This window comes from Herbinix hemicellulosilytica, from assembly GCF_002904165.1.
GTDB classification, from domain to species: Bacteria; Bacillota; Clostridia; order Lachnospirales; family Lachnospiraceae; genus Mobilitalea; species Mobilitalea hemicellulosilytica.
Map to the genome: position 1 here is coordinate 1 of NZ_CVTD020000008.1, position 57671 is coordinate 57671.

At 37.8% G+C, this 57671-nt stretch carries 38 protein-coding genes and 1 other annotated feature (1 of these 39 running past the window's edge); of the genes, 28 read left to right on the plus strand and 10 right to left on the minus strand.

The window, feature by feature from the left end:
* Positions 1–374 precede the first annotated feature (374 nt).
* A complete protein-coding gene (locus tag HHT355_RS01105) occupies positions 375–2345 on the plus strand; it encodes an NAD(+) synthase (protein WP_103201619.1) in 1971 nt (656 codons plus the stop codon).
* Positions 2346–2425: 80 nt separating this feature from the next.
* Entirely contained in the window at positions 2426–3307 is an 882-nt protein-coding gene (locus tag HHT355_RS01110; protein WP_103201620.1) for a DegV family protein, read from the plus strand.
* A gap of 94 nt (positions 3308–3401) precedes the next feature.
* On the opposite strand, the gene HHT355_RS01115 is transcribed toward HHT355_RS01110, so the two are convergent.
* Positions 3402–3836, minus strand: coding sequence for a hypothetical protein (locus tag HHT355_RS01115; protein ID WP_103201621.1), 435 nt, complete (start codon positions 3834–3836; stop codon positions 3402–3404).
* 233 nt (positions 3837–4069) lie between these two features.
* Here HHT355_RS01115 and addB point away from each other — a divergent pair, with 233 nt between their 5' ends.
* The 6 genes from addB to HHT355_RS01145 all read left to right on the plus strand — a co-directional run bounded on the left by addB (position 4070) and on the right by HHT355_RS01145 (position 13822).
* Positions 4070–7495 carry a helicase-exonuclease AddAB subunit AddB gene (gene addB, locus HHT355_RS01120; protein ID WP_103201622.1) on the plus strand — a complete coding sequence of 1142 codons (3426 nt, stop codon included), beginning with the start codon at positions 4070–4072 and terminating at the stop codon, positions 7493–7495.
* A complete protein-coding gene (locus HHT355_RS01125) occupies positions 7461–11246 on the plus strand; it encodes a UvrD-helicase domain-containing protein (protein WP_158245850.1) in 3786 nt (1261 codons plus the stop codon). Before addB ends, HHT355_RS01125 begins: the two co-directional genes overlap by 35 nt.
* 96 nt (positions 11247–11342) lie before the next feature.
* Entirely contained in the window at positions 11343–11555 is a 213-nt protein-coding gene (locus HHT355_RS01130; RefSeq protein WP_103201624.1) for a small, acid-soluble spore protein, alpha/beta type, read from the plus strand.
* A 331-nt stretch (positions 11556–11886) separates the two neighbouring features.
* Positions 11887–12459 carry an RNA polymerase sigma factor gene (locus tag HHT355_RS01135; protein ID WP_158245851.1) on the plus strand — a complete coding sequence of 191 codons (573 nt, stop codon included), beginning with the start codon at positions 11887–11889 and terminating at the stop codon, positions 12457–12459.
* Between the two features lie 51 nt (positions 12460–12510).
* Positions 12511–13215: a DUF4367 domain-containing protein gene (locus HHT355_RS01140; RefSeq protein ID WP_242967508.1), complete on the plus strand. Its 705-nt coding sequence runs from the start codon at positions 12511–12513 to the stop codon at positions 13213–13215.
* A gap of 166 nt (positions 13216–13381) precedes the next feature.
* Positions 13382–13822, plus strand: a complete 441-nt coding sequence (locus tag HHT355_RS01145) for a hypothetical protein (protein WP_103201627.1) — start codon at positions 13382–13384, stop codon at positions 13820–13822.
* A 256-nt stretch (positions 13823–14078) separates the two neighbouring features.
* Here the strand turns inward: HHT355_RS01145 and HHT355_RS01150 are convergent, their stop codons facing one another.
* From HHT355_RS01150 to HHT355_RS01155, 3 genes are all read right to left on the minus strand, one after another.
* On the minus strand, positions 14079–15191 hold the full coding sequence (locus HHT355_RS01150) for an IS30 family transposase (protein ID WP_103201628.1): 1113 nt from the start codon (positions 15189–15191) through the stop codon (positions 14079–14081).
* A gap of 81 nt (positions 15192–15272) precedes the next feature.
* Positions 15273–15449, minus strand: coding sequence for a hypothetical protein (locus tag HHT355_RS13545; protein WP_158245852.1), 177 nt, complete (start codon positions 15447–15449; stop codon positions 15273–15275).
* 200 nt (positions 15450–15649) lie between these two features.
* Positions 15650–16816: an ROK family transcriptional regulator gene (locus tag HHT355_RS01155; RefSeq protein ID WP_103201629.1), complete on the minus strand. Its 1167-nt coding sequence runs from the start codon at positions 16814–16816 to the stop codon at positions 15650–15652.
* 249 nt (positions 16817–17065) lie between these two features.
* Here HHT355_RS01155 and xylB point away from each other — a divergent pair, with 249 nt between their 5' ends.
* The 8 genes from xylB (at position 17066) to purF (ending at position 29836) form a co-directional block, all read left to right on the plus strand.
* Positions 17066–18538, plus strand: a complete 1473-nt coding sequence (gene xylB / locus HHT355_RS01160; RefSeq protein ID WP_103201630.1) for a xylulokinase — start codon at positions 17066–17068, stop codon at positions 18536–18538.
* Between the two features lie 248 nt (positions 18539–18786).
* Entirely contained in the window at positions 18787–20052 is a 1266-nt protein-coding gene (locus HHT355_RS01165; RefSeq protein WP_103201631.1) for a hypothetical protein, read from the plus strand.
* Positions 20053–20286: 234 nt separating this feature from the next.
* Complete coding sequence (locus HHT355_RS01170; protein WP_103201632.1) at positions 20287–21057, plus strand: class I SAM-dependent DNA methyltransferase; 771 nt, start codon at positions 20287–20289, stop codon at positions 21055–21057.
* 215 nt (positions 21058–21272) lie between these two features.
* The gene (hslO, locus tag HHT355_RS01175) at positions 21273–22154 is read left to right on the plus strand and encodes an Hsp33 family molecular chaperone HslO (RefSeq protein WP_103201633.1); all 882 of its coding nucleotides are present in this window, start codon (positions 21273–21275) and stop codon (positions 22152–22154) included.
* A gap of 148 nt (positions 22155–22302) precedes the next feature.
* Positions 22303–24708 (plus strand): GH36-type glycosyl hydrolase domain-containing protein, encoded by a 2406-nt coding sequence (locus tag HHT355_RS01180; protein WP_103201634.1) that lies wholly within the window; start codon positions 22303–22305, stop codon positions 24706–24708.
* Positions 24709–25016: 308 nt separating this feature from the next.
* Positions 25017–26012: an acyltransferase family protein gene (locus tag HHT355_RS01185; RefSeq protein ID WP_103201635.1), complete on the plus strand. Its 996-nt coding sequence runs from the start codon at positions 25017–25019 to the stop codon at positions 26010–26012.
* Positions 26013–26042: 30 nt separating this feature from the next.
* On the plus strand, positions 26043–28367 hold the full coding sequence (locus tag HHT355_RS01190; RefSeq protein WP_103201636.1) for a bifunctional glycosyltransferase/CDP-glycerol:glycerophosphate glycerophosphotransferase: 2325 nt from the start codon (positions 26043–26045) through the stop codon (positions 28365–28367).
* 47 nt (positions 28368–28414) lie between these two features.
* Positions 28415–29836, plus strand: coding sequence for an amidophosphoribosyltransferase (purF, locus tag HHT355_RS01195; protein ID WP_199179137.1), 1422 nt, complete (start codon positions 28415–28417; stop codon positions 29834–29836).
* 336 nt (positions 29837–30172) lie between these two features.
* Here the strand turns inward: purF and HHT355_RS01200 are convergent, their stop codons facing one another.
* Both HHT355_RS01200 and HHT355_RS01205 read right to left on the minus strand, forming a co-directional pair.
* Positions 30173–30973: an ABC transporter permease subunit gene (locus tag HHT355_RS01200; protein WP_103201638.1), complete on the minus strand. Its 801-nt coding sequence runs from the start codon at positions 30971–30973 to the stop codon at positions 30173–30175.
* A gap of 21 nt (positions 30974–30994) precedes the next feature.
* Positions 30995–31894 (minus strand): ABC transporter ATP-binding protein, encoded by a 900-nt coding sequence (locus HHT355_RS01205; protein ID WP_330403343.1) that lies wholly within the window; start codon positions 31892–31894, stop codon positions 30995–30997.
* Positions 31895–32123: 229 nt separating this feature from the next.
* Between HHT355_RS01205 and HHT355_RS01210 the strand changes: the two genes are divergently transcribed.
* The 4 genes from HHT355_RS01210 (at position 32124) to HHT355_RS01220 (ending at position 35382) form a co-directional block, all read left to right on the plus strand.
* Positions 32124–33014, plus strand: coding sequence for a LysR family transcriptional regulator (locus HHT355_RS01210; RefSeq protein WP_103201639.1), 891 nt, complete (start codon positions 32124–32126; stop codon positions 33012–33014).
* Positions 33015–33025: 11 nt separating this feature from the next.
* Positions 33026–33541 carry a dCTP deaminase/dUTPase family protein gene (locus HHT355_RS01215; RefSeq protein WP_103201640.1) on the plus strand — a complete coding sequence of 172 codons (516 nt, stop codon included), beginning with the start codon at positions 33026–33028 and terminating at the stop codon, positions 33539–33541.
* Positions 33542–33823: 282 nt separating this feature from the next.
* Entirely contained in the window at positions 33824–34204 is a 381-nt protein-coding gene (locus tag HHT355_RS13895; RefSeq protein WP_330403344.1) for a sodium:solute symporter family transporter, read from the plus strand.
* A 26-nt stretch (positions 34205–34230) separates the two neighbouring features.
* Complete coding sequence (locus HHT355_RS01220) at positions 34231–35382, plus strand: sodium/proline symporter (protein ID WP_330403345.1); 1152 nt, start codon at positions 34231–34233, stop codon at positions 35380–35382.
* Between the two features lie 87 nt (positions 35383–35469).
* Here the strand turns inward: HHT355_RS01220 and HHT355_RS01225 are convergent, their stop codons facing one another.
* The 3 genes from HHT355_RS01225 to HHT355_RS01235 form a co-directional block, all read right to left on the minus strand.
* Positions 35470–37350: an ABC transporter ATP-binding protein gene (locus HHT355_RS01225; RefSeq protein WP_170124946.1), complete on the minus strand. Its 1881-nt coding sequence runs from the start codon at positions 37348–37350 to the stop codon at positions 35470–35472.
* The gene (locus tag HHT355_RS01230) at positions 37343–39586 is read right to left on the minus strand and encodes an ABC transporter ATP-binding protein (RefSeq protein WP_103201641.1); all 2244 of its coding nucleotides are present in this window, start codon (positions 39584–39586) and stop codon (positions 37343–37345) included. Before HHT355_RS01230 ends, HHT355_RS01225 begins: the two co-directional genes overlap by 8 nt.
* Before the next feature lie 185 nt (positions 39587–39771).
* Entirely contained in the window at positions 39772–40869 is a 1098-nt protein-coding gene (locus tag HHT355_RS01235; protein WP_103201642.1) for a pyridoxal phosphate-dependent aminotransferase, read from the minus strand.
* Between the two features lie 157 nt (positions 40870–41026).
* Here HHT355_RS01235 and HHT355_RS01240 point away from each other — a divergent pair, with 157 nt between their 5' ends.
* The 7 genes from HHT355_RS01240 to HHT355_RS01270 all read left to right on the plus strand — a co-directional run bounded on the left by HHT355_RS01240 (position 41027) and on the right by HHT355_RS01270 (position 53426).
* Positions 41027–44575 (plus strand): DUF5717 family protein, encoded by a 3549-nt coding sequence (locus HHT355_RS01240; protein WP_103201643.1) that lies wholly within the window; start codon positions 41027–41029, stop codon positions 44573–44575.
* A 39-nt stretch (positions 44576–44614) separates the two neighbouring features.
* Positions 44615–45877, plus strand: coding sequence for a DUF5716 family protein (locus tag HHT355_RS01245; RefSeq protein ID WP_103201644.1), 1263 nt, complete (start codon positions 44615–44617; stop codon positions 45875–45877).
* Positions 45878–45917: 40 nt separating this feature from the next.
* Complete coding sequence (locus tag HHT355_RS01250) at positions 45918–46748, plus strand: hypothetical protein (RefSeq protein WP_103201645.1); 831 nt, start codon at positions 45918–45920, stop codon at positions 46746–46748.
* 50 nt (positions 46749–46798) lie between these two features.
* Positions 46799–48001 (plus strand): AAA family ATPase, encoded by a 1203-nt coding sequence (locus HHT355_RS01255; protein WP_103201646.1) that lies wholly within the window; start codon positions 46799–46801, stop codon positions 47999–48001.
* Between the two features lie 299 nt (positions 48002–48300).
* Positions 48301–48563: a binding site (T-box leader), on the plus strand.
* A 266-nt stretch (positions 48564–48829) separates the two neighbouring features.
* Complete coding sequence (locus tag HHT355_RS01260; RefSeq protein ID WP_103201647.1) at positions 48830–51490, plus strand: valine--tRNA ligase; 2661 nt, start codon at positions 48830–48832, stop codon at positions 51488–51490.
* A gap of 437 nt (positions 51491–51927) precedes the next feature.
* A complete protein-coding gene (locus HHT355_RS01265; protein ID WP_103201648.1) occupies positions 51928–52686 on the plus strand; it encodes an SDR family oxidoreductase in 759 nt (252 codons plus the stop codon).
* A 257-nt stretch (positions 52687–52943) separates the two neighbouring features.
* Positions 52944–53426, plus strand: coding sequence for a methylglyoxal synthase (locus HHT355_RS01270; RefSeq protein WP_103201649.1), 483 nt, complete (start codon positions 52944–52946; stop codon positions 53424–53426).
* Between the two features lie 161 nt (positions 53427–53587).
* Here HHT355_RS01270 and HHT355_RS01275 read toward each other — a convergent pair whose 3' ends face one another.
* Positions 53588–54475 (minus strand): LysR family transcriptional regulator, encoded by an 888-nt coding sequence (locus HHT355_RS01275; protein ID WP_103201650.1) that lies wholly within the window; start codon positions 54473–54475, stop codon positions 53588–53590.
* A gap of 236 nt (positions 54476–54711) precedes the next feature.
* On the opposite strand from HHT355_RS01275, the gene HHT355_RS01280 reads away from it, so the two are divergent.
* Positions 54712–57671 carry the 5' portion of a phosphoribosylformylglycinamidine synthase gene (locus HHT355_RS01280; protein ID WP_103201651.1) on the plus strand. 829 nt of this gene lie beyond the right edge of the window, so only the first 2960 of its 3789 coding nucleotides appear in the window; it begins with the start codon at positions 54712–54714; its stop codon lies off the right edge, out of view.

The window sequence follows — 57671 nt, forward strand, 5'->3', positions numbered from 1 at the left end:
TTTATTTGATAATAAACAGAATAAATAGTTTTTATTTATGTAAATCAGAATTATATTTGGTACATACATCTAACGAAATTAATCATGTATTTAGAGGTGTTTTAGGACCTGCCATCAGATATAGATACCACTTGTATTTTAAAAGAGATAAACTTATAATAATATAAATAATATAATAAATTTTTGCTTTGTAATTTTCACAGCTAAATATATAGTTTTCCGGAGATAAATTATTACCGAAGAAAATACATTTCGGGAATTATTTTATCGGTAAAAACATGATATTATTAAATTAACTGTAAATTATAAACTTCCCTATAACACGGGTATTAGGAATATAAGTAAGACACGGTTAAAAAGAAACGGAGTATATTATGAAGCATGGATTTATAAGAGTTGCAGCAGCCACGCCCCATATAAGGCTGGCTGATTGTGGTTATAATGCTGAGCAAATTATAAAATTTATAGAAGAAGCGGAAGAAAAAGAAGTAAAACTCCTGGTATTTCCAGAACTTTGTGTAACCGGATATACCTGTGGAGATTTATTTTTTCAGGAGGCTTTGCTTGCCTGTGCAAAAAAACAGGTAAAAAAAATAGCAGATTCAACTAAGGATAAAGAGCTTGTGGCTATAGTCGGATTCCCTTTTGAATATAACGGAAAGATATATAATACGGCAGCCGTTATTCAAAGGGGTAAGATACTGGGGTTGGTTCCCAAAATGAATATACCCAATTCCGGAGAATTTTATGAAGCCAGACAATTTGTCCCGGGAAGAAAGGAAGTTATAAAGGTAAACTTTTTGGGAGACGAGGTTTTATTTGGCTCCAATATTTTATTTGAATGTCTTGATATGCCCGACTTTGTGCTGGGTGTAGAAATATGCGAAGATTTATGGGTACCTTTAAGTCCCGGAATCTTCCATTGCCTAGCGGGGGCCACTGTACTTGCAAACCTTTCTGCCAGCAATGAGCTTGTAGGCAAGGCCGGGTATCGCAGAGAGCTGGTAAAAAGCCAATCCGCTAAACTTATCTGCGGATATGTATATGCTGATGCCGGAGAGGGTGAATCTACTTCGGATCTGGTATTCTCAGGCCATAATTTAATAGCAGAAAACGGTACCCTGCTTTCGGAAACGGAACTGTTTTGCGGTGATATAACGATAAGCGAGATAGACTTAGGCTTAATAAAGAGTGAACGAAGGCTTAAAAACACATTTGTCGGCCATGCCGACGGTTATATAAAAGTTCCGTTTAAATTTGCGGAGGGCAATTACGAACTTAAAACCTACAGTCTTATAAGAAAAATTAAACGTCATCCTTTTGTTCCCGATAATGATAAGGAACTGAGCAGGCGCTGCGAGGATATTTTCAAAATCCAGGCCATGGGATTAAAGTCAAGGCTGGCCCATATCGGCTCAAAATGTGCGGTTATTGGCGTATCCGGCGGATTAGATTCCACCTTGGCTTTGCTTGTTACAAGCAGGGCTTTTGATTGGCTTGGCCTTGATAAAAAGGGAATATTGGCGGTTACTATGCCCTGTTTCGGAACATCGGACCGCACCTTTGAAAATGCTAAGGCTCTGATAAAAAATATAGGTGCAACTTTGCTTAACATACCTATAAGAGATGCTGTACTGCAGCATTTTAAGGATATAGGGCATGATGCGGACAGTTTAGATGTTACCTATGAAAACAGTCAGGCAAGGGAAAGAACCCAGGTGCTTATGGATCTTGCCAATAAGCACAACGGAATAGTGATTGGTACAGGTGATATGTCTGAACTGGTTCTCGGATGGGCCACATATAACGGGGACCATATGTCCATGTACGGAGTCAATGCATCCATACCTAAGACTCTGGTCCGTTCCCTGGTAAAATGGGTTGCCGACACCACAGACAATAAGGATATGGCTAAGGTGCTTATAGATATATTGGATACGCCGGTCAGTCCGGAACTTCTTCCGCCGACCAAAGACAGCGAGTATCAGAAAACAGAAGAATTGGTAGGCCCTTATGAACTGCATGATTTCTTTATGTTTTATGTTTTAAGATACGGATTTTCGCCAGGAAAGGTTTACAGGCTGGCGCTTGAAGCATTTACTAAAAATCATGACGCAAAAAATGTAATTATCGGAGAGTCAAAAACCGTATACAGCAAAGAAGAAATTTTAAAATGGCTTCAGGTTTTTTACAGAAGATTTTTTGCCCAGCAATATAAAAGGTCATGTCTTCCGGACGGACCGAAAGTCGGAACCATATCGGTATCTCCGAGAGGCGACCTAAGGATGCCGAGCGATGCAAAAGCAGCATTGTGGCTGGAGGAGTTAAATCGGCTGTCTGAGTAAGATTAAGACAGCCGATATTATCATATTAATTTATATTTACAGAAAGAATCTTCATAAGATACTAAGAAAGGGAGAATACTATGGCACTAAAGATTATAACAGATTCAGCATCCGATATACCCAAATGGGTCATAGAGGAGTACGGGCTTCACATTATACCTACACCGGTAGTAATTGACGATAAGGATTATTTTGACGGCAAGACCATTTTTCCCGAGGAATTTTATGATATACTAAGAAGCGGAAAAGACATTAAGACGTACCATATAAATTCCCAGATGTTTTATGATAACTTCCTGTCTTATGCTAAGAACGGCGATGAGCTAATATATATCTGTTTTTCCACCGGAATTGCTGGAACATATAATGCGGCAAATATAGCCAAAGCTGAGCTTTTGGAAGAATATCCTGATTTTGATCTTACTATTATAGATTCCAAATGTGCTTCTATGGGTTTTGGACTGGCAACTTATTATGCCCTTAAGATGCAAAAGGCCGGTGCAAGCAAAGAAGAAATTATTGAGGCTATTAACTGGTACTGCGACCATATGGAGCATATTTTTACGGTTAAGACCCTGGAATACCTTCTTAAAGGCGGAAGGATAAGCAAAACATCTGCAGTTGCGGGAAGCCTTTTAGATATAAAACCTATTATTCAGGTGAATGATTTAGGGGCTTTGGAGCCTATAGAAAAAGTAAGAGGAAGGCAAAAATCCTTAAAGCGGTTGGTTGAAATAGTCGGTGAAAGAGGCAAGGATTTAACTAATCAGGTTATAGGCATTGTGCACGGGGATGATGCCGAAACCATGGAGGCTGTTAAAGAAATGCTGAAAGATACATACGGGTGCCGGCACTTTATAGATAATTATGTGGGCTGTGCCATAGGAGCCCATACTGGTCCGGGGATTATAGGAATAGTATTTTTGGATGAAGAATCACCCTATAAACACTATACAAATTAAAAAAAGTTAGCTTAATATATTAAAACAACGTTCTATAAGTAATCGCAGGATTGCTTACAGAACGTTGTTCTAAGAAGGTGCTATGTAGATAAGGTTAGGGTGTGGCCTTGGCTTTTTCGAGTACAACCTTAATTGCTTCAATCAGGAGGGTTTGAGTATATTTGCTGTCATCCTTAAGCTGCAGCTGATCAATTGGGACTCCGTTGTTTAACTGTGCGGAAATCTCTTCTAAAGCAGGCTCTACCAACGGATACATAGTAGTTATTGTTTCATCAATATTTACAATGCGTACCGATTTGATATGATCTTCATCCAAAATTACTTCAAGATTGATTACCGTGTCGCTAAGCGGAATAGAAGTGGTCCATACTCCGGCTTTATATAGTTTAGTGTCAGTAGCGACATCTTCTTTATCCTTTCCGCTGAACATAAAGATCAGAAGAAGTATCAAAAGGATTCCTAATGCAGCAAATATTACCGTATATATTATTTCTTTTAATTGAATAACAACTATTTTAGTCTTTGCCATTTTCATCCTCCGGAGCATAAAGCTCTTTGTCTTAATCTTATTATATATTATTATTTAGGTTATTAATTTATGCCGATAATGTTGCGCAATGAGCAACAAATTAAAGTTATGAAAAATGATTACAGTCAGGTGATTTTAAATCATACCGGTTTAAAATATTAACCTGAAATATTTGTCCGATAACATGAAATGAAGTTTAAAAAGCTCCATTATCTCTGAAACGGAGGATTAATATGTCCTTGCAGCTATATCTTGGAAGTTCCGGTTCCGGAAAATCATATCAGATGTATCACAGAATTATTGAAGAATCCATACAAAATCCCGATACCAATTACCTTATTATAGTGCCTGAGCAGTTTACATTGCAGACTCAAAAAGATATAGTAACCATGCATCCCAATCACGGGGTTATGAATGTGGATATTTTATCGTTTATGCGTTTTGCCTACAGGATTTTTGACGAGGTAGGGGGAAATGATTATCCCGTACTTGAAGATACGGGAAAAAGCATGGTTATCCGTAAAGTAGTGGAAGAAAAGAAGAAAGACCTTATTTTGTTCGGTGCGGGAGTAAGAAAATCCGGTTTTGTAAATGAGCTGAAATCTTTGCTGTCAGAATTTTATCAGTATAACATAAGGCCCGACGATTTTGATAAGATGATGGGTATTGCCGAAAAAAAGCCTGTACTTAGAGCAAAACTTAAAGATATACGTACTATTTACGAAGGTTTTGCCGAATTTATGCGTCAACGCTACATAACCGCAGAAGAAATCCTTGTTGTGCTGGGTAAAGTTATAGATAAGTCTAAGTGGCTGAAAAACAGTGTGGTATGCTTTGATGGCTTTACCGGATTTACCCCCTGTCAGAATGAAATTCTTGCAAAAATTATGAGGTTGGCAAAAAAGGTTATTGTTACCGTTACTATAGATCCTAGAGAGCCTATCGGAGACGAAAATGCGGAATATCGTCTTTTTGGCTTAAGTCAGAAAACTATAAGAAAACTCTATAAAATAGCAGAGGAGACTGATACCTTAATTGAAGAACCGGTTTACGTTCAGGGGAAAGGCTATAAAGTACCATACCGCTTTCGTAATTCACCGGCTTTAGCTTTCCTGGAACATAACCTTTTCAGGTATCCTTACGGAGTTTTTAAAGAAAAGCAGGATGAGATAAGTATCCATTCGGCTAAAAATCCGGAAGGCGAGATTGCTTTTGTAGTCAGGGAAATCAAACGCCTTGTAAGGGAAGAAGGGTATAGATACTCGGATATTGCGGTTGTTACCGGAGACATCGAAAGGTATGGGCGCCTTGCAAAATATTATTTTTCCAGAGAGGATATAGCTTGCTTTATAGATTATAAGAAAGAAATACTGGGAAATCCTTTTGTCGTATTTCTTCGATGCGCAACCCTCATAGCCGAGGAAGACTACAGTTATGAAAGCGTATTCGGGTATTTAAGAAGCGGACTAAGCGATATTACTCAGGAGGAAACGGATTTACTTGAAGATTATGTCCTTGCTATGGGGATACGGGGAGCAAATCGCTACCTTAAACCTTTTACAAGGACTTTCGGAAGGAAAAAGGCTGTTGATTTGGATGAGATTAATGCCATACGGCAGAAATTGATAGATGAAGTTCACCCTTTATATGAGGTATTAAAAGATAAGGATAAGACCGTAAGGGACTATACTAAAGCATTGTATGAACTGGGTGTGCGCCTTAATATCAGCGAAAAGTTAAGTAAACTTTGTGACGATTTTAAAAACCTTAATCTTCCTCTTTTGGCAAAGGAATATGAACAGGTTTACCGTATCGTTATGGACCTGTATGACCAGATTGTTCTGCTTTTGGGAAATGAACATTTAAGCCTGAAGGAATTCAATGATATTTTGGATGCCGGTTTTGCGGAAGCAAAAGTTGGCCTAATTCCTCCGGGAATGGATGAGGTCGTAATAGGTGATACGGAAAGGACCAGGTTAAAGGATATCAGGGCCTTGTTTTTTGTCGGAGTTAATGAAGGTATTGTTCCAAAGGTTATCGGAAGTGGAGGAATCTTATCCGACTTAGAGAGGGAACTTCTTACTGAAAACGGAATAGAACTGGCACCGACCAAAAGGCAGCAGGCTTTTACGGGACAATTTTATATTTACTTAAATGTTACAAAACCCAAGGATAAACTTTATATAACCTTCCACAGGGTTAATGAAGAAGGAAAGTCCGTAGCGCCGTCATATTTAATCGGCAAGTTTAAGTCGTATTTTAGTGAGATGTCCATAAAAAACGAAGATATGCAGGATAAAGATCTGGATCATATCCTGGGGGACGGGGGAATCGCTTATATTGCGGAAGGATTAAGAGAAAGCAGGATATCAGACCTGTTTGCGGAAATTTTCCTGTATTATAAAAACGATACCGAAAGAAGTCGTATATTGGAAAAAATGATATCCGGTGCCTTTTATTCAAACAGGGAGAAAGGAATATCAAGGCAGGCTGCATATCTCCTTTACGGAGAAAACTTAAGCGGAAGCGTAACCAGGCTTGAGCGCTATGCCGGCTGTGCCTTCGCTCATTTTATGGCTTACGGCTTGTCTTTGGAGGAACGTAAAGAGTATAAACTGGCGGTACCGGACATAGGAAATATTTTTCACAATGCCATCGATGAATTTTCAAAAATGCTCAGTAGCAGCGAATACAACTGGCATACCATACCGGACGAAATCCGGGATGACTGGGCCGTTTTAGCTGTAAAAAAAGCGGTGGAAGACTTTGAGGATGGTTTCCTAAAAAGCAGTAAAAGAAACGAATACCTGATTAAGAGAATAGAAAGGATTACAATCAGAACCCTGTGGGCTTTATGCAATCAGATACGCCAGGGAATGTTTGAACCCTTAGGCTATGAGATGCATTTTAATTATCTGCCTGATAAGGATTTGCTGCTGAAAGGAAGAATTGACAGGCTTGATATATATGAGGCTGAAGATAAGGTATATGTCCGGGTTATAGATTATAAGTCCGGTGCAACGGTATTTGATTTCCACAGCATATATTACGGGCTTCAGCAGCAGCTTGCCATATATCTTTCCGCTGCCCTGGACTTTTTAAGCAGGAAATATAATAACAAGGAAATTATACCCGCGGGGATTTTCTACTATCATATAGACGATCCCATAGTGGCAAAAACTGAACAAGCCGCTGAGGAAATATATAAAAGCCTTAAGATGAACGGACTTGTAAATGAAGACAAAGAAATAATCGGCCTTATGGACACAAAGCTTTTAGGTCCGGACGGAAACTTAAGATCATCGGTTAAATCCGACATTATTCCTGTAGAAACCAATAAAGAAGGCGAACTTACCAAACGGTCATCGGCGGCAAATAATAAGCAGCTAAAAGCCCTTCTTAGGTTTGTAAACAGCAAGCTGATAGAAGATAAAAACCGGATTTTAGAGGGAGATACAAGGCTTAACCCGTACAGGATGGGAGAGATAACCGCCTGTGACTTCTGCGAATATAAAAATGCCTGCGGTTTTGACCCGAGGTTGCCGGGATTTTTCTTTCGCAATCTGGCTAAGAAGCCTACAGACGAGTTAAAGCAGGAAATATGGGGAGATGAGGAGGGTACTTATGGGCTGGACCAAAGCACAACAGAAGGTAATTGATACAAGACATAAAAACTTGCTGGTTTCGGCTGCGGCAGGTTCGGGAAAAACCGCAGTACTGGTTGAACGGATAATTAAAATGATATCCGAGGGTGAAAACCCTATAGATATAGACCGGCTTTTGGTGGTTACCTTTACCAATGCAGCGGCAACACAGATGAAAGAAAGAATAGGCAAAGCCCTGGACCAGAAGCTAATTATGGAGCCGGGCAATGCCCATTTGCAAAAACAGGTATCCCTACTGCAGAGCGCCCATATAACTACAATTCACAGCTTTTGCCTGAATGTTATACGAAACTATTTTCATCATATAGACTTGGACCCATCGTTTAAAATAGCCGACGAATCCGAAATTACTCTTATGAAGTCCGATATTGTGGCAGAGGTACTGGAAAAATGGTATGAAGAAGGAAGCGAGGACTTCTTAAGACTTATAGAAAGTTATTCCCGTTCAAAATCGGACGACCCAATAGAAGACCTAATACTTTCTTTATATGATTTTGCCATGAGCAACCCATGGCCCAAAACCTGGCTTAAAGGAGTTCAGGAATCCTTTAAATTTGAAACCATAGAGGATATGGCTAATACCAGATGGATGAAGGAATTGCTAAACTACATATTATCGGTATTAAAAGATCTGTTAAATAAGATTGAAAAAGCCATAGAAATATGCAATGAACCTGACGGGCCCCAGGCCTACCTTCCGGCCCTTCTAAGCGACAGGTCCATGCTTTTGGAATTTTTAAAGAAGGATACATATGAGGGGTATTATAATGCATTTTCGGAAATTTCCTTTGCCCGCTTATCGTCAAAAAAGCAGGAAAACGTACCTGAAGATAAGAAAAATAAAGTAAAAGATTTAAGAGAAGAAGTAAAAAAGGGAATAAAGGATATTACAAACCAATTTTTCTTTCAGCCTGCAGAAGAGATGTTTAATGACCTTAAAGCAGTGGGCAGCATAATGGATGTTTTGTCAAGGCTGACCCTGGACTTTATGGAGGCTTTTGCTGCCAAAAAGGAAGATAAAAATCTGGTGGATTTTAATGACCTTGAACACTTTGCCCTTAAAATACTGGTAGAGGAAAAAGACGGCGAGATTATTCCAAGCAAAGCTGCTTTGGAGCTTAGTGAGCAGTTCGAAGAAATCCTTATAGATGAGTACCAGGACAGCAATCTGGTGCAGGAAACAATTTTAAAAAGCATATCAAGGGAAAACAAGGGGCTTTATAACCGTTTTATGGTGGGAGACGTAAAGCAAAGCATTTATAAGTTCCGCCTGGCCATGCCGGAACTTTTCCTCGAAAAATATAAAACTTATGGCACCTGGGATACTGATGAGGACGGAAACGTAAACCTTACCCAAAGAATTGACCTGGATAAGAACTTCAGAAGCAGAAAAGTGGTTCTTGATTTTGTAAATGATATCTTTGAGCAAATCATGATCGAATCGGTAGGCGGGATAGTTTATGACAATTCGGCTTCATTAAAGTATGGAGAATTGTTTGAAGAGCAGGTACCGGAAAATGAGGCCGGAAAGTTATCAAATGAAGTAAAAGAAAGAATAGCAAAAGATGTAGAGCTTATCCTTGTAACCGAAGAAGAGCTTGACACTGCAGGCGAAAATACCGGGAACGGTTCTTTTAATGGAAGTTCTTCGGACAAAGAAAATGCAAATTTAATTGACCTGCCTGATGAAGACAAAGAAGAAATCCAATATACAAAAAAAGAGCTGGAAGCAAGGGCGGTGGCAAAAAAAATTAAGGAAATCATAAATCCTGAATACGGTCTGCTTCTTATAGATAAAGACAAGGAAGGCAAGGTAATACACCGTCCTGCAAGGCTTGGGGATATAGTTATCCTGCTTCGGACCATGGCCGGATGGTCGGAAGTGTTTGTAAATACCCTGATTCAGGAAGGCATACCTGCCTATGCGGATACGGGCACCGGATATTTTCAGACTACGGAAATCATGACCCTCCTTAATATGCTGAGGATAATTGATAATCCCAGGCAGGATATACCGTTTGCGGGAGTTTTATATTCCCCGATAGTCGGGCTTACTTCCGATGAGCTGGCCCAGGTAAGACTGATGGACAGAAAGACGACTATGTACGGGGCTTCCCTGGCTTATGCACAGGATGGAAGCAGTGAGGAATTAAAGAATAAGTTAAAAAGTTTTCTCGATATGCTCCATAAACTTAGGGACAAGGCAAAATATACCCCCATTCATGAGCTTATCCAGGAGATACTGGATATGACAGGTTATGCATATTACGTCATGGCCATGCCCGGCGGGGACCGAAGGAAAGCCAATATAGACATGCTTATTTCCCATGCTGTCAGATTTGAAAAGAGCTCTTACAGCGGCTTGTTCCATTTTGTCCGCTATATAGAAAAGCTTCATAAATACGAAGTGGATTTCGGAGAAGCCTCGGTATCCGGAGAAAACGATGATGCCGTAAGAATTATGAGTATACACAAAAGCAAAGGATTGGAGTTTCCTGTTGTCTTTGTAAGCGGTTTAAGCAAACAGTTTAATATGCAGGATCAGAGAAAGAGCATTCTTATGCATGTAGATTATGGGATAGGGCCGGACTATATTGACCTGGAAAACAGGACAAAGGTTCCCACATTGCTTAAGAAATTTATCCAGAAGAAAAACCAGACAGACAGCTTAGGTGAAGAACTTAGGGTACTTTATGTTGCTTTAACCAGGGCAAAAGAAAAGCTTATAATGACCGGATATTTAAATAATACAGAGGATTTATATGCAAAAAAAGATTTCTCATTTTATGAAATAATGTCATCCAAAAATTATCTGGACCTGGTACTTCCAGCAATGAACAATAAAAAGACCGATTATATGAAAATAAAAGTTATCTCAAGGAAAGACATTCTCGGTGAGGAAGTCGCAAGGCAGATATTCATGCAAAAGGATAAAGAAGAACTGGAAAATCTAACTCTTAATCACAAAACAGACAAAGAGCTGCAAAATCAGATTAATAAAAGGCTGAACTTTAAATATCCGTACGCCGCCGAAACAAAGCTTAGGGTAAAACTTACGGTATCGGAACTAAAAAAACTGGGGCAATTTATAGATGAGGAAGACGGCGAAATATTATACGGAAACACTGGCGATAATAATGAATTAAGTGATGGAAGAAATGAAGTTAATACTTTGTCAGCAGACCAATATATACCTGATTTTATAAAAGGGACTCTGACAGAAACAACAGCTACGGACCGAGGAAGCCTGTACCATAAAGTGCTTGAACTTTTGGACCTTTCCAAAGTAAAAAATTATAAAGACCTGGTAAGAGAACTGGAAGGGTTGGCAAAAGAGGGAAAGATACTAAAAGAAGATATAAAAAGGCTTAATCTAAAAAATATTCTTAAGTTTGCCCAAAGCAGTACTGCAAAACGCATAATTAAGGCTCAGGCAGAAGGAAAGCTGTATAAAGAAAAGCAATTTGTCATCGGGGTAAAAGCCTGTGAAATTTACCCGGACCAGGACAGCGAAGAACTAATTCTTATCCAGGGTATAATCGATGCCTTTTTTGAAGAAGATGGTGAACTTGTTATTATTGATTATAAATCGGATGTAGTAAATGATGAAAAGCAGCTTGAAGACAGGTATAAGATGCAGTTGATTTATTATAAAAAAGCTCTGGAACAAATATTAAGGAAGAAAGTTAAGGAAATGATAATTTACTCCTTATACCTGGGCAAGGAGATTTATATTAACCGGTAAAATATATGGATGTTATTGTAAAATGAAAAATTAGCCCGAATATTCTTACGCAAGTTGGTTACACTCTAAAAAAGCAAAAAAGAAAGGGTGTAACGTATGGCAGCAAAAAGGGAAAAGAAGATTGATCTTAACAATCTGAAACCTGAGGAGGAAATGAAATATGAGATAGCAAAAGAACTGGGATATCTTGATAAAGTGCTTTCTTCAGGATGGAAGTCCCTTACTGCAAAAGAATCGGGAAGGATAGGAGGCTTAATAACCAAAAGAAAGAGAGAATTAAAAAAACAGGCAGAAGCAGAAGCCAAATAAGAGCCATATAAAAATGCTTATGAACATAACATTATAAAATAATAATTGTATGAGGGATATTTTTTGTTAACGCCTGTTTAAGATTTAAGATAGGTTAATGTAAAAAAATAAAAAATATGGGCTTAGGTTGAATTAGACTTAAGCCCATATTTTTTTGGATATTTTCGGTAGTTTTGACTGGCAAACAAAGCAAAAATCAAAGGCTTATTGAGCTAATAAAACACATAATTCGAAAAATGTCGTCTATTGACAAGTGAATCGCATTTACATAGAATGGAAGAAACTGATAAAAAAGAAACCAAAGATAAAAATAAAGATGGAGATGATATTATTGCTGTTTTTATATTTATCAATGCTTGAAAATGAAGATGATAAAAAGAGGATGGCAGATATATATGAAGAGCATAAGCATGCCCTTCTTTTATATGCATTAAAGATTACCGGATATAATCAGGCCATGGCAGAAGATGCTGTACATAACGCTTTTTTATCAATAATAAAAGAAAAAGAAAAATATTTACATTTAGATAGTAAGAATTTCCGGTATGTATCCGTTTCTATAGTAAGAAATAAATGTATAGATTTGTTAAGAAAAGAAAAACGTTATGCGGATACGCCTATAGAAGAACTGGAGATATATCTTAGTGCGGAAGAAAAAAGCCCGGAAGAGCAGGCTGAAATAGCATCTGAATATGATCTAATTAAAAAGCACTTATCAAACATCGATGAAATCAGCAGGCAGGTCCTTATCATGAAATATGCCCTGGGAATGTCTTATAAAGAAATATCTGAAAAATTAAATATACCTTACGAAAATATCGGTGTTCGTATAAGCAGGGCAAAAGATAAGGTGCGAAGACTGGTAGAAAAAGATATTTCAAATAATAAACCCCATAATGAATAAAATTTCAAGATAAACAATAAAATTATGAAGGTGTGAGTAAAATTGGATATAATGAAAATGGATGACAATTTATTTGAAGCCTTATTCCGGCAGGCAGTAATTGATGAGTACAAAAAGGAAGTGGATAGCATACCGAAAAAAGAAGAGCTTATAAAAATGGTAACTATTTCTCCGGAGTTTGAACTGCGAATGAGAAAATTATTGGCCCGTGACAGACGAAGGGATATAGTTCTTAAGGCTATTCATGCCGGAAAACGCGTAGCAGCTATAATTTTACTGGCTGTGGGCTTTTTGTCATTATTAATGTTGTCCAATGCGAAGGTTAGGGCCTCGGTAAAAGAAGCTATTGTTGAATGGTATAATAAATACATTTCAATTATTTTCAATGGACAAGAAGCGTCCGATACAAGCGATATAAAAGAGTTCAGACCCAAATACCTGCCGAAAGGATTTAAGGAGAGCCAAGTTGAAAATCATGGAAATAAAACTTATATAATGTTACAAAATGATCTGGGAGATGTCATTTATGTAACATGCTGGCAGGATTATTATAACTCGAATATATTAATAGATATTGAAAGCCATGTCATAGAAACTAAGATTATTAATGGTTATGAGATTTATATTGCTTACGCAACTAACGAAGATCCGAAAAATGTTATTGTATGGACTATGGACAATTATCAGTTTAGGATATGGAGTACATTATCTATGGATGAACTTATAATGATGGCGGAGTCAATGTGTAATAACTAAATTAGAATCAGTGAAAATTTATAATCATATTTTTTGATTAGCAATTTTATATAATAAAATTATTATAATTTTGTTGAAAATCACATGATAGATACATATACTTTCTAACGTTTATTTAATGAAGGTGAAAATGCCTTACTAAAGATGTAGAAAGGATGGAAGACCAGTGAAACTTAAAAAAATACTTGTAATCTTATTTGTAGCAGTACTTCTTTTACCGCAAAGCTTTAAGGCATATGCACAAACTCAGGACCAATCGGCAGTAAAAATAGGTGAAGACTTTATAGTTACCCCGATGTGGACTAACGTAAATGATATTACATTACTGCTTGGTTTTAAAGACGGAAAGGCTCATTGTCATGGAGATATAAATGGATTTAAAGGAACAACTAGCATAAGTGCAACCTTTAAGCTTGAAAGAAAAATACCGGCAGGATGGTCACATGTGAAAACATGGACGGCAAGTACAAATTCCGACTTTTTATCGTTTTATGATTCACATTCTGCAATTCAAGGTTACAGATACCGCTTTAGCGTTACAGCTACAGTAGTAAGAAACGGTATAAGTGAAACAGTTAGTGCTTCGGTAGAAGGAGATTATAATTAATTTTTAGTATGATTATAATTGATTAATCTTATATTTGATTAAAATATACAGTAAAAAATGAATATTACATTGCCATCCTTTTATTGGGTATAAAATTGCCTGTTTTAAAATAAATGGCTTGTGTCCAAACTGACACAAGCCATTTATTTACGTGACTCCTATTAATCCATTAGCATATTATGTTTACTATTACTATAATCAAAAAACGACAGTTTCGTTTATTAAATTAAAACAAAATATTTAATTTTTCTTATTCCTAAATTGCAATTTCAAATTGAACACCACTGGTAATTAAGTTACCTTGTACTTTGCCAATCGAATACACCTGATCCAGAAACTCTTCAAAAAGTTCCGCCGGTGTTCGGTACCCAAGATGCTTCCGGGGAAGTTCGTTCATCTCATCAGCAAACCACAGGATTTGTTCTGCAGAATATTTCTCAATGGAAACCCCTTTTGGAACATATCTGCGAAAAATCCTGTTATGTCGTTCATTCTGGGCTCTTTCCCAGGATGAATACGGATGTGTAAAGTAGATCCCTACTCCCCATGTTTCAAGTTCAGATAGCCTCTCAAACTCAGTACCGTTATCGGCAGTAATGGTCTTGAATACTTCACTGAATTTAGCCTCGCCGTATTCTTCTCTAAGGGTTTCCATGGCTGCCATTACGGATTCTGCATCTTTGCCGGGTATTTTTATGGCTATATAATAATCGCTTTTCTTCTCAACCAACGTTAGTACCACTGATTCATGACCGGCCTTGTGTCCGACAACTGTGTCGATTTCCCAGTGACCGTATTCCTCTTTAGTGGATACTGTTTCCGGACGTTCATCAATACTTTTTCCAAGAAAACGTTTGCTTTTACGAGGCTGGTTCTTTCTTGGCTTTCTTGACAAGGCTTCCGGAAAATCATGTGGTACCAGCGGCAGATTTCCGGCCCAAAGTTCATTATAAAGCGTCTTGGTACAAACAATATCCTCAGCAGGAAACAGCTCATGAAGTCTGGCATAACCTACGCAGGCATCAAAAGACCAATGATGTTCCTTGACCTGCTTAATAACCCATTTTAGAAACTTTGAGTTCTCATCAAGAGCATGTGGCTTGTGGCATCTTGACCTGTTTATTTCGTAGTTCTGTTGGCCACGTTTTGCAGAATACTCAGGATTACGTCCTCTGTCTCCATTACGCTTGCTGGTTCCACGCCGAAGTTCATACATTACGGTAGAAGCAGAACAATTGATTGCTTCTGCAATCTTACGAAGGGAGTAACCAAGTTTTTTATAAATTTTGATACTGCAACGATCTTCAAATTTTAAGTGCTGACCCCTTTCGCGATCGGGGGTAAATGTGGTAGAATAAGTTTGATCCATGGTTGCGATCTCCTTTGTAGGTTTTTGTGTGGTAACTTAATTCTACCAAAGAATCCTCCATGGATCTATTTTTTTAGGTGTTCAATTTGATTTTACAATTAACCAATTTTTCTTATTACGGAAAGATTTATAAATATATATTATTAAATCGATTATTTTAGGAATAACTAAAGCTAAAAATATTAGAAAAAGAATTTTATTTGTTATTTTTAGCTGATATGCCAAATAATCGATGCGATAAGGAATTAAATCGGCCATAATAGAATCTCCTTTTTAATTTTTAAATTTTATATCTATATTTACAATTATATCCATTAAAGTTAATTATGCAATAGTTTGGCATAAAAATGTCTAAAATAAGCAAAAACTGGTACGGCGAGTAAAATAAATGGACTTGCTTCTTATTAGACGCAAGTCCATAATTGTTTACATAGATAACCGGATATACATATTCTTAATCAGAAAGGTGATTGATATTTTGAATTATTAAGCTTAAGATTGTTAATTCCAAGAAAGTTCTTTATAGCCACGCAGGCACCGCCAAGCAGAATTGAAGTATCCTGTAGCACTGACGGTACAATTTTTATATAACTGTTCATCTTGCTTTTTAAAGCATTTTCGATTTTTTCCAAAACTTGCGGAAAATGAATCGTAAAAGTACTGTTTATGATAACTATTTCAGGATTATAAGCATTAAGGACATTGTTTATGCATACGGACATATATTTTATAAATTGATCCATTATATGCAGGGCATCCGGGTCTTTATTTTCATACATTTTGCGGTACAGATTAAAGTCAGCATCTTCTAAGCCTTTGAGTTTGGCAAATTCATTTAAAAGCACCCGTTCGGATACATATTGTTCCAAACAGCCGTGGTTGCCGCAGGGACACTCTCTGCCGTCTATTTCAACAATAGTGTGACCAAATTCTCCTGCCCGACCGCTGTAACCGGTATATAACCGATCGTTTATGATAATGCCCAGCCCGATGCCGGAATGAACACTTATATTGGCGATATTGGGATAATCGTATTGGAAGGTTTTTTCGCCGATAACCGATAAATTTGCTTCATTTTCAAGGTATACAGGAACACCGAAATGCTGACCTAAGCTTCCTGCTATATCTAAATCGGATAAACTATAATAAGGGGCAAAGGATACTTCATTGTTGACGGTTACACCATGTATGCCCAGTGTTATTCCTACCAGCCCATAAGGGGTATCGGCGGGTAGTTTCATCGATTCTATTAGTTTTACAATCTCATCAACAATATTATAAGTGTTTTTCGGAGTTTTGATCTGCTTAAGAATACAATCTTCCCCCGCCAAATCGGTAACTAAAGCAGTGATAGTTTCTACTCCCAAATCTATGGAAATAACAAAACCGGCTTTCTTATTCAAACTAAGAAGAATTGGTTTTCTGCCAAGGCTTGTATCGTCGCTGCCGATTTCAATAACCAATTTACGGTTGATCAGATCCTGAACAATGGCCGAAACGGTGGCTTTGGTTAACCCCAGGTGCTTTGCTGTGGCGGCTCTGGAAATAGCAGCATGATTTATGATGGTTTCCAGTACCAGTTGTGTATTTATATCTCTTATTAGCTCTTTACTCCCTGTTACCATAATTTTCACCTTTTCGTTTTGTTTCTATATCATCCTATCATAGAATATCATATTTGGAAAGAGATATTTATATAAGGCGCTGATTGAATCTTGACATTAAATAGCCTGGTTGGTATAGTTTAAGTAGATATAGTTTAATCAATTAACAAGAAAATATTTACAAATAAACCCCAAAGTCATGCGTATTAAGAATAGTACGTAAGTAACTGCCGGGTATCAAATTCAAATAATGAAAGGAGAAGTATTCGAATGCTTTATATCGGTGTTGATTTAGGTACATCCTCCGTAAAGATGTTACTTATGGATGAAGAAGGAAACATAAAAAGTATAGTAACAAGGGAATATCCTTTATATTTCCCTAAACCGGGCTGGTCCGAGCAGAATCCGGAGGATTGGTACAGTGCTTTTGTAGACGGAATTAAGGAACTTACCAAAGATTGCAATAAGGATGAGATCGAAGGCATCAGCTTTAGCGGACAGATGCATGGTATGGTTATTTTGGACGAGAACGACAATGTTATTCGCCCTGCCATACTGTGGAATGACGGTCGTACCCAGGCAGAATGTGATTATTTAAACTTTGAGATAGGCAGAGAAAAAATTTCTTCATATACAGCCAATATGGCTCTTACCGGTTTTACCGCCCCTAAATTACTGTGGGTAAGGAAGCATGAACCTGACAATTTCGCTAAGATTAAGAAGGTTATGTTGCCTAAAGATTATTTAGCATACAAACTTTCCGGAGTACATTGTACGGATGTTTCCGATGCTTCAGGAATGTTACTGTTTGATGTTAAGAATAAACGCTGGTCTAAAGAAATGCTTGATATCTGCGGATTGAAAGAAGAGCAGATGGCAAAAATTCATGAATCTTATCAGGTAGTCGGTACCTTAACCAAGAAAGCTGCAGAAGAAACCGGCCTTCCTGAAAGGGTCAAGGTTATAGCAGGCGGTGGTGACCAGGCGGTTGCAGCAGTCGGTACCGGAACCGTAGGAGCAGGAAAATGCAATATTTCTCTCGGTACTTCCGGCGTAGTATTTATATCTTCCCAGGAATTTGCCGTGGATGACAAGAATGCCCTTCATGCCTTCTGCCATGCCGACGGTAAGTATCACTTCATGGGAGTTATGCTTTCAGCAGCAGCCTGCAACAAGTGGTGGATGGATGAGATAATCGGAACCAAGGATTATGCTGGAGAGCAAAAGAATATTACAAAACTTGGCGAGAACAACGTATTCTTCCTGCCTTACCTTATGGGTGAAAGAACGCCTCACAACAATCCAAATGCAAGAGGTACATTTATAGGAATGACCATGGATACAACCCGTGCCGATATGACACAGGCTGTACTGGAAGGCGTAGCCTTTGCGCTTAGAGATTCGTTTGAAATTGCCAAGTCTCTGGGTGTTAAGATTGAAAGAACCAGAATTAACGGCGGCGGTGCAAAGAGCCCTCTGTGGTGCAAGATTGTAGCCAATGTTCTGAATGTTAAAGTCGACAAGATTAATTCCGAAGAAGGCCCTGCTTTCGGTGCAGCTATTTTGGCAGCGGTAGGCTGCGGCAAATATTCAAGCGTAGAGGAAGCTACAGAAAAGCTTATCAAGGTAATTGATACAACAGAACAGGACCCTGAGATTGTTGAACGCTACAATAAGAAGTACGAGATTTTCAAGCAGTTGTATCCGTCCTTGAAAGATATGTTTGACAAGATGGTTGAATAATAAAGTATTCAAAAAATGAATATAATTAGGCTCTCAATATAGTAATTATATTGGGAGTCTTTTTGTTATTGGAATGTACTTTATTTATTATAAATATTTGAGGACTATGATTAAACTTTTGATTTAAATATCATAAAAAGTTTTTTACATTTACAGAGTAAGTGTATGTAAAAATGAAACTTTTTCATATTTATCTCGTCTATTGTATGAAGGATAAAATTAAAAACTTTGGCAATAGGAGGTAGCATATGAAAAAGGTTATATCATTAATACTGACGGTTATAATTGTATTATCGTCTACATCATTTGTTTTTGCAGCCGAAAAAGATTCCGATAATAGGTCACGTTTCAATTCGGTTTCCGGTACTGTTAAAGAAATCAAGAAATCTGAAACCGATGAAGATGCTTTATATGTTCTTTTGGAAACCGGAAAAGACAGTGAAGCTTATCTTATAATAAATAAAGAAACCTGTTTTATAAATGACGAAGAAATTTTTATAGGTTCAAAAGTAACCGGATTTTATGATGCAGATGCCATGATGATAATGATTTATCCGCCGCAATACGCTGCCATAGCGGTTTGGGTATCAAACGAAGAGCAGAATATAAAGGTTGATCTGTTTGACAAAAATTTGGTAAGTGCGGATAATACACTGAAATTAATAATGGACAAGGATACAAAAATTGTTACAAAGGACGGAAAAGAATTTAAGGATGACTTGGCTAACCGCAAACTGGCTGTGTTTTACCGTTCAGCCACAAAGAGTATTCCTGCACAAACAAGGCCTGACAAGATAGTAGTCTTATCAGAGCCTATAATTCCCGATGAGGATAAAAATTCGTATTTCGGTTCTTTTAAGGGAACGGTAACTGATATTGAGATTCTGAAAGAGGATAAAAATATAAAAAGGATAACTTTAACTGATAAGGACGGACTGGAAGCCAAATTTACAATAACAGATGATACTTATCTTACTAATAACGAAAAAATTGCCATAGGTTCGGTAGTGACGGGATATTATGATGCAAAAGTATTCAGGATTATGATATATCCGCCCCAATATGAAGCAGTAGTTTTGAATATTGAAAGACCGGACTACAAGGTAAAAGCAGATTACTTTGACAATAAACTTATCAGTGCAGATAAAAGCCTTAAATTAAATATCGGAAACGATACGGAAATTATCTACATGGACGGGGCAAAGTACAGCGGTAAGCCCGTAAATTCCAATCTTGCGGTTATATATGACAAGGTTAATGAAAGTATGCCTGCTCAAACCGAACCGGTTAAAGTAATTGTTCTTGAAAAGAGCAAGAGCAATGATAAAACCGAAAGTAAAAATGATTCTCTGAAAGCAAAACTGGATGAATGGAAGAAGCTTACGGAAGAACTTTTTAAAAATCTGGATAAGCTGTCGGATTTCAAAGAAAACTTGTTTAAATTTATTTCTGAACTTATATATAAACATGGAAACCCTTTATCTGATGTATTAAAAATATTAGGCCGCAATTAAAATTAATGTCTTTTATATAATTTATACCTCTTAAGCAGAAGCATATTCATAAATCTACTTAGGAGGTATTTTTTTGATAAAAAGTAATACACATAAATTTTTGTCAAAATTTACAGGTAACAAAGAACCGCCTTTTTAATAAGTAATAGACTTTATAATATTATTAATGCTATAATTTATTTCGTAAATTCAAAAAGATTTGAGGCTACAAGCTAAAAGAGAGGAGCCGTAAAATTGAACAACTACACTGACTTTGCTTCGGTTTATGATATACTGATGGAAGACATACCTTATGACGACTGGGCGGATTATATAGAAAAAATATTAAGGCGTCATGGAATAGAAAAAGGACTTGTATTGGAGCTTGGTTGCGGTACAGGGGCTATGACAAGAAAGATGGCTCAAAAAGGCTATGACATGATTGGGATTGATATATCCGAAGATATGCTTTCCGTAGCCAGGCAAAAAAGTGAAGGAAGGGATGACGGTATTCTTTATCTTTGCCAGGATATGAGGGAGTTTGAACTTTACGGTACGGTAGCCGCCATATTCTGTGTCTGTGCCACAATAAATTATCTGCTTACAACAGATGAATTAAGCAAAGTCTTTAACCTGGTAAGTAATTACCTTGACCCCGGCGGCTTGTTTATATTTGATATGGATACCAGATATCTTTATGAACAAGTGCTTGCCGATAATACATCCTATATCGAACATGAAAAAGGCTGTTTTATATGGGAAAACGGTTATTATCCCGATGAAATGATAAACGAAGTTAATTTGACATTATTTTTAAAGCAGGAGAATTCTTTATACCGCAAACATCAGGAAACCCATACAAGAAGGACTTATGAACCGGAAACCATATTTAAGCTGCTTGATGATGCCAACCTGGATGTAATAGGGGTATATCACGAGTTGACCGATCAAAAACCGAGGCCGGACAGTGAAAGGATTTATATTGTCGCTAAGGAAAGATATCATGAAAATAAATTATATATTTGAAACTGAAAAATATTTTATATGATTGTCGGTAAATACTATTATTTTTAATTAGGTTAATAATAATTGAAAAAAATCATAATTGGGTTTTATAATATGGTATAAGCAAATTGGAGAGCTATTAAAAAAGATGGAAATGCATATAATTATATGAAGTAAAACTGGCAAAAGCAAAGAAGCATAAAACACATAACGAATTAAAAGAAAGGAAAACGATTATGACAGACTATATTGTAAGAGCTACTGCAGCAAACAATCAGATTCGTGCATTTGCGGCAACTACCAGAGAATTGGTGGAATATGCAAGAACTATTCATAATACCAGTCCTGTGGCTACGGCGGCTTTGGGAAGATTACTTACAGCCGGAACAATGATGGGAGTTATGATGAAGGGTGAGAAGGATATATTAACCCTTCAGATAAAAGGTAGCGGTCCTATAGGCGGAATAATCGTAACCGCAAACTCAAAAGGGGCTGTCAAAGGATATGTCCATAATCCTAATGTTATCTTGCCGGCAAACCAATACGGAAAATTTGATGTGGCGGGTGCCATAGGAGCAGGAATGCTTACGGTTATAAAAGACTTAGGCTTAAAAGAGCCTTACGTCGGCCAGATTGAGCTGATTTCCGGCGAAATAGCAGAAGACCTGACATATTATTTTGCATCCAGCGAGCAGGTACCGTCGTCTGTAGCCCTTGGAGTGCTGATGAATAAAGACAATACGGTTCGCCATGCGGGAGGTTTTATACTGCAGCTTTTACCTCAGGCGGAAGAGGAAGTTATCGTTAAACTGGAAGAAAGAATAGGGCAACTGGAAGGAATCACTGGGCTTCTTGACAAGGGCATGACACCGGAAATGATATTGGAGCATCTAATTGGGGATATGGGCATGGAAATAATGGAGAAATATCCGACTGCATTTGAATGTAATTGCAGTAAGGAACGGGTGGAAAGTGCCGTAGTATCCGTAGGGAAAAAGGAAATTCAGGAAATGATTGATGACAATGAGCCGATTGAAGTGAATTGCCATTTTTGTAATAAACACTATATATTTACCGTGGACGAGCTAAAAAACCTTCTTGCCAGGGCCGACCGATAATGTAAGGATATAAAATAACAAATAAAGTATAAATAAGCCCATTGTTCTATAAACAACTATAATTGTACTATTTATTGTAAGTGTTGGTTAAAATTGGAGTTTTATTTAATAAATATAAGGGAGTAAGTAATTATTAAGGAGGGGACAGATGAATTACGGATATTTTGATGAGCAAAACAGGGAATATGTTATAACCAGGCCCGATACCCCCGGCCCTTGGGCAAATTACTTAGGGTCACCTGAGTACGGAGCCATTATCTCCAATAATGCCGGTGGCTACAGTTTTGTAAAAAGCGGGGCAAACGGCCGTATTATCCGCTACATTTTCAATCAGGAGGACAAGCCGGGAAGATATGTTTACCTTCGGGATGATGAAGACAATGACTATTGGTCCGCTTCCTGGCAGCCGGTAGGAAAGCCTTTAGGTGACGGATACGCAGAGTATCAGGGAGAGTGCCGCCACGGAACTGCCTACACAATTATTAAAGGACGGTATAAGGGCATTACGTCCGAGGTTTTGTATTATGTTCCATTAAACAAGACCTATGAAGTATGGAGAGTTAAAGTAACAAACAACAGTAACAGGCCAAGGAAATTATCCGCATTCGGCTTTGTAGAATTTACCAACGAAAATTTTTATGAAAATGACCAGGTTAACCTGCAATACACCTTGTTCATAACCAGAACATATTTTAAGGGAAATAAGATACTTCAGACCGTAAACGAAAATACCGGCAAGAACGAGGAAGGGACAAACAATAAAGAACGGTTTTTTGGCATCGTGGGGGCAAACGTAGAATCCTATAACGGTGACAAAACATCTTTTATAGGAAGATACAGAAGTTATCATAATCCTCTGGCTGTAGAACGGGGAAGATGCGATAATGTTTTAAACTATAACTCCAATGCCTGCGGTGCATTACATACCAAGTTTGAATTACAGCCCGGAGAAACCAAGGAATTTGCATTCTTCCTGGGTCAAAATAATGATAAAGATTCAGCAAAAATACTGGACAGTTATTCCGACTTAAGCATAGTTGATAAAGAGCTTGGCGAACTTAAGAGCTACTGGCACGGCAAGCTGGCTAATTTCCAGGTCAATACCCCCAGCAAGGAATTTAATGTAATGATTAATACCTGGAATGCTTACCAATGCTTTATAACATTTATTTGGTCCAGAGCGGCATCCTTTATCTACTGCGGTCTTCGAAACGGTTACGGTTACAGGGATACCGTCCAGGACATTCAGGGAATTATCCATCTTGATCCGGCTATGGCAAAAGAGAAAATAAGGTTTATGCTTTCTGCGCAGGTTGACAACGGTGGCGGATTGCCTTTGGTTAAGTTTGACCATAATCCCGGTCATGAGGACACACCCGATGATTTCTCCTATGTACAAGCTACGGGCCATCCGGCATACAGGGCAGACGATGCACTTTGGCTGTTCCCTACGGTTTATAAATACCTGGCAGAAACCGGAGACAAGGAATTCTTAGACGAAGTCATTCCTTATGCTAACAAGGACGAAGGAACGGTTTATGATCACTTAAAGAGAGCCATAAACTTCTCCATGGAAAGGCTCAGTACCCATAAAATGCCGGCTGGACTTTATGCGGACTGGAACGATTGCCTGCGCCTCGGTAAGAAGGGTGAATCGACTTTTGTGGCCTTGCAGCTTTATTATGCCATGTCAATTATCCGTAAATTTGCCGTAGATAAGAATGATCTGGAGTACATAGCTTATCTAGACAAGGTGCAAAAAGAACTTAAAGATACCATCAACGAGAATTGCTGGGAAGATGACCGCTTTATCCGCGGCTTTAAGGAAGACGGCCAGGTAATCGGCTCCAAAAAGGACCCCGAAGCCAGCATGTGGTTAAATCCTCAGTCCTGGTCCGTTATCAGCGGCCTTGCCACAAAGGAACAGGCAGAAAAAGCTTTAGACAGTGTGTATAGGGAACTGAATACCAAGTACGGTGCAAGAGTTATGGCCCCTTCATATAAAGACCATGCCTTTGACGGGGCTTTGGCGATACTCTTTAATCCTTCCACCAAAGAAAACGGAGGTATCTTCTCACAGCCTCAGGGATGGCTGATTCTTGCCGAAGCACTCATGGGACATGGCAATAGGGCTTTCGAATATTTCTTAAAAGCTTGTCCGGCAGCCATGAACGACAAAGCCGAAATAAGGGTAATGGAACCTTATGTACATGGACAGTTTATCGAAAGTGTGGAAAGTCCTTTTGAAGGAAGAGCCCATGTGCACTGGCTGACCGGAACTGCTTCCACGGTTATGGTAGGTTCGGTAGAAGGTATATTGGGCATTAGGCCTGACCTTGACGGAATAAGAATAGCACCCAGTATCCCCGGTGAATGGAAAGAACTTACCATCGATAAATTATTCCGCGGTAAAAAGCTGCACATCAAAGTTAAAAACGAATCCGGTGCAGAAAGCGGTTATAAGGAATTTTACTTAAACGGCAAGAAGCTTGATGATAACTATATTCCCGAATCCATGCTTGAGGATGAGAACGAAATCCTGTTTGTAATGTAAAAGTTTTGAAGGAATACAATATGCAATAAATATATTAGAAATGTAGTTAATACTTTAGAAATCAAAAAAAACATCTTGTAAAAATATCTTGCATATATTTACACAAAAGACTATCCTGTTATTGCATGAGGTTAACAAACGCCTGTCGTAACTAATAGTGTCATATGCGAACATTTGCGCTTGTTATGACGCTATAGTTACGGCAGGTATTAGTTTACAGATTTTTATTGCATCCTAGACATAACTCTGTTAAAATCAGATTTGTTACTGGCGGTACTTATAAATATAAATTATCTGGGAGTGAAACTATGCCTGACCATTCGAATGATAAGAGATATTTCTTGTTTGATAATATGAGGGCGGTTCTGATAATCCTGGTTGTATGGGGACATTTGCTGACATCATTAATATTTCGTAATGATGTTATTAAAACTATATATTATTTTATATTCTTTTTTCATATGCCTGCAATGGTGTTTATTTCGGGATTTTTTTCAAAAAATACTGAGAAGGCCAGGGATCGGGCATTTGAAACCATCCTTATGCCTTATCTGATACTGAATGTATGTAACTATATCTTTAAAATGCTGATACTTAAAGAAGACTATTTCGGTTTCAGATTCTTCAGGCCATTATGGGGGCTGTGGTATTTACTTGCCCTATTTCTGTGGAAATTTTTCCTGAAAGATTTGATTAGAATACGTTTTATACTTCCGCTTAGCTTTTTGGTTGGTATATTAAGCGGATTTTCCAAAGAATTCTCTACATACATGGCCCTTGGAAGGGTAGTCTGTTTTCTTCCCTTTTTCTTGCTGGGATATTATTTAAAAAAGGAGCATATTGATAAAATTAAGCGTATCCCAAGAATAGCCGGTTTTGCTGTATTTATAGGTTCAGGGGTATTATCGGCAGTTTTGGCGAAGAATAAAATGTTCGGTGTTGAGGATCTGTATTTAAGAAGCCCGTATCCGGAAGATGCCGATGTTGAACATATGATAATACGGGTATTGGTATATGTTGTTGCTTTAATTATGATATTTGCACTTATAAATTTAACAGGCAGCCAAAAAAACTTTTTAACGAATATTGGGCAAAATACAATGACGGTTTATGTACTTCACCTGTTTACGATACCGCTTTTGGAAAAACTTAAGATATTTAATAATGAACCGTATTTATATCTGGTTTATTCGGTGATTACGACTGCAATTATTAGTTACATATATACTCTACCTATTGTCAAAAAGATTTATGATAAAGCAATGAACGGTTCAATAAATGTGATTTTACTTAAAGACAAATAGAACGAGACTGTAAGAAAGAATGGGGTATTTATGAAGTTAAGTATAATAGTTCCGTTTCACAGAGGCAAACACTTTTTGGAAGATTGCCTGGCGAGTATAAAAGATCAGGGAATTACTGATTTTGAGACGGTACTGGTATTGGATCATATTACGGAAGATATAAGTGATATTATTGAAAAATATTCTGATATAAATATAAAAAAAGTAGAGTTAAATAAAGAAAAAATAAAAGACCGCAAATTCGGCAGTGAAGAAAATGCTAAGGTGCTTAAAGACCACAGTGGTGCTGCCGCTGCAAAAAATGCAGGTATCGAAGCTGCCGAGGGAGAATATATTTATTTTCTTGACAGTGATGATTATATCTTAAACGGAACAATACCGTATCTTCTAAGAGAGGCGGAAGAGCAGCAGGCTGATTTTGTATACGGCAGAAGGAATACCACATGGAATAAGAGGATGGTTTACCTTGCTTACGTAGAGGATCATAACGACGATACCGGTGCAATAAATAACGACGAAGACAAAACAGAGCCTGAAAATTATAAGAAGGAAAAAGTCGAACAGGAAATTTCTTTAGCATATCCCGGTATAGACAGGGAAAGATTAAGGCAGATGACAGAGGCATACTATAACCTGATCTTATCACGAAAAGGCTTTATGAACGTAACTTTAACAGGAGTGCTAATTCGACGCAGCTTTCTTGAAAGTAACGGGTTAAGGTTTAATGAGAAGTTTATATTCTTTTACGACCTTGGCTTCATGATTAGGATGTTAAATATGGCTAAATCCTTCTCTATGGCGGAAGAGGCCGTATATGTAAAACGTTATCATAATGACCCCATACATTATCCTGCCCTGTCGCAAATTAAGACTGCTGACAGATTTGAAGAATATATGGAAAGTTATTCTCAGGCAAGAAAACTGGCACAAAACAATCCTGTTTTATGCAGGATACTTGATTATAAATTTCTTAATGCTTTTGTAAAAACATTTGCCAGAAATATTGCAAGAGATAAAGATGAGCTTTGGAGGACGGAACGTTTTAAGCTGCTAAATGAGGCTATGCAAGAAGTAGAACCGTCTGTTATCGGTTGTTTTAAGGGATACGAAAAGAAAATCGTTAAAGATATTTTATCCGGCAAACTTAATAAGCTTAAATTTAGGATTAATTTTAATCTCGGAATTAAGAAGCTTTTAAAAATCAGAAAGAGATGGAGAGTTTTAGCCTGTTACCTCTATGAGCATTATTTTATAAAATTACCCGTTAAGGATAACTGGGTGATATGTGAAAGCTTTTTTGGAAAAAGCTATTCTGACAGCCCTAAATATATCTATGAGTATTTGTGTAAGAATTACCCGGGAAAATTCAAATTTATATGGGTAATAAACAAGAGGACCAAAATACCTTATAAGCCGATAAAAGTAAGGAGATTCAGTATCCGGTATGCATATTATTTGGCCAGATGCAAGTATTATGTCTTTAATGTCCGTCAGCCGGACTGGGTTGTAAAAAGAAAAGGCAATGTATTTTTGCAGACCTGGCACGGAACTCCTTTAAAAAGGCTGGTATTTGACCAGGAGGAAGTTATGACCGCTTCCCCTTTATACAAGGCCCAGTTTTATAAACATTCAAGATTGTGGGATTATCTTGTCTCCGCCAATAAATTTTCTTCCGAAGTATTCAGGAGTGCTTTTTTATACGACAAGGAGATACTCGAATACGGATATCCGAGAAATGATTTGATGTATCATCCGGATAAAGATAAGATTGCGGCAGATATAAAAAGAAAGCTTCGTATACCGGAAGGGAAAAAAACCATTCTTTATGCTCCCACCTGGAGGGACGATGAATATTACGGCAAAGGGGAATATAAGTTTAGTCTGAAGCTCAATCTCAGGCTGCTAAGAAAAGAACTTGGAAACGATTATGCAATACTACTTCGTACCCATTATTATATAGCCGATAAGCTTGACGTAACAGGTCTTGAAGATTTTGTTGTAAATGTAAGCGGCTATGATGATATAACAGAGCTTTATCTGATTTCAGATATACTTATTACGGATTATTCATCGGTATTCTTTGATTATGCGAATTTGAAGCGCCCGATCCTCTTTTATACCTATGACCTTGAAAAATATCGGGACATGCTTCGGGGCTTTTATCTGGATATAGAAAAGGATGTACCGGGGCCTCTATTGTTTACCGATGAAGAAGTAGTGGAGGCGATAAAAAATATAGATATAATATCTGCCCGGTATAAAGAAAAATATGAAGAATTTTATGAGAAGTTTTGTAGCCTTGATAACGGGCAGGCGGCTAAAATGGTGGCAAGGAGAGTGTTTAATCTGGAGTAAATCCAATTAAATAAACTTTTATGTAAGTAAAGAAAGGATGAATGCATATGATCATGAACTACGAGAATTCAATCGGAGAGCTTCATGAGGAATGCGGGGTCTTTGGGGTTTATGACACGGATGGAAATGATGTAGTATCCACTATGTATTATGGGCTTTTTGCTCTGCAACACAGAGGACAGGAAAGCTGCGGCATAGCCGTAAGCGATACCAACGGGCCTAAGGGGAAAATAATGTCCTGTAAGGGTATGGGCTTAATCAGTGAGATATGTACCGAAGAAAACATGGAGAATTTAAAGGGGAATATAGCGGTAGGTCATGTCAGATATGCTAGAAGCGGTGAAAACAGTATCCATAATACCCAACCGCTGGTACTTAATTATGTAAAAGGTACTCTGTGTATTGCCCATAACGGAAGCATCATTAACACCGATAAGTTACGGGAGGAATTGGAGCAAACCGGTGCTATATTTCAGACAACGGTTGATGCCGAAATTATAGCTTACCATATAGCACGGGAGAGATTAAAATCCAAGTCTGTTGAAGAAGCCGTCACTAAGGCTGTTCAGAAGCTGGAAGGAGCCTATTCTTTGGTTCTTATGAGCCCAAGAAAGCTGATAGGTGCCAGAGATCCCTATGGATTTCATCCTTTATGTATCGGAAAAAAAGGAAGTTCTTATATCTTTTCATCTGAAACCGCTGCCTTAAATGCCGTGGATGCTGAATTTGTCAGGGACGTACTTCCGGGAGAAGTAGTAATGATCAATAAAGACGGAATACATTCATATATGTCCCATGAAAATAAAAAGCAGGCAAGATGTATATTTGAATACATATATTTTGCCCGTCCCGATACTCATTTTGACGGAGTAAGTGTTTACAATTCAAGAATAATGGCAGGAAGAATTCTGGCACAGACCCATCCGGTGGATGCCGATGTGGTAGTCGGAGTTCCTGATTCCGGAAATGCCGCTGCTTTGGGATATGCCCTGGAATCCGGTATACCTTTCGGTATGGCTTTTGTTAAAAACAGTTATGTGGGAAGAACATTTATAAAGCCTAAGCAAGCCCTCCGGGCATCCAGTGTGAGAATAAAATTAAATGTACTTCCTGAAGTTGTCCGGGGCAAACGGGTTGTTATGATAGATGACTCAATTGTCCGTGGAACTACCAGTGCCAATATTGTCAGGATGCTGAAAAATGCGGGAGCAACCGAAGTTCATGTAAGAATAAGTTCTCCTCCGTTTTTATATCCCTGCTACTACGGTACGGACGTGCCTACAGGAGATCAGCTTATAGCCAGAAAATACACCATAGATCAGATTCGTGATATGATAGGGGCAGATTCTTTGGGATACCTTTCCCTGGACAGGCTGGGCGACATGCTGGGAAAAGATTTGGGATTCTGCGACGCATGCTTTACCGGAAATTATCCTACAAAAATACCCGATAACGGCGTAAATAAATAAAGCGGAGTACTATAAACAGCATTTTGATACAATAATATAAAAGTTATTGGTGTATGAAAAATATAATTAAATTAAACCATAATTGGATGAAGATTTAGCCGGTTTATCAGGAAAGGACAATTATTTTTTACAGTTAAAATTATGAATAAATTATGTGTTAATCAATTCTTTAATATACTGTAATAGGATAAAATCCGGCATTAAAAATAACAAATCTTTAAAAGTTAAAATAGCATAAGAGTAAAAACAGAGTGTAGAAAGTGTCTGTCTACACTCTGTTTTATATTAATTCTATTTTATTTATTTGCTTAATCTTATATTCTCGGAAACTTTACATTAAAGAGGCAGATCCCTTTTATCAAACACATAGATTCCTAGTCCGTACATAATGGCAGTTATTATTAATAATGTAATAAACTGTGGTATGAAACTTTCTCCGCCGATTATTTTTTCGGGATCAAATAAAGTGAACAGGGTAAAGTATTTAAGAAAACGGACTTTTTCACCGACATCGGATATCATTTGAATTACCAAAAACGCTATTGGCAAGCCGGCACCTACCACAAGAGAATTTTTAGTATCATTAAAAAAGCATGAGGCAAAAAAACCTATACCTGTAACAGCATAATATAAAAGTAAGGTGCCTAGGTTAAGCAGTAAAAAGGCAGATATATCTAGTTCACCCGGAAATGCAATATTGCTTATAAGTATGCCGGCTGTTGCAATAAATGCAATCATTACGGTAGTACTGGTTATTATAAAAAGGGCCTGAGTAGCAGCTATTTTAGTTCTTTTATTTGGAGTTGACAGTAAATAAGCCATGGAACCTTTATCTACATGGGAAGCAATACAGCGGTTGCATACGGTTATAGTATATATCATGGGAAGCAGCAAAATTAGAAACCCATAGAAGTAACTGCCTATAAAATCTGTCAGAGTGGTTCCAAGATTATTAAATCCCATAGCTGCAATCAGACCCTCAGGAAGAAGAGCCAAAACGTCCTTTAGGGAATCTTGTGTGGCAGGATCATACATAATAATAATTATCGGAAGATAGACCATAAGGACTGCCAGTATAATAAAGAATACAGTAAAATTTTGCTTAACGGTGGCTTTAAAAAGCGGTTTGCAAATCATATCTTTCCTCCCTATTCTGAATTAATTATCGGTTTCTGAGTCACCGTAATAGTGCATAAATATATCTTCCAGGCTGCTTCTTTCAGTATCCAGGTCCAATACCGTGTATTTGTCGAGGGATTTGATAAATTCCGTAACATTTCCCATAATGCTTAATCTTACGATGTTTTCCTTTATATCAACAATATCAAAGGCATGGGATTTTGCAAAATCAGCCGCAGTCACGGCATTATCAAAGGTAACAACATAGGTTTTTCTTCTTTTTTGCTTTATATCATGAATATTTTCTGTGGCGGCCAGTTCGCCTCTTTTTATTATTCCGACACGGTCACATGTCCGCTCAATCTCTTCGAAGCTGTGGGAGGACATTAGAATTGTTTTCCCTCGGGATTTTTCTTCAAGAATCAGAGCAGCAAATATTTTTTGCATCAAGGGGTCCAGTCCGCTGGTCGGTTCGTCCAATATCAGAACTTTAGGATCATGCATAAATGCACATATTAAGCCCAGCTTTTGTTTCATTCCCTTTGACATTTTTCGTATTCTGCTTTTAGTATCCAGTTGAAACAAATCTATAAGCCTGTCTCTTAGTTTAGTGTCATTAAGACCTCTCATTTCACCCATGAATTTAAGAAATTCTATGCCGGTCATCTGATCAAAGAAGGCTATTTCTCCGGGAAGATATCCGAGATATTTCATTATATCTGCACTCCTGGTACGGGTATCCATACCAAGTATTTGTGATGAGCCCTTATCCGGTGTCAGAAAACCCAATAAATGCCTGATGGTAGTTGTTTTTCCGGCACCGTTGGGTCCTAAATACCCGAAAACCTCTCCTTCTTCAACACAAAAAGTCAGGTCAAATATTCCTTTATGATTGCCGTAATCTTTTGTCAGTCCCTCAATATTAATTATGGGTTTCAAATAAATTCCCCTTTCCCATTTATTAGGATGCTTATTTTAATATTATCAAATTATTAATTCAAATTCATTAAACAAACATTAAAAATATGAATATACCAATATTTTTTTTAGTGATTTTAGATGTTTATATAGGAAAATTATATTTCTATTTTTATTTCCTTTGATGACAAGAAATTTTGTGCTATACTGTTAACACATAATTATAAAATTCTCCATAAGGAGTTTTATAATGAATATCAATCTGGAATACTATAAAATCTTTTATTATGTGGCAATATCGGAAAGTTTTACAAAAGCTGCAGAAGAGCTTTGCATTTCGCAGCCGGCGGTAAGCCAGTCAATAAAACTACTGGAAGAGAGTCTGGGAAGCAAGCTGTTTACCAGGGTGCCTAAAGGGGTCAGGCTCACACCTGAGGGAGAAGTTTTATTTTCCTATATAAAAAGAGGCTATGAATATATCCTGTTAGGTGAAAAGCAATTCAGAAAGATGCTGGATATGGAATACGGAGAAATAAGAATCGGAGCCAGTGATATGACTCTCCAGTTCTATCTCCTTCCGTATCTGGAACGTTTTCATGAAATATATCCTGGGATTAAAGTATCTGTTACGAATGCTCCTACACCGGACACGCTTTCGCTACTTTATGACGGAAAGATTGATTTTGGTCTGGTAAGTGAGCCTTTTTCGGCTAAACCAGGTATTCATTCCCGCAGGGTAAAAAAGATAAGGGATGTTTTTGTGGCCGGAGGTAAGTTCGGGCATTTGAAAAAAACGGTCCTGGAATATAAAGAGCTGGAAAGGCTTCCGATAATATGCCTGGAGCAAAATACAAGTACCAGAAGATATGTAAATGAATTTTTACGCGAAAACGGAGTCGTATTAAACCCTGAGTTTGAACTGGCTACCAGTGATATGATTGTTCGGTTTGCCATACGAAATTTAGGGATAGGATGTGTGGTAAAGGATTTTGCTAATGAAGCAATTCAAAGCGGGCAACTGTTCAAACTACAGTTTGACAAAGAGATTCCGGAAAGGCATATATGCATAATAACAAGCCGGCAAAATCCTATATCTAAAGCCGCTATGAAATTGCTTGAAATGTTAAATTCGGTTGATTAATCGGAGGTATTATGAAACGGATAGCAAAATTTGAAAAAGTAAGCTGCAACAGATTTATAGAAGATTGGATTGAAACCTTTCATTTGGATAAGGGAAATTATGATGAAATAAAACATATTTACGACAGAATTAAATTACCTAAACGGGCAACTAAAGGTTCTGCAGGGTATGATTTTTTCAGCCCGGTTACATTTACGCTTAAACCGGGAGAAACCATAAAGATACCGACAGGGATTCGTGTCAGAATTGACGAAGGCTGGGTTTTAAAATGTTATCCCCGAAGCGGCCTGGGCTTTAAATACCGCCTGCAATTAAATAATACTGTTGGAATAATAGACAGTGATTATTACGGTTCCGACAATGAAGGCCATATATTTTGCAAACTTACCAACGACAGCAATGAAGGAAAAACCGTCACTATTGAAGAAGGCACCGGTTTTATGCAGGGGATATTTGTGGAGTACGGAATAACCGTGGATGATGAAGTATATGAAATCAGAAACGGGGGTTTCGGAAGCACGACTTAAACTAAAGGCTTGACACCAATAACCTATAATTGCTTTCTGATTATACATAGTTTAATAAATATGATTCTACAATCGCTAAAATCAGGTAAATTAAGTTTGTATAAACATTACAAGAGGTTTATACAAACTTAATTTTTTAGGAGTTAAGAATATTGTCTTTATTAGTCTTAATAGATTGCTTTTTTGTAGTAATGTATTATCGCTTTAAAATTGCACTATACAAATGTGAATATATATATTATAATATGCCTATCCAAGCGCAAAAAAGAAGGGAGAAAAAGAATGGGAGCAGATAAAATCCAATATATAATTGCAATGACTATTTATATAGCAGCAGTTATTGCTATAGGTTTTCATTATGCAAAAAAGGCCAGCGAAAGCACGGATAACTTCCTGATAGGAGGAAGGGCATTAGGCCCGTGGGTAACAGCTATGGCTGCAGAAGCATCGGATATGAGCGGTTGGCTGCTTATGGGGCTCCCCGGTGTGGCATATTGGAGTGGTTTGGGAGAAGCTATATGGACTGCTATCGGATTGCTGATTGGAACTTATCTTAACTGGCTTTTTGTGGCAAAAAGACTTCGTACATATTCCCATTTGGCAGGCGATTCTATAACAATTCCCGATTTTTTAAGCAACCGTTTTAAGGAAAAAAGAAAATAATTCTTACAATTGCAGCCCTGTTTATTTTGGTTTTTTTCTGTGTATATGCAGCCAGTTGTTTTGTGGCAGTGGGAAAACTTTTCAGTACGTTGTTTAATACTGATTATATCTATATGATGATTCTCGGTGCCTTATTTGTCGTTGCATATACTTTTGTCGGAGGTTTTCTTGCGGAAAGCGCTTCGGATTTTATGCAGGGTATAGTGATGTTTTTGGCGCTGACGGTTGTTCTTATTGTAGGTACGATAAAAGCCGGCGGTATATCTGCAATAATTGAAAATGCCAGAAATATTCCGGGTTTTCTTGAATTTTTCGGGGTTGCCCAGCCCAAGGTTGTAGACGGAGTACAGCAGGTTACCCAAGCAGGCACACCCTTATTCGGCGAAGCAGGAAATTATGGTTTTCTTGTTATTATTTCAACCCTTTCGTGGGGATTGGGATACTTTGGAATGCCTCAGGTTCTTTTAAAGTTTATGGCAATTCATAATCCCAATGAGCTAAAGAGATCAAGGAGAATAGCTACAATCTGGTGTGCAATTTCTCTGGTTGCAGCAGTGTGCATCGGAATTATAGGAAGGGTACTTTACCCGGATGTTTTTCTTACATACAGCGCTGCAGAAAATATTTTCATATTGCTTTCCAGCAAATTCTTCTTCCCGTTACTTGCGGGAATAATTATGGCAGGAATACTTGCAGCAACTATAAGTTCATCCGATTCTTATCTGTTGATAGCCGCATCGGCCTTTTCGAAGAATATATATCACGGAATTTTAAAGAAGGACGCATCGGACAAGCAGGTACTTTATATGTCAAGGGTAATGTTAATCATAATTGCTGTTATAGCTATGCTTATTGCATTGGATGAGGACAGCGTTATATTTACAGTCGTAGCCTTCGCCTGGGCAGGTTTCGGGGCAACTTTCGGTCCGATTATGCTGTTTGCCCTATTCTGGAAACGGGTTAACAGGGCAGGTGCAGTTGCGGGAATGGTGGCAGGCGGAGCAACGGTATTCATATGGAAACTGCTTATAAGGCCGTTAGGAAGATATTTGGATATATATGAACTATTACCGGCATTTATCATATCCTGCCTGGCAATAGTAATTGTATCATTATGTACGGCACCGCCTTCAAAAGAGATACAGGAAGAGTTTGAGAAAGTGAAAAATTATATGTAATAAATTTTACACTTAATAAAATGAATTAATAATAAAAATGATAAAAAATTACCGGGTTGAGTGAGGTAGACTCAACCCGGTAATTTTTTACGCACTGCGTTCAAACTGTGAATTATAAAGTTTTGCATAAAAGCCGCCTTTTGCGAGGAGTTCTTCGTGGCTTCCTTGTTCAACTATGTTGCCTTCGTTCATAACCAGGATAATGTCGGCATCTTTTATGGTCGACAATCTGTGGGCTATTATAAAGCAGGTCCTTCCTTTCATTAGTTCATCCATAGCCTTCTGTATCAGAAGTTCTGTTCTTGTATCAACAGAACTGGTGGCTTCGTCCAGAATAAGTATTTTAGGATTTGCTAAGAAGGCTCTGGCAATGGTAAGAAGCTGTTTTTGACCCTGTGATATATTGGTGGTTTCTTCATTCAGCACCATATTGTATCCTCCGGGAAGGGTCGTGATAAAATGGTGGACATGAGCCGCTTTGGCAGCTTTTATTACTTCAGCGTCTGTGGCATCAAGTTTGCTGTAGCGTAAATTGTCCATTATAGTTCCGTTAAAGAGCCAGGTATCCTGTAAAACCATTCCGAACATTTTTCTAAGTTCATGCCTGTCAAAGTCCTTTATATTATGGCCGTCAATAAGGATTTCCCCGTCTGTGACATCATAAAATCGCATAAGGAGTTTAACAATAGTTGTTTTACCTGCTCCGGTAGGTCCTACAATTGCGACTCTTTGACCGTCTTTTACTTTTGCGTTAAAATCGCGGATTACAATATTGTCGCTTTGATAGCCGAAGCTAACATGTTTAAATTCCACATTACCTTTTACCTTTTCGGTAGATATCGGATTTGTGGTACTTTGAACCTCTTCTTTGGCTTCCATAAATTCAAATACCCTTTCTGCTGCGGCAGCCATGGACTGGAACATATTGGCTACCTGGGCCAGTTGAGTAATAGGATGGGTAAAGTTTCTTATATATTGGATGAATGACTGAATCTGACCTATTTGAATACTGCCCCTGACGGTAAGATAGCCGCCAAGTATAGCAACTCCGACATAGCTTAAATTACCCACAAAATGCATAATCGGTTGCATAAGGCCTGAAAGAAACTGAGATTTCCAGGCGGTTTCATACAGGGTATTGTTCTTATCATTGAACTCCTGTATAAATGCTTCTTCTTTATTAAAAGCTTTTACTATATTATGGCCGCCGTAAACCTCTTCCACCAGGCCGTTTACATGGCCCAAATACTCTTGCTGCTGTCTGAAATACTTTTGTGATTTTTTAACCACAACTCCCATTATGAGTGTGGATACAGGCACAATAAGAAGGGCAAGAAGAGTAAGAGGAAGGCTTATTCTTAACATCATAATCAGTATTCCGATTATGCTGACAATCGATGTAATCAGTTGCGTAAGGCTTTGGTTCAGGCTTTGGCTTAAGGTATCCACGTCATTGGTAACTCTCGAAAGAATTTCACCGTGAGTCAAACTGTCAAAATAATTCATAGGCAGGCGGTGAATTTTCTCGGATATATCTTTTCGAAATTTATATGAAATCCGCTGGGCAATTTCCGTGGTAATAAGTCCCTGGACAAAGGAAAAAACTGAAGATAAGGCATATAGGCCTATCAGCAGTAAAATAATTCTTCCAAGGGCATTAAAATCAATACCGGTTCCGCCGCTTATTTTATCTATAAGGCCGTTTACAATTTCGGTTACGGCATTACCAAGTATGGTAGGGCTTATGATTGAAAATATGGTACTCCCGATGGCAAATATAAATGATATCATAAAACCCCATTTGTAACGGGATAAATGCCCGGTCAGTTTTTTTATTGTTCCTTTAAAATCTTTGGCTTTTTCTACGGGAACGCCCATACCGGGACGGGGGCCGAAACCGCCTCTTCGGGCCCATTGGAAAGGACGGCCGGTATCTTTTGCATTTTCATTTATAGTATTTTTACTCATAAGCCAGTTCCTCCTTTGACAGTTGGGAAGATGCAATCTGATAATACACTTCGCAGTTTTTCAGCAGTTCCTTATGGGTCCCCTTGCCCACAATTTTTCCGTTATCAAGAACAAGAATTTGATCGGCATCAACAATGGTGCTGATTCTCTGGGCAACTATGAGAACGGTACTGTTTGTCAGCTCTTTTTTCAGTGCTTTACGCAGGTTGCTGTCAGTTTTATAGTCCAAAGCCGAAAAACTGTCATCAAATATATATATATCCGGATTTTTGGCAATTGCCCTTGCTATGGATAATCTTTGCTTCTGGCCTCCGGATACATTGGTACCTCCCTGAGCAATAGGTTCATTATAGCCTTCGGGTTTTTCCAGTATAAAATCTTCCGCCTGGGCAATTCTTGCTGCTTTTTGAATTATAGCATCATCGGCATCGGGTGCTCCGAAAGCAATATTTGATTTGATAGTGCCTGAAAACAGCACTCCTTTTTGAGGCACGTAACCTATCCGCTTTCTTAAAGCTTTTTGAGAAATGTTTCTTATATCGGTACCGTTAAGAAGTATTTGTCCTTCTGTAACATCATAAAATCTGGGGATAAGGTTTATTAATGTGCTCTTGCCGCTTCCGGTGCTTCCGATAATTGCGGTAACTTCACCGGGTTTTGCGGTAAAGCTGATATCCGATAGAACATATTCTTCGGCATCCGGATAGCGGAAGTAAACATTTTTAAATTCAATTTGGCCTCTTTTTGAATCATCCATTGCTTCTTCCTTTTCCGGATCAGATATTTGGATTTTTTCTTTCAGGACTTCATTAACACGGCTTACGGACACACTGGCTCTTGGAAGAATAATTGATATCATGGTAAGCATCAAAAATGACATGATTATCTGCATGGTATACTGAATAAAAGCCATTATGTCGCCAACCTGCATTGTTCCTGTATTTATACGGTCTGCACCGACCCATATAATAAGGATAGATACCAGATTCATTATAAGCATCAGGGACGGCATTAAAAATGCCATAACCCGTCCGATAAAGAGGCTGTATTTGGTAAGGTCTTTATTTACTCCGTCAAAACGTTCGTTTTCATACTTTTCATTACTGAAAGCCCTGATAACAGGAAGGCCGGACAAAATTTCTCTCATAACAAGATTGATTTTGTCAATTAATTTTTGCATAAGCTTAAACTTGGGCATTGCAATAATTATCAATATCGATACGAGAGCAAGGACCGCACCTACTCCTACACCCAGGGTCCAGGTCATGGTTGTATTGGTATTTAATATCTTTAGTATACCACCGGCAGCCAAAATGGGAGAGTATACAACAATACGGACCATCAGTATAACCATCATTTGAATTTGCTGTATGTCGTTGGTGCTTCTGGTAATAAGGGAAGCCGTGGAAAAATGGTCCATTTCCGACTGGGAAAATGATAGGACCTTACAAAAAACTTGTTTTCTTAAATCGCGGCCTAATTTTGCCGCAATTCTTGAAGCTACAAGAGTTATTAGGATGGCGGCAGCCATGGCAGCCAGGGCAAGACCCAGCATCTTGCTTCCCACAATCAGTATATATTGGGTCTGTATTTTGCTGACATTGATACCTATTGCTTTATATTCTTCCCTGACATAAGCAACCGCAATCTGAGATTTTAGGGTGTCAGGTATTTGGCCGATTTTTTCTTTTATAGGTTTTAACATTTCTTCTTTGGCTTCATCAGGTACGGTTTTTAAAATTTTATTCATATCTGCACTGACCGCAGAATACTTTTCAGGCAACAAGCCTGCCATCATGCTGTTTTCCTGTCCTTGTGCGCTTTGGATGTTTTCAAAGCCGTATTTTATGAATATAAGCATTTTAAACAGTTCTTTAAAACTTTCATCATATTTCCCGCTTAAAATATAAAGGTTTTCATTTTCCAGCAAAGGATATTTACCGGTATAATTTTCATGCTCATTTTGGTCCATAGTGTCTTTGTTCAACAGGATAAAATGAGATAATAAATTTTCCTTTTCTTTTTGAGTTGTATACAACAATAATGAATCCAGTTCGGATGCTCTTATAACTTCGGGAACGGGGCTGTCAATACCTCCCTGTAGGATGCCGGTATTTACGATATCGGAGGTATATGAAGGCAGCGACAGGTCGCAGTAAGCCTGCAGTACTAAAAGAACAATTACAAAAATAATTGCAAGGGTAGATTTTTTTAAGTTTCGCAATATCGTCAGCATAGAAATTTCCTTTCCGTACTTAGTTAAATTATAAGTATAGATATTACTGTTTAATATTATTTGCAAGATAATGGAAGTAAAATGCCATAATGGTTAATTATAATAAAATGCCTGATTAAGTCAACAAATATTTTAGAAATATATTTACCGCTTCTTAATTTATTGAGACTATGAAATATGCCTGATCATGCTAAATTTTTAAAAAGCGTTTTAAGAAGGGCATCATTCTGTTCGGGCATCATGAAGCAGAAACGGATAAACTTGTTGTTCAAAAACGGGAATGTGGAGCAATCTCTTATCATATAGCCTTTTTTGATGGCGGCTTCGAACAAATCAAGGGAAGTTACGTCATTTTTAAGTATTTTTACAAGGACGAAGTTGGCAGCAGGATTATAAAACTTTATATTCGGGCAGGTTTTAAGGGTATCGCAAATTCTTGTACGCTCTGAAGAAATCATTTGCCGGGTCTTGTTTATATATTCCTCGTCGGTAAACATTATTTCCCCCGCAACAGCCGCAAGGGAATTTATGGTCCAAGGGTTTTTCATTTTATTAATTTCTTTAATAAGATCAGAGTTTCCGCAGATGGCATAGCCCAGGCGCAGGCCGGGAGCTGCAAAGAACTTGGATACCCCCCGAAGTATTATTATATTGTTATAAAACCTGGTGAGCTGAACGGAAGATATACTGCTTACATCTTCCGCAAATTCAACGTAAGTTTCGTCCACCATTACAAAGATACCTTTGCTTTTGCATATGTCTAAAATTGAGCGCATATCGTCTTTTGTAATTGCTGAAGAAGTAGGATTATTGGGATTGCATACAACAAGCAGATCCACATCCGGTGTAAGTTCTCTTTCCAGGCTTGGTATATCAATCCGGAAATCTTTTTCTTCTTCCAGCCTGTAATAAAGGGAAGAGCCGCCTCCTAAGGATATTTCCCTTTCATATTCCGAATAGGTAGGGCCAATAATTAAAGCCTTTTTTGGCTTCATAATCCGGATGAAGAGTGAAATGAGTTCCGTAGAGCCATTGCCGACAATTATATCCGTCATATCTGCATCAACGTATTCAGATATTTTCTCTCGTAATGAAGTATACTCTCTGTCCGGATAACTCATTATAGAATCGATTCGTTCGGACAAGGTTTTCTTAAGTTTCGGGGAAATTCCCAATGGATTAACGTTTGCCGCAAAGTTTATTATATCTTCTTTTTTTATGTTATATATCTTTTCTATAATTTCTAAATCACTGCCGTGAAAATTGTACCTTTGCCTAGTCATGGTATCCTCCTTGGGACTGGATTTTTCATAATTTTTGATTTATAATTAGTTATAGTATGTTAAATTTTTGCTGGATAGGAAATTTATCCGAATTATAAGATAATATTATATCTCTTTGCAATCAAAATGCAATGATTACCGTATATGAGGTGATAAATTGAAAGAAAAGATCGAGCGGTTTGCCAGAGGAGAATTTGAATATGACCTTCCGGCTCTTAAGCTGTCTTTAGAAGAAATTGTGATCAATGTAGAGGCAGGAAAGCAGTACGAAGGAAGTTTTACAATCGGAAACAGCGCAAATAGAGTTATGAAAGGCCTGTTATATTCGTCCAGCCGATTACTCACTTTTAATCAAACAGCTTTTGCAGGTAAAGAGATAAATATAATATATCGGTTTGATGCAACTTATTTAAAACCCTCGGATATTATTCAAGGGAAAGTTGTAATAATCAGTGATTGCGGTGAAATCACTGTGCCTTTTACTGCTCATGTAGAAGCCTCTGCCATAAGCACCTCAATCGGTAAGATTAAGAATCTTTCTGAATTTGCAAATCTGGCAAGAATGGACTGGACAGAAGCAAAGAAGGTTTTCCGCTCTGAGGATTTTGAAAAAATTATTTTAAAAAATGAAGAAAAATATCACGTTATATACCGCAATCTGTTAAAAAGCATTTCTACCAGCCAAGCCTTAGAAGAGTTCCTGATAGCCGTTAATAAAAAATCAAGAATAAATTTGTATATTGATAAAACGCACCTGGAATATGATGTTTACGGTGAAGATATACTCGATAAACTTATACTTTCCAAAGATCATTGGGGTTATGCCGAAATCAGGGTAAGCACCGATGCCCCCTTTATTTTGCTTGAGCAAAAATTTTTATGGTCAGACAGATTTATCGGAAATAATCATAATATAACCTTTTCCGTAATGGCAGACAGATTAAAGCCGGGCATCAATTACGGACATATATGGATAAAAACTGTTTATCAGACCATTACAGTTGAAGTATATTGTAAAAATCACAATGAATCCCTAAACCATGGAAGTGAACTGAAAAACAGAAAAAAACTGGTTTATGATTTCACAAGAAATTATCTGGATTTTCGTTTAGAACGCATAAATAAGACAAGATATATTCAGAAAATAAAAGATTTAATTCCTGATCTTGATACAGATAAAGAAGGTACCATAATAAAATTAATTAGAACACATGCAGCCATACTGTCGGATGACAGGCAAACTGCGGCTTTGCTTCTTGAAGAATTGGGCAAAGAAGAAGCATATATACGAAGAAAATCAGGTTTTGAATATTGTGCTTATTTGTATCTTGTCGCTCTTTACAAAAAAGATGAGGATACTGTCCGCAATGCAACAGAAATTATAAGCAGGTATTATTTCAGGGATAATTTTAACTGGAGGATACTTTGGTTTTTGCTTTTTACAGACAGGCGTTATGAAAGAAATAAATACTATAAAATAACTGATATTAAAGAACAATATGAGGCGGGATGCCGTTCACCAATTTTGTATTATGAGGCTCTTTGTGCATATAACGAAGAACCTTATCTTCTTAGGGAACTTACCGATTTTGAAATCCAGGTTATAAATTACGGAATTAAAAATAACAGCCTTAACAAGGAATTGGCCTTTCAGTTTACATATCTGGCCGGCAGGTTAAAATATTTTAATCCGATAGTTTACAGAGGCCTTACAAGGCTTTACGATATGTATGAAACAGAGGAAATTCTTTCGGCTATATGCAGCCTTCTTATAAAAGGTTATAAAAGAGAAAGAAAATATTTCGAATGGTTCAAAAGAGGAGTCAATGCAAACCTTCGAATAACTCAATTGTATGAGTATTTTATGTATTCTGTTGACGAGGACTGTATGGATCCTCTTCCGGAGTCGTTGCTTATATATTTTGCTTATAACAACAGGCTTAATGATAAGAAAAAGGCTTATTTGTTTGCAAACATTATAATAAACAAGCATGAAAATGAATACATATATCAAATATATTATAAAGAGATTGAAGAGTTCGTAAAAGAACAGCTGGAAGATCAAAATATCAGTCCTCACCTGGCGGTTATATACATGGAGTTTATAAGTAAACCTGAACTTTTAGATTACTATGTAAAATATTTGCCCGGGGTGATGTTTACACAGGAGTTACACTGCGATAACCCAAATATTATAAGTGCCGTAGTTGTTCATAAAGAACTTGATGAAGCACTGACTATTCATCTGACAGAGGGGAAGGCCCTTATTCAGCTTTATACCGGTGATGCTCATATATTCCTTATAGATACTTTTGGCAACCGCTATGTTGTTTCCATAGATTATTCATTAAGACCCCTGTTAAATCCTGAGAATTTCATGGATATTGCTGCGGACTACGAAAATCATACCGGCCTTTTGTTATACCTGTTAGATCATTACAGGGCCAACAGGATTGTGAATGAGGAAGCTATTAAGATTAGAAAACAAGCTTTATCTATTCCCGGGTTAAAAGAGAAGTATTACATAGACTGCCTTTTGACTATAATTGATTATTATTATGAAAATTATGATGAGGAACATTTAGAGACTTATCTTATGAAGCTGGACCTGTCAAAGGTTAAGGAATCCGGCAGATTAAAATACCTGGAATATATGGTAATACGGGGATACTATGACAAAGCCCTGGAAGCATTGATGTATTTCGGAACAGAAGGAATTTCTGTTCAAAGGCTTCTTAAATTATGTTCCGGCTGGATAACCAATTCCGGTTTGGATGAGAAAGAGGATCTTTTGTTATACCTTTGTTATTACATATATTCTCAGAATAAATATGATGAATCTATTTTAAATTATTTGGTTAAATATTATATCGGGTCTGTTTATGACATGCTTGATTTATGGCATACGGCAAAAGGGTTTGGAATTGATACCCGTATTTTGGAAGAGCGGCTTTTGGCACAGATTTTATTTACCGAGGCAGATATAGATGATAAGTACGAAGTATTCCTGGAGTATTACAAAGATGTAACCAATCATTTGCTGGTAAAGGCTTTCTTAACATACTGTGCATACAAATATCTGGTCCACGATCAACCGATCTGCGGTGATATAATTCCGATTATACGCAGGGAGTTAAACTATGAGGAAAACAATATAACTTTATTGGCATGGCTAAAATATAACAGTGAAAATACTATGCTTAGTGAGAATGACATAGTATTCATTTCGTATCATATAGACAGGTTTGAAAGGCAAGGCACAGTTTTTCCGTTTTTTAAAAAATATTGTGATACAATAAAATTGCCTGAAAGAATTACAGACAGGTATTATGTGGAATATAGGACCGATCCTAAAAAACAGGTTTTTATTCATTACAGGATGAAAAATAAAGCCGGAGGGGAATACCATACTGAAAGAATGCCCAATGTGTTTTTAGGGATTCACATTAAAGAATTCATACTCTTTTATAATGAAAGCCTTGAATACTACATAACAGAAGAACTTACGGATCAGGTAAATGAAACCGATATAAGGCAACTAAGTTTTACTAATAATCTCGACCTAAACGAAGATACGAAATACAACCGAATAAATAAGATGCTGAAAGCCCTTGACAAACGGGAAGATGAAATCCTACTTGATATGATGGAAGAGTATATTATATACGAGTATATAATAAATGAGTGTTACGAACCGCTTCCTTAAGCTCTTTTTGAAATTTAAGCATAAGATAGGGGAATTGGAATGGACAACCCGAGAAAATTGATTGTAGGTTTTGATCTGTGTGATGACTATTCACAGATCAGTTGTTTCAGCTATAAGACCTATGAACCGATATCCATAAGTCCAAGTGATGATGAGGAAGATACCCTTATTCCGACAGCCCTTGCCGTAAGATACGATACCGGTATATGGCTGTTTGGCAAAGAGGCAGTACGTTGTGCGAAAGAAGGTTCTGCGGTACTGGTCGATAAGCTGATTACAAAACTAAAAAATAAAGAAGCAGTGGAAATAGACGGGCAAAGTTACGGTCCTGTAACACTTCTTGAAAAATATTTCAGAAAAACACTAACTCTTATAAAGAATTATTTCCCCACAGAAACAATAACCCGTTTGGTAGTTACCATAGATGAAATGGATACGGACTTATTTGAAGGGATTTATGAAGCTTTATATATGCTTGGAATTGATAAGGACAGGGCTACCGTAATAAGCCACGGAAGCAGCTTTATGTATTATGCCTTAAGTCAGGAAAAGGAGCTTTGGCTCAATGATGTAGGATTATTTGATTTTAATGAAAATGGGCTGTACTATTATCAGATTAGTATTAACCGCAGGTTAAATCCTATGATAGCCGGGATGGAAAAAAGGGATTTTTCGGATACTTTAAACTATAAAATGTTAAAAAATAAAAAAGTTGATTTAAAGTATGCATTTGAAACCATAGCCCATACTGCAATGTATAAACAAATTATATCCACTTTGTATATTACGGGAAGAGGTTTTGAGGGAGGCTGGGCAGATGACGTAATCAAAAGCCTTTGTGCAGGCCGCAGGGTATTTATGGGGCAAAGTCTTTATACAAAAGGTGCCTGCTATGCGGCAAAGGAGTTGTCCGGTGATGAAAAGCTTGGGGATATAATCTTACTTAATAATGATATGATTGTCAGTTCCATATGGATAAAAGTTTATGTGGACGGGCATATAAAGGAAGTTATGCTGTCAGATGCGGCCGTTCCCTGGTATGAAGTAAACAGTGAAATAGAGGTTATACCGGATGAAGAGGCAGATATAGAAATCATATTCAGGAATATATTAACGAAGGAAATTATCAGAGAGAGAATACCCCTTTATAACTTACCTGAAAGACCGAACAGGATGACCAGGCTGAAAATAAGTATATCCTGCCTGGATAAGTCCAAAGTCAAAATAGTTATTACAGATTTGGGATTTGGGGATATATATCCTGCTTTGGGTGTAGCAGCTGAATATGTATTAGATATATAATAAGTATCAGTGAGAAACAAATGACAAGTGGGGAAAGAGCATGGGAAAACTAATACTGTGCAGCGGAAAAAGGACGGACAGGCCATACGTACTTCCGGATTCGGGAGAGAGGATATATTCGATTGAGGAATTATGTTATTACATATATAATAATGTATATTCCATTGAAGAAGCCATGTTTACCGCTTCTTTGATAGACTGGATAGGAAAAGAGCTTGGCTTGTCCGAAAGAGCTGAAAAGCTTTATACATTAAAAAAACAGGGTGCCGATCTTAAAACCTTGATTACGGTAGTATTATGCAGCGCGGACTATTATACGGAAAGTGAAATAAAGAAGCTGCTTTCGGTAATAGACGAAATAAGAGCAATGCCTTCGGCAAGACGCCGGTATCTGAAAGCTAATGCTTATTTAAAAAGAAAACTGTATTCGGAGGCTGCAGCCGAATATGAAAGCCTGCTGGTATCTGAAGATGCAATAAACTTAGACCCTAAGTCGTACGGGGATGTACTGCATAATCTTGCTATTGCCAAATTGCATTTATACGGTCCTGGGAAAGCCCTGGAGCTTTTTAGGCAGGCTTACGAAAGAAATCAGAGGCCGGAAAGCCTAAAACAATATCTTTATACTCTGTGGCAATGCCAAGACAGGGAAATGTTTTATGAAAAATTAAAAGAATATAATGCGGACGATGAAACTGCCGCTAAAATTGCTCTTAAGCTGGAACAGTTGTCAGACGAAGCAAGACTATCCGGGGATATGAAGGAATTGCAGATACTAAGGGCTTTGTATAAAACAGGAAAGACAGAAGAATTTGAGATAAAATGCAAAGAGATGTTAGACAGGTGGATAAAGGAAATAAGGTCAATATAATTAACCATAAGGACGGATATAATTAACTTAAGGATAGGAGATATAATATTATGGGTTGGCTTAAAAATTTATTTATTAAACCTGACAATAAGGAATTAAAAGAAAATAAGGAACAAGTTATACCGGATAAGAATAAGGAGCATATTTTACCGGTAAAAAGCAGTAAAGTTTCCGATTTTAACAAGTATGTTAGGGAAAACAGTGAAATTATAACTGAAAGCCATCGCTTAATAGAGGAAGCCAAGACGGAATATCAGGCGGTGACCTCATATTTGACCGATATACAAAAAATAGATATGATTCCCATGGAGCAAAGGGGGGAATTGGAAGAGGCGGCAAGTAATATCGTAAACTTAAGCAAAGAAAGGGAAATGATCCAAAACAGAAAGTATGATATCACAGATACCCAGTATCGCCTGTTTGAACGGTATGAGATGCAAATTCCGAAAGAATTGGCGGCAGTCAAAGAAGCGGAAAGCTATCAGGAAAGTATTGAGTCAGATTTAAAACGATTGGAACAGGAAAAGCAAAACTTTCTTAATGAAAAGGATGAAATTGCTTATAAACAGACTTTCCTTAAAGGAATTGCTGTTGCTACCTGCGTGATTATAGTACTCCTTTTTGCTATATTTGCAATTTTAACTACTTACACAAATTCAAATATGACTCTTCCTTTCCTTCTTACGGTATTGATGGGCATGGCTACTGCTCTTTATATATTTATGGAAGCCAGAAAAAATGCCAATGATATACAATTGGTGCGTATTAAACTTAACAAGGTTATTATGCTTGCAAATAAAGTGACTATAAAATCAGTTAATAACCGTAATTATCTGGATTATATATATAATAAATATATGGTAGACAATTATGAGCAGTTTAAAAATTGTTGGGAGCAGTTTGTCAAAATAAAAGATGAGAATAAAAAATACAGAAGCAATTCGCAACTTTTGGAATACTATTATGAAAGACTTATAAATGAACTTAAAAGATTTGGCGTTAATGATGCGGAAATTTGGATCTATCAGCCGTCGGCTATTCTGGACAGCAGAGAAATGGTGGAAATCCGGCACAGGCTTAATGTTCGCAGGCAGAAGTTAAGGGAAAGAATTGATACTTATCAGAAGCAAAAAGAAGAAGCAGCAAAAAACATTATATCCATGATTAAAGCATGTCCGGAAAGAAAAGATGATGCTATCCGCATTCTGGATGAGTATAAAATACGCCAGGATGTATTGGAGTCCCAGATTTAAGTATTATAACTCGCATATTATTGAGGATGCGAATGGAGAATACAGTGAAACCTTTCAAGGACATAAGCAGTAAGGGTTGTTGTTTTGTTTTATATGTTAAAGACAAAGAAATTTTTGTGTAAAGACGGATATAATGAGGAATAAGGCGGTTGCTATAGAGATAAAATGATGGATATAGTACAGAAAAGCATCTTAAGAATTATAATAAAATAAATTCAAACATTATAAGTAAAAGAATAAAACTAAGCACTTGACAGAAATGTAAACTTTGCATAATATAGTAGTAATCTTTATATTTGCTAAATGCAGTGAAAAAGAGGAGTAGGTAAGGAACACTTAACAGAGAGGACCATTCACCGGCTGAGAGATGGTCTATAAGCGGTCTTACCGAAGGTAGCTTTGGAGCAGCATTTCTGAAGCCTGATTACTACAGGTGTGTAGGAAATGACGGATTGTCCCCGTTAAAGACTAATGAGGTGGCTTTACGTATGTGAGTTAATTGTATTAATTCATAAAATGTAAGCCATGAATAAAGGTGGTACCACGGTTCTTCGTCCTTTGCGTCGAAGGACCTTTTTTAATATCCGTTTTTATACCGAATAATCTCTAATCTATGCAAAATTTTAAGGACTTAATCCACCTTACGGTTTGATAAACTAAAATTTATTTTATAAGTTATTTGGTTAATCAAACCATCAAAAAAATTTGCTTAATAATCACTATGGTTTTTATGCTGTTTAGTTACGCTATAAAGATTGTAAAATTACAATTTTCAAAAAGGAAAGGCTTGCACAGTTTTTTCATAATTAAAAGAGAGGAGAGGTTACCGTGAAGAAAGAATTGGCAAAGACTTACAATCCCAAAGACATTGAAGAAAAGCTATATCAAAAATGGTTGGACAACAAATACTTCCGCGCAACGGTTGATTGGAGCAGAAAGCCGTTTACTATTGTGATTCCGCCGCCAAATATAACCGGTCAATTGCATATGGGTCATGCTCTTGATAATACACTACAGGACATTTTAATTAGATTTAAAAGGATGCAGGGATATAATGCCCTTTGGCAGCCGGGGACGGACCATGCAAGTATAGCTACCGAAGTTAAGATTATCGAGCAGCTTAAAAAAGAAGGAATAGAAAAAGAAGACCTGGGAAGAGAGGGTTTTCTTGAAAGGGCATGGAAATGGAAGGAAGAATACGGCGGCAGGATCATATCCCAGCTTAAGAAACTTGGTTCTTCCTGTGATTGGGACAGAGAAAGATTTACCATGGATGAAGGATGCAACAAGGCCGTAAATAAGGTATTTGTTGATCTTTATAAGAAGGGCTATATATATAAAGGCTCCAAAATCATCAACTGGTGTCCGGTATGCCATACTTCCATATCCGACGCAGAGGTTGAGCATGAAGAAAAGGAAGGCCATTTCTGGCATATCAAATATCCTGTTGTAGGTGAAGAAGGATATGTTGAGATAGCTACCACAAGGCCTGAAACCATGCTCGGAGATACGGCGGTAGCGGTAAATCCGGAGGATGACAGATACAAACATTTAATAGGCAAGAAAGTACTTCTTCCTATAGTAAACAGGGAGATACCTGTTATTGCCGATTCTTATGTTGACATGGAATTCGGAACCGGTGTAGTTAAGATTACTCCTGCCCATGACCCCAATGACTTTGAAGTTGGAAGACGTCATAACCTTCCTGAAATTAATATCATGAATGATGATGCTACCATCAATGAAAATGGCGGCAAATTTGCCGGCATGGACCGTTACGAAGCAAGAAAGGCAATAGTAGAGGAGCTTAAAGAACTGGGGCTTTTGGTTAAAGTAGAAAAGCATATTCATAACGTAGGTACCCATGACCGCTGCAAAACAACCATAGAGCCGCTTATTAAACCCCAATGGTTTGTTAAGATGGATGAGCTTATAAAGCCTGCCGTAGAAGCCGTAAAATCCGGTGAAATCGAAATTATTCCTGACAGATTTAATAAGATATACTTTAACTGGACAGATAATATCAGAGACTGGTGTATATCCAGACAGCTTTGGTGGGGACACAGAATTCCGGCTTATTACTGCGATTCTTGTGGCGAAATAATTGTAGCAGAAGAAGAGCCTTCCAGATGCCATGTTTGCGGAAACACCAACTTAAGGCAGGACGAGGATACATTGGATACCTGGTTCTCATCCGCATTATGGCCTTTCTCTACATTAGGTTGGCCTGAAAAGACAGAAGATCTTGAGTATTTCTATCCTACTGATGTTTTGGTTACCGGATATGATATTATATTCTTCTGGGTAATAAGAATGGTATTTTCTGGATATGCCCATACCGGCAAGAAGCCTTTCAATAAGGTATTGATTCACGGCCTGGTAAGAGATTCACTGGGCAGAAAGATGAGCAAGTCCCTGGGTAACGGTATCGACCCTCTTGAAGTAATAGATAAATACGGTGCCGACGCTCTAAGATTTACCTTGATTACAGGAAATGCTCCCGGAAACGATATGCGCTTCTACTGGGAGAGAGTTGAAGCAAGCAGAAATTTCGCCAATAAGGTATGGAATGCTTCTAGGTTCATAATGATGAATCTTGAAAAAGCCGAGTTAACCAAGACTATTGATGAGAATTTACTGACTCCGGCAGACCGCTGGATTTTATCAAAGGCCAACAAGCTTGTAAAAGAGGTAACCGATAATCTTGAAACCTTTGAAATCGGTATCGCAGCTCAGAAAATTTATGATTTTATCTGGGAGGAATTCTGCGACTGGTATATTGAGATGGTTAAGCCCAGACTCTATAACGACCAGGATGAAACCAAGACAGCAGCCCTTTGGACTTTGCAACATGTGCTGACCGTATCCTTAAAACTGCTTCATCCTTATATGCCTTTCGTAACAGAGGAAATATTCTGCACTCTACAGGAGATGACCGGGCTTAAAGAAAAAGATTCAATCATGATATCCTCATGGCCCGAATACAATCCCGACTGGGAGTTTGAAAAAGATGCGGAAAGTATCGAGCTTATAAAGGAAGCCGTAAAAGGTATCCGTAACGTAAGATCCCAGATGAATGTTCCGCCAAGCAGAAAGGCAAAAGTGATTGTAGTCTCCGATAACGAAAGGGTAAAAGAAATATTTACCGAGAGCAAAGCCTTCTTTGCCGCATTAGGTATGGCAAGCGAAGTTTTGGTTCAGGATGATAAATCGGGTATCGGAGAAGATGCGGTATCAACCGTTATTCGAGGAGGAACAATCTACATCCCGTTTGAAGATCTGGTAGATATAGACAAAGAAATAGAGCGCCTGGAAAAAGAAAAGGAACGCTTAGAGCAGGAGTTAAAGAGGGTTAACGGAATGCTTTCCAATCCAAACTTCATATCCAAGGCTCCTGAAAGTAAAGTTGCGGAAGAAAGGGCTAAACTTGAGAAATATACAGATATGATGAAACAGGTTATGGACAGACTGGAGAGCCTGAAAAAATAGAAATATGAAAAAGTAAAATATTTTAATAAGAAAGACGCGTTGCAGGATAGCTGTTAAAGCCAGAATGCCACGCGTCTTTTTGTCATAAGTAAAAGAAAAAAACTGACTGGTTTAGAAATCTCATGATTTTATGTAATATCTTTTTCTGCCCGTTTTCTTTTTCTTATAGTTAACTTATATATTTTAATAATTTTCTTATATATTCAGAGAAGGCATAGAGTTTAATATGATTAAGTTTCGTATTTAATAAATGCAGAGGTTAGTATATTTGTAGCGGCAATAAAAAATAATATCTTTAGTTAAAGATATACAAAAGGTTAATAAAGCCAGAATATATTTAATACAATATAATTTTATAATATATAATTGACATAAATAAAATATCATGGTAGTATAAACCAAAGTATCATAAACCTTCACTGAAAGGAGGAAGATTAATGAAACTAAAAGACAAAGTTGCGATAGTAACCGGTGCCGCTTCGGGAATGGGTAAAGCAATAGCCATTCGTTTTGCGAAAGAAGGGGCGAAAGTAGTACTTTCCGATATAAATCAGCCGGCACTTGATGAAGTGGTAGCACAGATAAAATCAGAAAACGGAGAGGCATTGGGCATTACAGCAGATGTGGCAAAGAAGGAAGATACGGACAATCTGGTGGATCTAACGGTAAAAACTTATTCAACTGTTGATATACTCGTTAACAATGCTGGTATTATGGATAACTTTGTTCCGGTAGCCGAGCTTTCCGATGAACTGTGGGATAAGGTTATCGGTATAAACACTACAGGGCCAATGAGGTTAATAAGAAAATGTATGCCTATTTTCTTGAAAAACGGAAAAGGTATAATAATAAATAATGCTTCCATAGGAGGGTTATTCGGTTCCCGTGCCGGAGCAGCCTATACTGCATCAAAACATGCATTGATAGGTCTTACTAAAAACATCGGATTTCAATATGCAAACCTGGGAATACGCTGCAATGCCATAGCACCGGGCGGGGTAATAACCAATATACAAACTACTATGGATAATCCGGACAAGTTCGGTAAAGAACGGGCTATGTCCGGCTCTGCCAATAATCCAAGATTTGCACAAGCGGATGAAATAGCACATATAGCCGTATTTTTGGCATCGGATGATTCAAGTTTTGTAAACGGGGCGGTAATTACAGCCGACGGAGGATGGACAGCATATTAAGTTATGAAAATTTAAATAGGTATTTAATTAAACTAATAAAAATTCGCAATGAATATAAAAAATGCCTCTGCTTTATTTAAAGCGGAGGCATTTACAAAATTATCTTTAGTATTACATAAATATTAAATATAATTAATAATGAATTGTATAATTTAAATGAACTTGAAATTAAATACCGTATACATTATTATAGTTGTATATAAAAGCATATGAATTAACAAAAGATTCTGAATAAGACAAGAGAGAGGAATTGAGTTATGTTGCAGGATGAATATATTAAATTTACAATCGGAAAGCAAAAACATATAGCCCTGATAGCCCATGACAGCAAAAAGCAGGAAATGATTGAATGGGTTGAGGCAAATAAAGAGATATTGAGAAATCATTTTCTTAGCGGAACCGGAACCACAGCCAGACTGATTTCGGAAAAAACGGATCTTCCGGTTAAGGCTTACAACAGCGGCCCTCTGGGGGGAGATCAGCAGATAGGATCAAGAATTGTTGAAGGGAATATCGATTTTGTCATATTCTTCTGGGACCCGCTTGCAGCCCAGCCCCATGATCCTGACGTTAAAGCATTACTTAGAATTGCTGCCGTGTACGATATACCGATAGCAAATAACAGGGCAACTGCTGATTTTTTGATTACTTCAAAATACATGTCCGAAGAGTACGAGAGAAAAGTAATCAATTATAATAAAGTTATCAACAGCAGACTGAATGAACTGGCAAAAGATTAATAACGAACAAGCCATACATCTGTTAATTAAATCAATAAAGCATAGTAAAATAAAGCATTTTAAATTTATATTATAAAAAGCATCATTATAAAGACAGATTTCATTCTCTGCTTTCTTATAATGATGCTTCTTTTATTAATAAAGTAAAATTACATATTATACTATTCTTTATAATCACTTGCCAGACAATCGATAAAATACCTGGCACCTTCGGATAAAGGTAAATCCAGATTGTAAGCTGCGACAAGCTTTCTTGTAGGAAGTTCCTGTTCGGTTTCGATTATAGCCAGATCTCCCAGGTCATTGATGCAAAAATCGGGTACAAAGGCGATACCGAGTCCTATTTTTGCAAGGTCTATCAAAAGGTCATTACTTGCAAGTTCAATGGCAGGAACCAGATCAAGGGAATGCTCCAGGAATAAATTATGCAGGAATATACTGGTGGTAGCCCTTTTTTCCAGCATCAATATCGGGTATTTTTGAAGTTCCTGAAAGCTTACTGGACGGTCATGCAGAGGAAAAACATCCTTTTTTGCAATAAATACATCACGAAATTCCTTAACAGGAATAATATCCATCATATCATTCAGGGCAGGGTTAGGCGAGTTTGTAACAATAACGTCTACTTCGTTGCGTTCAAGCATCCTTGCGCACTGCATAGAGGTACCGTTGGATACTTTTATATGGATATTGGGGAATTCTCTGTGGAACCGGTTTAGATAAGGGACAAGATAATATCTGCATATTGTATCACTGGCACCGATTCTTAACTGAACGCCGACTTTGGGGTCGGCACAAAGCTGATTTTCACCGCGGGTAATTAAATTTACCGCAGGCTCAATATGCTTAAGCAGTAATTCCCCTTCTTTGGTAAGAGCCACCCGTTTGGTACTGCGGATAAATAACTGCTGATTTAACCTTTTTTCCAAGGTTTTAATGGACTGGCTGACCGCCGACTGAGATATAAACAAAGCTTCAGCAGCTTCAGAAAAACTTAGGCTTTTTGCCACATAATAAAATACTTTATACAGTTCGTAATTTATATCCAAAACAGTTCCTCCTTTGTTATAATTAGTGGAAATTAAGCCTAAACACCTGCAAGCGGGCAAGGCCACCGACTATATTAGTTTACATATATTAGAATCCCTAATAAAAGCATTTACATATATTAATTTTAATTATAAGACAACTTATGTTATAATGCAAGAAAATGATGGACAATTATACATGAATAATTTAAAAATTATCATAAATAACATATATCATAAGGAACAGGAGATTGTTAATGAGCAGCGTAAGAAGAATTTATGTAGAAAAGAAAGAACCCTATGCTGTCCGTGCAAAAGAACTGGAAGTGGAGTTAAAGAACTATTTGGGGATAAAAGGGCTGAAATCAGTCAGAGTACTTAACAGATATATGATAGATAATGTAAGTGATGATACATACGAAAAGGCATTGAATACGGTTTTTATGGAACCGCCTGTTGATATTTTATTTGAAGAATATCTTCCTATAAACCCGGGTGACAGAATATTTTCGGTAGAATATCTTCCCGGACAGTTTGACCAAAGGGCGGATTCCGCGGAGCAATGTTTAAAGCTTCTTAATGAAAACGAAGAACCTGTAATCCGTTCGGCTACTACATACGTTTTATCCGGAGATATTTCCGATGAAGAATTTCAAAAAATAAAGGCTTATTGTATTAATCCGGTAGATTCCAGAGAAACGGACGAAGAAAAACCCGATACCCTGGTTGCAAAATTTGAAGAACCTGAGGATGTAGAAATACTTTCGGGTTTTATAAATATGAACGATGAAGATCTGAAAAAACTGTACGATTCCCTTAATCTGGCAATGACTTTGGCTGACCTTCGCCATATTCAGAATTATTTCAGGGATACGGAAAAAAGAGATCCGTATATAACCGAAATCCGCGTACTTGATACTTATTGGTCCGACCATTGCAGACATACTACCTTCTTAACGGAACTTAAGGACATTAAGTTTGAAGAAGGGTATTATACAGAACCGATAAAGGCTGCATTTTTCTGTTATACCAATGACAGGGAAAAGTTTTATAAAGGCAGGGATGATAAATACATCTCCCTTATGGATATAGCTACTTTGGCTATGAAGAAACTTAAAGCCGACGGCATGCTGGATGACATGGAAGTATCCGAGGAAATCAATGCCTGCTCAATAATTGTTCCTGTGGAAATAGACGGTAAGACGGAAGAGTGGCTTGTATTCTTTAAGAACGAAACACATAACCATCCTACCGAGATTGAACCTTTCGGAGGTGCCGCCACTTGCCTTGGCGGTGCCATCCGGGACCCCTTATCGGGCAGAGGCTATGTCTATCAGGCTATGAGGGTCACCGGAGCTGCCGATCCTACCCAACCTATAGAAGCTACTATGAAGGGTAAGCTCCCTCAAAGAAAAATATGTACCGAGGCGGCAAAAGGATACAGTTCATACGGAAATCAGATCGGGCTTGCGACAGGCCTGGTGGATGAGGTTTATCATCCCGGTTATGTGGCTAAAAGGCTGGAGATCGGAGCTGTTATGGGAGCAGCCCCCAGAAAATATGTCAAGCGTGAAAAATGCGAACCGGGGGATATTATTATACTTCTGGGAGGAAGAACCGGAAGAGACGGTATCGGAGGTGCTACAGGCTCTTCGAAAATTCATACAACAAAATCCATAGATACCTGCGGGGCTGAAGTACAAAAAGGAAATCCTCCTACCGAACGTAAGATACAAAGATTGTTCAGAAGGCCTGAAGTCTGCCTTCTTATAAAAAAATGCAATGATTTCGGAGCCGGCGGTGTATCAGTGGCAATAGGAGAGCTGGCTGACGGACTGCATATATATTTGGATAAGGTACCTAAAAAATATGCGGGCCTTGACGGAACCGAACTGGCAATTTCAGAATCCCAGGAAAGGATGGCTGTTGTAGTAAGTCCCGAAGATGTCGGTAAATTTATGTCATATGCCGAAGAAGAAAACCTGGAAGCTGTGGCGGTGGCTGAGGTTACCGATACCGGAAGGCTGATTATGGAATGGAGAGGCAAAAAGATTGTAAATATTTCCAGGGAATTTTTAAATACCAACGGGGCCCATCAGGAAGCGGATGCTTTTGTAACCGTTCCTGACAAAGATAATAATTATTTTAAACTGGGAGCTTTACCTTTTATTCACGAAAATATAAGCATAAAAGATAAATGGTTAAAAGCTTTGGCCGATCTTAACATATGCTCCAAAAAAGGCCTGGTAGAAATGTTTGACAGCTCCATAGGAGCTTCTACAGTTACCATGCCATACGGAGGAAAATACCAGAGGACTCCTATACAGACCATGGTGGCAAAGCTGCCTGTGCTGGAAGGAAAATGCGACAGCGTATCCATGATGAGCTATGGATTTGATCCTTACCTTTCCAGTTGGTCGCCGTTTCATGGGGCTGTGTATGCGGTAATATCTTCAGTGGCAAAAATAGTGGCTTCGGGTGGAGATTATTCAAAGATTCGCTTTACCTTCCAGGAATATTTCAGAAGGCTCGGAACAGACCCGAAACGTTGGGGCGAACCTTTGGCAGCTCTGCTTGGGGCTTACGATGCACAAATTAAACTCGGGCTTGCAGCCATAGGCGGTAAAGACAGCATGTCAGGAACTTTCAATGATATAGATGTTCCGCCTACCCTGGTATCCTTTGCGGTTAATATGGCCCTGGCCGGGGATATCGTAACAACTGAGTTTAAATACCCGGGAAATAAGATTGTAAAATTCAACATTAAAAAAGACGCCTATGATTTGCCGGTATACGAACAGGTTAAATCCTTGTACGGCAATTTACATAAACTGATGAAGGATAAAAAAATAGTATCAGCATTTGCCGTAAGCTTTGGAGGAATAGCTGAAGCAGTAAGCAAGATGGCTTTCGGCAATAAGCTGGGAGTGAATTTATATGCTTCTCTTGACGAAAAAGAGCTTTTCCTTCCGGATTACGGAAGTATCATAGCAGAGATGAAAGCCAAGGACGTATCGTTGTTGCCCGAATACGGATTTATAGCGGAAGACTATGATGTAATAGGCGAAGTTACAGCAGATGAAGCATTAAAATATGGTGATGAAACTATTACCCTTGATGAGGCTTATTCGGCCTGGAGTAAAACTTTGGAGGGTGTATATCCTACCCGTACGGAAAGAAATGTGAAAACCTTTGAAACCAAACTTTTTGATGCGGG

Bases quoted from the DNA above. Each gene is read 5' to 3' on its own strand.
- HHT355_RS01230 (WP_103201641.1), bottom strand. From the start codon at position 39,586: ATGCTGACGATATTGCGAAACTTAAAAAAATCTACCCTTGCAATTATT.
- HHT355_RS01130 (WP_103201624.1), top strand. From the start codon at position 11,343: ATGGCAGCAAAAAGGGAAAAGAAGATTGATCTTAACAATCTGAAACCT.
- HHT355_RS01225 (WP_170124946.1), bottom strand. From the start codon at position 37,350: ATGAGTAAAAATACTATAAATGAAAATGCAAAAGATACCGGCCGTCCT.
- HHT355_RS01200 (WP_103201638.1), bottom strand. From the start codon at position 30,973: ATGATTTGCAAACCGCTTTTTAAAGCCACCGTTAAGCAAAATTTTACT.
- HHT355_RS01155 (WP_103201629.1), bottom strand. From the start codon at position 16,816: ATGGTAACAGGGAGTAAAGAGCTAATAAGAGATATAAATACACAACTG.
- HHT355_RS01105 (WP_103201619.1), top strand. From the start codon at position 375: ATGAAGCATGGATTTATAAGAGTTGCAGCAGCCACGCCCCATATAAGG.
- xylB (WP_103201630.1), top strand. From the start codon at position 17,066: ATGCTTTATATCGGTGTTGATTTAGGTACATCCTCCGTAAAGATGTTA.
- HHT355_RS01255 (WP_103201646.1), top strand. From the start codon at position 46,799: ATGGGTTGGCTTAAAAATTTATTTATTAAACCTGACAATAAGGAATTA.
- HHT355_RS13545 (WP_158245852.1), bottom strand. From the start codon at position 15,449: ATGGCCGATTTAATTCCTTATCGCATCGATTATTTGGCATATCAGCTA.
- HHT355_RS01215 (WP_103201640.1), top strand. From the start codon at position 33,026: ATGAAACGGATAGCAAAATTTGAAAAAGTAAGCTGCAACAGATTTATA.
- HHT355_RS01180 (WP_103201634.1), top strand. From the start codon at position 22,303: ATGAATTACGGATATTTTGATGAGCAAAACAGGGAATATGTTATAACC.
- HHT355_RS01270 (WP_103201649.1), top strand. From the start codon at position 52,944: ATGTTGCAGGATGAATATATTAAATTTACAATCGGAAAGCAAAAACAT.
- HHT355_RS01140 (WP_242967508.1), top strand. From the start codon at position 12,511: ATGAAAATGGATGACAATTTATTTGAAGCCTTATTCCGGCAGGCAGTA.
- HHT355_RS01125 (WP_158245850.1), top strand. From the start codon at position 7,461: ATGGGCTGGACCAAAGCACAACAGAAGGTAATTGATACAAGACATAAA.
- HHT355_RS01235 (WP_103201642.1), bottom strand. From the start codon at position 40,869: ATGACTAGGCAAAGGTACAATTTTCACGGCAGTGATTTAGAAATTATA.
- HHT355_RS01245 (WP_103201644.1), top strand. From the start codon at position 44,615: ATGGACAACCCGAGAAAATTGATTGTAGGTTTTGATCTGTGTGATGAC.
- HHT355_RS01250 (WP_103201645.1), top strand. From the start codon at position 45,918: ATGGGAAAACTAATACTGTGCAGCGGAAAAAGGACGGACAGGCCATAC.
- HHT355_RS13895 (WP_330403344.1), top strand. From the start codon at position 33,824: ATGGGAGCAGATAAAATCCAATATATAATTGCAATGACTATTTATATA.
- HHT355_RS01150 (WP_103201628.1), bottom strand. From the start codon at position 15,191: ATGGATCAAACTTATTCTACCACATTTACCCCCGATCGCGAAAGGGGT.
- hslO (WP_103201633.1), top strand. From the start codon at position 21,273: ATGACAGACTATATTGTAAGAGCTACTGCAGCAAACAATCAGATTCGT.
- HHT355_RS01110 (WP_103201620.1), top strand. From the start codon at position 2,426: ATGGCACTAAAGATTATAACAGATTCAGCATCCGATATACCCAAATGG.
- addB (WP_103201622.1), top strand. From the start codon at position 4,070: ATGTCCTTGCAGCTATATCTTGGAAGTTCCGGTTCCGGAAAATCATAT.
- HHT355_RS01265 (WP_103201648.1), top strand. From the start codon at position 51,928: ATGAAACTAAAAGACAAAGTTGCGATAGTAACCGGTGCCGCTTCGGGA.
- HHT355_RS01190 (WP_103201636.1), top strand. From the start codon at position 26,043: ATGAAGTTAAGTATAATAGTTCCGTTTCACAGAGGCAAACACTTTTTG.
- HHT355_RS01165 (WP_103201631.1), top strand. From the start codon at position 18,787: ATGAAAAAGGTTATATCATTAATACTGACGGTTATAATTGTATTATCG.
- HHT355_RS01115 (WP_103201621.1), bottom strand. From the start codon at position 3,836: ATGGCAAAGACTAAAATAGTTGTTATTCAATTAAAAGAAATAATATAT.
- HHT355_RS01185 (WP_103201635.1), top strand. From the start codon at position 25,017: ATGCCTGACCATTCGAATGATAAGAGATATTTCTTGTTTGATAATATG.
- HHT355_RS01210 (WP_103201639.1), top strand. From the start codon at position 32,124: ATGAATATCAATCTGGAATACTATAAAATCTTTTATTATGTGGCAATA.
- purF (WP_199179137.1), top strand. From the start codon at position 28,415: ATGATCATGAACTACGAGAATTCAATCGGAGAGCTTCATGAGGAATGC.